Source organism: Clostridium tetani (assembly GCF_900167265.1).
GTDB lineage: Bacteria > Bacillota > Clostridia > Clostridiales > Clostridiaceae > Clostridium_G > Clostridium_G tetani.
On the sequence record NZ_FUWT01000005.1, the window covers coordinates 115,344 to 173,014 of the forward strand.

The following is a 57,671-nucleotide window of genomic DNA, read 5'->3' on the forward strand; positions in this document are numbered from 1 at the left end:
TTTATTTTTATCGCAAAAGGCTAAAAAAGTATATGGAGTAGAAATAGTAAATGAAGCCATAGAAAGTGCAAAATTAAATGCTAGGGAAAATAATGTGGATAATGTGGACTTTATAGTGGGTGAATCTGAACAAATAATACCTGAATTAATAGAGAAAGGTATAAAGGCTGATGTAGTTGTGGTAGATCCACCGAGAAAAGGGTGTGAAAAATCTCTTTTGGAGGCTATGGCAAAAATGGCACCTGAAAAAATAGTCTATGTATCTTGTGATCCTGCAACTTTAGCTAGGGATTTAGGTGTTTTAGAAGAGTTAGGATATAAAACTATGAAAGTACAGCCGGTTGATATGTTTTCTAATACATATCATGTGGAGACTATAATTCTGATGACGTATTACGGTGACAAGAAGAAATAAGACGTTTCAACCACAATATGTTGTGGTTTTGGAATGGAAAACGGGCGAAAATGAGGCTGAAAAATGTCTGGTTTTTGCCCTGTTTTTTAGGCGAAAATATAGATGACATGACATAGAGTTATTCAAGTTATGGTAGATAGAAAACAGGAAAATAGGGAATGAAAATCGAGAGAATTATTTTTTATGTATGTGAAGAAAATTTATGCTATAGGGTATAAATGTCAAATTACCCTTAAAAAATGAAAAAGATAGCCATGGTGCTATCATACTATTTTTGTGTAGTTTAATTGAAGTTTAAAATTACTGTGCAAAATAAATATTTTTCCCAGTACTATGGCGCAAAAGAATTTTGACGTAAATAAAAGCCTCCATGAACTGGGGGCTTTTTTAACAATCTGAACTTACTTTTTAAATAAGTTGTTTTTATAATAATATTAAATAAAGATTATAAAGTCTACTATATTGAAATGATCAGGTGAAAAAAGTATAGTTTAAAGGAGGGGATGGATTTGACGAATGTATTTTACTTCTATGGTCATACACTTATATTTTCAGATTATAAAACCCCAGAATTACATAAGCATGTTGCTAAACATATGATTTTCAGTCTTGGTAATGATATGGAGTGTTATATTAATGGTAAAAAATTATTGTGTCGAGGTATATGTATTGATTCAAATGTTGAACATACTATAAAAGCTTGTTTGCAAGGTGTGCTTGTGTTTCTTTTTGAGGAAACAAGTACGCTTAGCGGCCAACTTAAAAACAAATATCTTCATGGAAAAAGTTTTTCTATAATTGATGAAGATATAGTTGATACTGTAATTAATATATGGATAGATAATAATGATAATAGTAGAGAAGTTGATAAGGAAATTCTTATGGCTTGCCAACTAAATACACCATCTCAGCAGGAATATGATCAACGCATTATCACAGTACTTAGCGCAATTGCAAAAGCTGAGGGGATCTATGAAGACACCATTGAAAAGCTTTGTAACATCGTTTACCTTTCTCAAAGCAGATTATCTCATCTTTTTAGCGAACAGGTGGGTGTATCCCTTGCAAGTTTTCTTGTTCTTGAAAAAATGAGAAAAACATATGCTTATGTAATAAGTGGTGAAAGTTTGACGGACTCTGCAATTCGTGCAGGCTTTAACAGTTCTTCGCATTTTTCAGCAACCTGTAAAAGGATGTTTGGCTTATCAGTTGGTGCTTCACTTGGAGGAATGCTGGCTCCTCGCGCGGCAGCTTTTGATAAGAGAATACAACGTGTCATTGCATGGTCAATATTTCCAAACTTCTTTGATGTGATTTTATTTGGTCTGTCTAAAAATCAACAGTGCATTATTAAATGGTGCATAAAGTATAAGATGAGTTTTCTCATAAATACTATTGTAAACAAGAAACTTAAAAGCGGTGATGAAAGTGTAAAATGGGGACTTCTTCATGGAATGTACGCATATCAGGCAAAAACTCCTTATGAATATATAGTTAAGATGAATAAATATCAAATGCTTGATATTGCCCATAAAATAGAACAGGATATGTTGATAATTGGAGCAAATAAGGATCATTTTATTGACTATCATACTGTAGGAAAAGAAATTGATGCACTAACAAATGTAAGATCACTCACTGTTCGAATATTTACAGAAAAAGAAAATGCCGGAGAACACTGTAATGTTGATAATCCTAGGCTATGCTTTGATACTATGATAAATTGGATTGAGCAAATAAAAAAGAGGGACAACAGAATATGAACCAATATAGAATGATATATAGAATAGGAACGAAACAATTTGATATTTTATAATATATGGTAGATAATTTGCTTAATAAGTAATAGTTTAATTATTCAAGGGGTGATTAAATGGAATATACAAATTCTTGTAAGCTTTATTGGTTTGTATTTAAGAGAATTTTAAAGAAGGAGATTTCTAAAAGATATAGTAAAAAATATACCAATGATTTATTAAAAAAGACAAAAAAAGAGTACAAAGCCCTTATCTTAAGAGCACCTCATATTGGAGGGAAGGAAAATAAATTAGTTAATAATATCTATATGGGAGGAGTTTTTATTGCATGTTATAAAGCAGCTGATAAAAAAATCACTCCTGAAGAAATGGGTGGAATTATTTCAGAAGGATTAAACAATTCTAAGATTGTGAAATTAGCATGTAAAAATAAAAGTCAAACCTCAAATAAGTATAAGAAGTGGATAAAGGATGTGTCGAAATGGTCACAGGAAAATGCTAATAAGTATCCAACAAATTGGATAATGCGAGAAGATAAAGAAAAGCATAAAATAGGAACTTATTTTGAATTTACTCGTTGTGCACTCTGTGAATTGTGTAAAATGGAAGGATGTCCAGAAGTTACTCCTCAACTTTGTAAAACAGATTTCATTACTGCAAACTTTGGTGAATCAAAATTAATTAGAACATCAACATTGGCTGATGGAGCCTCATGCTGTAACTTTTGGTTTATTGAAAAAGATCAGGATTTTAAAGATGATAAGTAGAAGATATCCAATTCTAAATTAAATTCTATAATTAATATGCATATTATAGTTGTCAATAATTAATAATTATATAAAGGAGGTGTTTGTTATGGAAAATACTTTTCTTAATGAAATAAGGTTGAATAGTTCAAAACTACACGATATGGCAGAACATACAGGATTTATAAAGAGATTAATTGAAGGAAATGCTAATGTGACTACCTATGCAGAATATATATATAATCTTTATCATATATATAATGCAATAGAATCTAATTTGGAAAAGAACAAAGGTAATAAATATATTAAAGACTTTGCATTACCAGAAGTTTATCGTGCTGAGGCAATAATGAAAGATGTTAAGTATTTACTAAAGGATAAATTAGATAGTATGGAACCATTAATATCAACAAAGGTATTTGTAAATAGAATAAATCATATTGGAGAAAAAAATAAAGAACTATTAATTGCTCATGCATATACTAGATATTTAGCAGATTTATTTGGAGGAAGAACTATTTATCAAATAGTAAAAGAAAATTATAAAATTGATGATAAAGGACTAAATTATTATATTTTCCATGAAATAAATGACTTAAAGAATTTTGTAATGGGTTACCATGAAAAATTAAATAATATAAAATTTGACGAAACATTAAAAAAAGATTTTATAAATGAAATATCTATTTCATATATTTATAATATAAGTATATCTAACGAATTAGAATTTGATAGATTTAAATAGTATAAATTTCATTTTTAAGTTCACCGATTAATAGGACGCGGATTAAAAATCCACGATTTTGTAAAATAAAACTACTGACAAAATATATTTTGTCAGTAGTTTTATTTTTCTGTGTCTTTAATCTAGCAGGTAGTGATTCCATATTTTGAATATTTTAAATAAATGTGGAGAAACTATTTTAATATAAATATTCTTTTATATATTCAGTGTTTATATGAAGGGAGAGCAGTATATGAGGGATATATCGAGACTTGGAGTGAGTACTCTAAGGAAGGAAGCCTGGGATAAGGTTACTGGTGCTGCAAAATATAATTGTGATACAAAAACCCCCGATACTTTGCATGCTAAGATGCTTACAAGTACTCATGCACACGCAATTATAAAATTAATTGATACTTCAGAGGCACTAAAAGCTAAAGGAGTTCAGGCTGTAATTACTGGAGATTATTTTTCAGTATTAAGTGGATCTGTAATAGAAGATAGACCTCCTATTGCTAAAGATAAGGTAAGATATTTTGGAGAGCCTGTGGCTGTAGTAGTAGCTAATAGTGAAGAAGAAGCAATGAGCGCCGTAAAACTTATAAAAGTTATTTATGAGCCCTTACCTATAGTGAACTCAATAAATGAAGCAATAAAGCCAGGTGCCACACTAATACATGAAAATCTAGGAGAGTATCATTGTCCAGTTAAGGATGTATATCCTCAACCTAATTCCAACATTGCAAATCATGTAAAAATAAGAAAGGGAGATATGAATAAAGGATGGTCAGAAAGTGAAGTTATTGTAGAGTCAAGTTTTTCACTTCCTCAATCAGATCACCTTGCTATGGAAACTAGAAATGCTAAGGTTGAAATATTACCAAATGGTACTGTGATAATAAATACATCTTCACAAGGACCCTTTTCAGTAAAAGAACAGATAAGTAAACTTTATAATATACCAGAAGGTAATATTATTGTACGTGTTCCTTTGGTTGGTGGAGCTTTTGGTGGGAAAGCTACTATACAGCCTGAATTCATAGCATATCTCGCATCAAGGGCAGTTGGAGGAAGAAAGGTTAAAATGGCTAATTCCAGGGAAGAAGATATTTCGATGGCACCCTGTAAAATAGGAACTGAAGGAAGTCTTAAAATAGGTGCCACTAAAGATGGTTTAATAAAGGCACTAGAGTGTACTTACCATGTAGATTGCGGTGCTTATGCCGATACTGGACCTAATATGACAAAAGCAATAGCTGTAAACTGTAGTGGCCCATATAATATTGAAAATATTTCTTGTGATGCGTTTACAATTTATACTAATCATACATATGTTACATCCTATCGTGGCTTTGGTCATTCGGCACTCACATTTTGCATGGAAAGAATATTAGATAAATTAGCAACGACAATAGGGATAGATCCTCTAGAATTGAGAATGAAAAATGCTATATATGAGGGATGTTTTTCCCCAACACAAGATAAAATAACATTAAGTAATACGGGAAATTTAGGAAGTTGTATATTAAAATTAAAAGAAGCTATTAATTGGGAAGAAGGTAGGAGAGTAGAAACAGATAAAGGCACCATAATTGCAAAAGGGACGGCTTGCTTTTGGAAAACATCCACTTCTCCAACTAATGCATCATCTGGTGCTATCATTACCGTAAATAGTGATGGTAGCTTAAATCTTAACTTAGGTGCTGTTGAAATTGGACCAGGTATGAAAACCACCATGGTACAAATATTGGCTGAAAAGATGAGAATGGATATTGATAAGATTAGCATATACATGAGTGTAGATACCCAAACTACTCCTAAACACTGGAAAACAGTTGCTAGTATGACAACTTTTATGGTTGGGAATGCAGTGGTTAAAGCAGCAGATGATTTAATACAACAATTAAAAAAACTTGGGGCTATAGTGCTTAAATGTACCCCAGAAGATTTGGAAATTAAAGAACAAAAAGTATATTTAAAAGATGATTTAGAAATATATATATCGTTTGAGGATTTAGTGCATGGATATAAATACCCTGGAGGAACATCCATAGGAGGGCAAATGATTGGGAGGGGAACATACATAATGAAGCATCTAACTAAATTAGAAAAGGAAACAGGAAAAGGTAAGGTTGGTGCATCGTGGACTGTAGGAGCTCAAGCGGTGGAGATAGAGTATGATCCTAAAAAGTATACTTATAGGCTATTAAAAGCTGCAACTGTTATTGATGTAGGTAAATTGATAAATCCTAAAACCGCTAGAGGTCTTATAATGGGGGGGATGAGTATGGGATTAGGTTTAGCTACTAGGGAGGAATTTTTATATAATCAAGATGGAATATTAGAAGATACTTCCCTGAGAACTTATAAGTTAATGAGGTATGGAGAAAATCCAGATTACATAGTTGAATTTATAGAAACACCTCAAATAGATGCTCCCTTTGGTGCTAGAGGTATAGGTGAACATGGTATTCTAGGAATTTCTGCTGCTTTTGCTAATGCTATATCATTGGCAGCCCAAGCTGATTTTGACAAATTACCAATTTCTCCTGAATCAATATGGAAAACTAAGACAGGAGGGCAATATGATACCTTTTGACTTTGAATACTACAAACCAGAAACCATAGAAGAAGCTGTTAGTTTATTTGATAAATTAAATTTTGAAGGAAAAGAACCAATATATTATGGCGGGGGAACAGAATTTATTAGCATGGCGAGAGTGCACAATGTATATACAGAAGCAGTTATCGATATTAAGGGTATTTCAGAATGTAATATATATGAATTGATAGAGGATGAGTTAATAATTGGATCTGCTGTAACTCTTACTAATATTGCAGAGTTAAATCTTTTTCCTTTACTCAGTTTAACAGTTCAAAGAATAGCTGACCATACAATACAAGATAAAATTACATTGGGAGGTAATTTAGCTGGTACTATTATATATCGTGAGGCAGTATTACCCCTTATGATTTCAGATAGTGAAATAGTAATATCGGGTATTAATGGACAACGAAGAATCCCTATAGAAAAAATATTTAACAAAGGAATTCAACTTAATAAAGGTGAGATGATTGTTCAAGTAATTATAAAAAATAAATTTCTAAATTTGCCACACTTACATGTAAAAAGAACAAAGAACGAAAAGATAGACTATCCGTTAATAACAATAGCGGCTCTAAAGAATAATAATAGAATTAATATTGCTTTTAGTGGTGTATGTGATTATCCATTTAGATCAGCTGTAATAGAACAAATTCTAAATGATAATGCACTTCCTGAATATAAAAAAATGAATGAAATTATTAAGAATATACCTGGGAAGGTATTAAATGATATTAGTGGATCTTCTGCATATAGGAAGTTTATGTTACATACAATGTTATGTGAAGTATTAAGAGAATTTAGGGAAGGGGGTAAATTGAATGTTTAAAGTTCTAGGTAATACTGTTTTAACTCTGAATGTAAATGGAGAAGATAGGGATGTTATGGTTAAACCTTCTGATATTTTATTGCATACTTTGCGTCATGAATTTGGTCTTACAGGTGCAAAGCCTGGTTGTGAAAATGGAGATTGTGGAGCTTGTACTGTTTTGATAGATAATTGGCCAATAAAATCTTGCTTAATGCTTACTGTAGAAGCCGTGGGAAAGAGAATCCTTACTGTTGAAGGTTTAAAGGATGCACCTATCCAAAAAGCTTTTGTTGAAAACTGGGGATTTCAATGTGGTTATTGTACATCAGGGTTCTTAATGGTTTGTCATGCACTTTCTAAAATACATCCTAATGCCAATGATCATGTAATAGAACAATGGCTTCAATCTAATTTGTGCCGATGTACTGGATATGAAGAAATTGAAAATGCCATAAAGTCAATTTTAAATGGGGAAGTTAAAAATTAATTGGAGGGGAATTTGTTATGAATAAACAAGTATGTAATGAGGAAATTACAATATGTGAACAAAAGAAGAAAATGTATAATTTAAGTATTGTAATGTTCTGGGGTGCTATATGGGGGTTTATGGAGGCTACAGTAGGGTATGCATTGCATATGTTGCCATTTAGAGTACCAACAGGATCAATATTCTTTCCTATAGGTTATTATTTTATGCAAAAATCTTATAAAGAAACCAAAGATTTAAAATCAATGTTTCATACTGCTGCCATAGGGGCATCCATTAAATTAATAAACCTATTTATACCTGGTACACCCCTAAGCAAAGTGATTAACCCAACTGCTTGTATTTTACTAGAGGGTTTATCAGTGACTTTAGTATTTAAGTTACTTAAACATAGGGAAAAAGCAATGAAATTTATTCATACCCTTATAATGAGTTTATCTTGGAGAGTTGGATATTATATAGTATGTTTTGCTATTACCATACCTTTAGGCCTAATGAAAAGTTCTTCTGTAGTGAATAAAAGTAGATTTATAGAATTTTTCTTTGTTAATGGTTTTATAAATAGTTTAATTATATATGCTTATATTAAAATTTTGTCACAAATTCCAGGTAAAATCAATAAAGAGAGAGTAATAAAATATAATCCTATAATTTCTACATGTTTATTTGTATTTGTACTTGTTGTTCAGTGGTTAATATAAAATAAACATAGGATAAAATGGAGTGAAATGAACTAAAGATGAAGGTTGAAGGAATAATTTTAGCAGCGGGATTATCCACAAGGGCTGGTACAAATAAATTGATACTAGATATAGATGGGAAAACCGCAATTGAAAGATGTATTTATGGAATGTATGATTTATGTTCTAAAATTATAGTAGTAGGCGGACATAGAATAGAGGATATAAAAGGCATACTGGATAGATATACAAGAGTAGAATTAGTTTATAACCCTAATTATTTAGAGGGAATGTTTAGTTCTGTAAAAAAAGGCTTAATTCATATTAAAGAAGAAAGATTTTTATTAATTCCTGGGGATTATCCAGTCATTAATAAAAGTACATATAAATATATGTTGGGATTAAATAAAGATATAATTATTCCAATGTACAATGGAAAAAAGGGGCATCCAGTATTAATGAAAAGTTATTTAATAGAGGAGCTATTAAAAGATGCCTCCTATAAGACTTTAAGAGATTTTATTAATAAAAAAGGATTTACACCTATAAATGTTCAAGATCCTGGAATATTAATGGACATAGATACCATGGAGGACTATAGAAGAGCTGTCCTATATTTTGAAGAAAGTGTGAATATAAGGAAACATCCCTAGGGAGATTGGAGAAATCAAAGTTTTAGAATAATATAAAAAATACACTCAGACTGCTGATGAAATATTTTGTCAGCAGTTTTATTTATATAAATAATTAGAATTAATTTACATTTGACAAAATTATCATGAATCTATAAAATAGTTTATGAACGATGTTCAGTTTAGGGGTGATCATTATGGCAAAGTTAATAGAAAATCCAAAGGATATGATTTTTCAGTCGGCAAAATCAATTGCTAAAAGTAAAGGAATTGATAAAGTAAATATTCGTTTGGTAGCTAAAGATTGTGGAATTGCAGTTGGAACCATATATAATTATTTTCCTCAAAAAAAAGACTTAATTATTGCAATAATAGAGGATTTTTGGTCTGGAGCGTTTAAGGAGATTAGGAAGCATAATGCAGAGAATAAGGATTTTTTAGCTCAAGTTACATCAACTTACAATTGCTTATCTTTTTATTTGTCAAACTTTAAAGAAAACTGGATTCATCAACTTTCTTTTTTAAAAGCTGATGAAAAAATGGCTGGACGAAAAAAAGAGGATGAATATTTTGAAAATGTTTATGGCATAATTGTGAGAGCCATTGAAAATGATCCTAAAATAAGTGAAAATATTTGGGATGAAGAGTTTACAAAAGAAAAATTTGCAAGTTTTGTTTTCAATAATATGCTTATAATGCTTCGATCTGATGAAAAACATATTGGATTTTTTATTCAATGCTTAAAGAAAATATTATATAGTAAATAAAAAAACCGTACCTTGTATGGTTTTTTATATGAACCTATATGAACGTTGTTCATAAAAATATTAAGGGGTGATTTTATGCAAGGTATTATGGAAACTATTTTTGATATAGTATATTTAACAACGGTTATATATGTCGGAGTTAATATGTTTGTAAAAAGTAATAATAACAAGCAATATCGTTTATTTGGTATTATGGCAATCATTTTAGGATTCGGAGATGCATTTCATTTGGTTCCAAGAGCTTATGGATTGCTAACTACTGGACTTGAAGCCAATTCTGCTGCACTTGGAATAGGTAAATTAATAACATCTATTACAATGACAATTTTCTATGTGATTTTATATTATATTTGGAGACAAAGATACAATATTAAAGGAAAAAATGAACTAACTGTTATTGTTTATGGACTAGCTATTACAAGGATTGCTTTATGTTTATTTCCTCAAAATGAATGGCTTAAATACGATGCTAATGTAGTTTGGGGTATTTACAGAAATATTCCTTTTGCTATGTTAGGAGTTATGATTATATATCTATTTTTCAAAGAGTCAAGAGCATATCATGATCATAGATTTAAATTTATGTGGTTTGCAATTGTTTTATCATTTGCATTTTATATTCCAGTTGTTCTATGGTCACATTCTATACCAGTAGTTGGAGTTTTAATGATACCTAAGACAATAGCTTATGTGTGGATTGTATTTATGGGATTTGGAGAATTTGTGAATAAAAATAAGTGAGTCATCTATATTTTGATGACTCACTTATTTTTATTCAATTTCAATTTGTTTTCTAGCTTTTGTAGTATCTTCTAGTTTAGTCAGATTTATTCTTAATACTCCGTTTTTAAAAGAAGCTTTTATATTATTTTCATCTACATTATCTACATAAAAAGCTCTTTTGAATTCTCCATAGCTTCTCTCACGTCTTATATAGTTTTCATCTTTATTTTCTATAATATCTTCTCTTTTAGCTGAAATTACAAGATTATTATTAGAGTAATTTACTTTAACAGCATCTTTTGAAATTCCAGGTAAATCTGCTTCAATTATATATTCATTATTGGTTTCTTTTAAATCTGCTCGAAAATTATTTTTTGGAAATTTAATAGGTACTAAGAAATCATTATTAAAGAAATTATCAAAGAATTCATCGAAGTAAGAATCTCTTTTCATAGAATTATTTCTTTTAAATGGAATCATATCAAACATTATACCAAACCTCCTATTTATTTTACATAAATATAATGTTAGATTAATTTTTTCTTTTACCTTGTAAGCATATTATAGCACCAAAGTCAAAGAAAGTCAAAGTCTAAACATGAACTAAGTAAAAAATATTTACATATGTTCTTATGAGTTTATTATTTAATAATAAGCTAAATTATATTCAACAATATAGATTGAATATAATTTTTGTTAAATATTTTTAATTATTAAAATTGAATAAAAGCAGTTAAAACTATATAATTAGTTATAAATACAATATATAATAAAATAATGAAAATATAATAATTAAGGATGTTGAATTATGGAAGAAATTTTTAAAAAAATTGATGCTAACGATACAAGACCTGCAAGAGAAATTATTCTTGAAGAACTTAGAGCTGCTATTTTTGATAGAAAATTAGAGGCAGGAGACAGACTAATTGAAAATAATATAGCTAAAAGTATGGGAGTTAGTAGGACACCAGTAAGAGAAGCTTTACGCCAATTAGAAATAGAAGGATTGGCTATAAATATTGCTAGAAAAGGAACTTTAGTAAAGGGTATTAGCAAAGAAGATATTATAGAAATTTATGATATAAGAGAAGTGCTTGAAGGATTAGCAGTTAGGGGTGCATGCTTAAATATTTCAAGAAAAGAGATATTAAGATTAAAAGAAATAATTGAGATAATGAGCAAATGTATTAATAAAAACGATACTGATAAATACATAAAGTCTCATAATGAATATAATAGAATAATATTAAATGCTTCAAAAAATAAAAGGCTTATATCTAAATTAGAATATATATATGAGTATTTAAAAAGTATGAGAAAAGTAACTTTATCTAATGAAACTAGAAGAGAGAAAGCACTTTTAGAGCATAAAAATATAGTAGAAGCAATAGAAGAAGGGGATGAAGTTTTAGCAGAAAGACTAGCTAGGAAACACGTTGTAAACGCTAAAAACTCATTTATGTCAAATATATAAATAAAGTTTTTGGTTTTAGAAATAGTTTTTATAAAAAACATCAAATATTTAACAAGGTCTTGTTAAATATTTGATGTTTTTTATGCAATTTTACAGTAAGAATTAATACCATAATAAAATCAAAAGAAAATTTTATTAATTAGTTAAACTTTCTAAAAATGATATTGATATTGAAAGGAAAATAGTATACAATAATTAAAGATGGTATACAATATGCAAACAAGGTATACATAGAATAACAAAAGTATATAATATAGAATTTATAGTCAAATTTTCATAAAAGGAGGAATTTCAAATGGAACTAAAAGTAGTTGCTAAGGCAGGAACTTTAGAATCTAATGATATTCAAATAATAATAGATCCAGACAATGATGGATTGGATATAAAACTAAACAGTGTTGTTATGGCTCAGTTCGGAGATCAAATAGAAAAAGTGATTAAAGAAACTTTAAAATCATTAGAAGTTAAAAATGCGAAAGTATTTGCTAATGATAAGGGTGCAATAGATCCAGTAATTGTAAGTAGAGTTCAAACTGCGGTGTATAGATCAGCAGAATCAACAGAATATAAATGGATATAATGGAGGAAGTACAAATGAAGCTTAGACGATCAATGTTATTTGTTCCTGGAAACAATCCAGGTTTAATTAGAGACGTGCATATATATAAACCTGATTCAGTTATGTTTGATTTAGAAGATTCTATTTCAATTACAGAAAAGGATTCGGCACGTTTTTTAGTTCACAATATGTTAAAAGAACTAGGAGATTATTATAAGGAATTAAACATAGAAACTGTAGTTAGAATAAACGGATTAGATAGTGACTTTGGACTTAAAGATTTAGAAGCAGTAGTTCTAGCTAAACCAGATATAATTAGAATACCAAAAACAGAAACACCAGAGGATGTATTTCAAGTTGAAAGACATATAGAAAGAATAGAAAGAGAAAATGGTATAGAGATTGGAACTACAAAAATAATGGTAGCAATAGAATCACCTTTAGGAGTTTTAAATGCGTATCAGATTGCAACATCTTCAAAAAGACTTGTAGCTATGGCAATAGGAGGAGAAGACTTTGTAACTAATATGAAAACAAATCGTTCACCTGAAGGAGCTGAAATGTTTACAGCAAGAGGAATGATAGCAATGGCTGCTAGAGCAGCAGGTATTTCAGCTTTAGACTCAGTATATTCAGATATACAAAATGATGAGGGATTCTTAAGAGAAGCAAAACTTATAAGACAACTAGGATTTGATGGCAAATCTTTAATACATCCAAGACAAATAGAACTTATTCACTCAGTGTACACTCCATCAGAAAAAGAAATAGAAAAAGCATACAAAGTAGTAACGGCTACAGAAGAAGCTATAAGAGAAAATAAAGGGGTATTTACTGTAGATGGCAAGATGGTAGATAAACCTATAATAGATAGAGCAAAGCATGTTCTAGCATTAGCAAAAGCTGCTGGTGTAAGAGTAGGAGGTAATTGCGATGAAATGTAAAAGAGTGGATGAAGCTTTATTAAAAAGCATAAAGGGATATGAAGATAGAAAGGCTTATGTTGAGCCATTTACGTATCATTCAAAAGAAACTATGAATTATAGTGAAAGTTCAAATATAAAAGAACAAGTGAAAAGGGATAAAGTAGTAGATTCTTTAAAAGAAGCAATAAAAAAAGCAGGAATAAAGGATGGAATGACAATTTCTTTCCACCATCATTTTAGAGCTGGAGATAAGCTTATTATGCAAGTGGTGGAAATTTTATCTGATATGGGAATAAAAGATTTAAGAATAGCTGCAAGTTCTTTAACTAGTGCTCATGATGATCTTGTTAAATACATTAAAGCTGGTGTAGTTACAAGAATAGAAACTAGTGGATTAAGAGATAGATTGGCAACTGAAATATCAGAAGGAATATTAAAAGACAATCCAGCAGTAATACGTTCACACGGAGGAAGAGCTAGAGCCATATGTGAAGGTGAATTAAAAATAGATGTTGCATTTATTGCTGCGTCATCATCAGATTGTATGGGTAACGCTAATGGAGTTAAAGGAAAATCCATATGTGGATCCTTAGGATACGCTAAAGTAGATGCTGAATATGCAAATAAAGTTATAATTGTTACAGATACATTAGTTGATTATCCTAACTTTCCACAAAGTATTTCACAAACATCAGTTGATTATGTTGCTCTAGTAGATGAAATTGGAGATTCCAAGGGAATAATGTCAGGTGCAACTAGATTTACATCTAATCCAAAGGAATTATTAATGGCTAAAAGGGTTTCAGAGGTAATGTTAGCTACAGGATTATTTGTAGACGGTTTCTCAATGCAAACAGGTTCTGGTGGAGCATCCCTTGCAGTTACTAGATTTGTAAAAGATGAAGTTAAAAAAAGAAATATAAAGCTTAGTTATGCTCTAGGTGGTATAACTAAACCAATGGTAGATTTATTAGAAGAAGGATTAGTTGATACATTATTTGATGTACAATGTTTTGATTTATCAGCAGCTGAATCCATAGGAAAAAATGAAAAACATATTGAAATAAGTTCAGATTTTTATGCTAATCCATTTAATAAGTCAGCAGCAGTAAATAAGTTAGACTTTGTAATATTAAGTGCATTGGAAATAGATACAGATTTTAATGTAAATGTTATATCAGGTTCTGATGGAGTTATAAGGGCTGCTTCAGGTGGACACAGTGACACAGCAGCAATGGCAAAGGTTTCTATAGTGGTTGCACCTCTTACCCGTGGAAGATTATCTACAGTAATTGATAAGGTTACTACTGTTGTAACTCCAGGCAGTACTGTAGATGTAGTTGTAACTGACTATGGAGTAACTGTGAATCCAAGACGTGAAGATCTAATTGAAAAATTTAAGAAGGCAGGCATTAAGCTTATAACAATGGAGGAATTAAGAAAGACTGCTATAAGATTATTAGGAACTCCAAAGGAAATAGAATTTACTGATGAAGTAGTAGCAGTGGTTGAGTATAGAGATGGAACAATAATTGACACCATAAGACGAGTGAAGAAGTGACATAAATAACAGATTTAAAATGTTAATATCACCTTTCTTCGTTCTATTAATTAAATTAAAATCTGTTGTTTGAGGAATGGTGTTACATATTAAAATATTAAGGAGGAAATACTGTGACTACACAAGTTGAAAATGTAAAAAAGAAAAAAAGTTTCAAAATGCCTCACTCTTATGTAATCATATTTATGATTCTTATTCTAGCATCTCTAATGACTTATGTTATACCGGCAGGTGAATATGGTAGGTATAAAAATGAATTAGGAAAGATGGTTGTAGATGGAAGTGTTTTTAATTTTATAAAACAATCTCCTGTGCCAATATGGGATATTCCATTACATATAGTAAAATCTTTAAATAAGCAAAGTGAAATTATATTTGCACTACTTGTAATAGGTGGATCTTTGGAAGTAATTATTTCAACAGGAATGTTTCATGCATTCTGTAATAAATTATCAAAGGCATCTGCTGGTAAAGAAAAATTATTTATACCTGCTTTTGTACTATTATTTGCAGTAATAGGTATAACTCAAAGTACTAATAAATTTATAGGATTTGCTCCGTTAGGAGTTATGTTGGCTATTACATTAGGATATGATGCCATTGTAGGTGTAGCAATTGTGCTTCTTGGTATAGGAGTAGGATTTAGTACAGGTATACTTGCACCAACAACGGCCGTAGCACAACAAATAGCAGGACTACCAGCTTATTCAGGAATGGGATTAAGAATTGTAAGTTTCGTTGTATTTTATATTATTACTACAATATATATATTAAGATATGGTGAAAAAGTTCGTAAAGATCCTACTAAAAGTGTTGTTTATGGAAGTGAAGGCTTAAAGGAATTTAATTTAAAAGACGTAGAAATAGAAATAAAGAAGAAGCATTATGCTGTTCTTGCAGTTGTATTAGTATCCTTTGGCGTACTTATGTATGGATGTATAAAATTTGGATGGGGACTTACTGAAAATGCTGTATTGTTCATGTGGATGGCTATTTTAGGTGGTTTTGTATATGGGTATTGTGCAAGTGATATAGCAAAGAATTTTGTAAAAGGATCAAAAGCAATGGTATCCGCAGCACTTGTAGTTGGACTTGGAGCAACTGTTGCAACAATATTAAATGAGGGTAAAATCCTTGATACTGTTGTAAAGGATCTTTCTATATTATTTGATATATTCCCTAACATATTAAAAGCACCAATAATGTTTATAATGAATATTATTATTAACTTCTTTGTTACATCTGGTAATGGTCAAGCAGCTATAGTTATGCCAGTAATGATTCCACTAGCGGATCTTGCAGGTATATCAAGACAAAGTACAGTATTGGCTTTTAAATTAGGAGATGGATTTAGTAACTATATTCTTCCACATGCATCAGCCCTTATGGGGTTCCTTGGAGCAACAGGAATAACTTATGATAAGTGGATGAAGTTTATGGGCAAACTATTTGGATGGTGGATTTTAACAGGTTCTATAATATTAATTATTGGAACACTTATAAACTACTAATTTGATGGAGGTATAAATCATGAAAAATAAAATTCATAGTTATATTGATAATATAGCTCTGGAACTTAATAATATGGCTGACAATATATTTGATAATCCAGAAGAGGGACTAAAAGAATATAAAGCTTGTGATTTATTATGTGATTACCTTAAAGAAAAAGAATTTAAAGTTGAAAAAGGTATAGGCGGTTTTGAAACTGCATTTAGAGCAGTATATGAATTTGGTACTGGAGGCCCATCCATAGGACTTTTATGTGAATATGATGCACTTGCAAATATTGGGCATGCTTGTGGACATCACATGCAAGGGCCTGCAATATTAGGAGCAGCAATAGCATTAAAAGAAGTTGTAAAGGATCAGCCTTTTAAAGTTGTAGTTTATGGTACACCAGCGGAAGAAACCATAGGTGGAAAGCTTCAAATGGTTAAAGAAGGTTGCTTTAAAGATATTGATGTAGCCATGATGATGCATGGAGGACCTGAAACAACTACAGATGTAAAATCTCTAGCCATGTCAAAGTTTAAAGTAATTTTTAATGGTAAAAGTGCCCATGCAGCACTTAAACCTGAAAATGGTAAAAGTGCTTTAGATGCTTTAATACTTTCATTTCAAGGAATTGAATTTATGAGAGAACATGTAGTTGATGATGTAAGAATGCACTATACAATTTTAAGTGCAGGAGGTACAGCTGCCAATGTTGTACCAGCACAAGCTATAGGAAGTTTTTATGTACGTTCATATAATAGAGATTATTTAAATGATGTAATTAGAAGATTTAGAAATGTTATGAAGGGTGCTGCCTTAATGACAGATACTGAATATGAAATAATTACAGAAAAAGAAATAGATAATAAAATTCCAGTATTAAGTCTTAATGATATAGTTATGGAAAATGCTAAACTTGTTAACGCACCTACTATACGTCCGCCTAGACAAAAAACTGGATCCACAGATTTTGGCAGTGTAATGTATCAAGTGCCAGGAACATGTATAAGAATAGCTTTTGTTGAGGAAGGAACATCTTCTCACTCAGAAGAATATTTAAAAGCTGGAAAAACTGATGAAGCACATAATGCAATTATGCTATCAGCTAAAATTTTAGCAGATTCAGCCTATGATTTAATCTCAAATAAAGAATTATTTGATGAAGTGAAGGAAGAATTTATAAGAGCTAAAGAAGCAGCAAAAAAATAAAATAAGAATTACTGGGGACTGTATTAAAACATATTTGTTTTAATACAGTCTTCAAAATGTATATACTAAGGAGGTGTATTTGGATTAGATATTTATTAATCTAATTCAATAAAAATATGAGTTTAGATGTAAAAGAAGAGGCTTTAAGAATTCACGAAGAAAAAAAAGGTAAGTTAGAGATAATTGGAACAATGTCAGTAGAAACTCCAAGGGATTTATCTTTAGCATATACTCCAGGGATAGCAGCTCCTTGTCTAGAAATATCAAAGGATAAGGAAAAAGCATATAAATATACTATTAAAGGGAAAACAGTGGCTGTAATAACCAATGGTACAGCGGTTCTGGGACTTGGAGATATAGGACCTGAAGCTGGACTACCAGTAGTTGAAGGTAAAGCACTATTACTTAAAAGATTTGGTGGAGTAAATGCAGTACCTATTAGTATAGATAGTAAAGATGCAGATGATATAGTAAATACAATTAAAAATATATCGCCAGGATTTGGAGGAATTCACCTTGAAGATATAAAAGCTCCAGAATGTTTTTATATTGAAGATAAGTTAAAAGAAAAGTTAAATATACCAGTATATCATGATGATCAACATGGAACATCTATTGCTGTATTAGCAGGTTTATATAATTCATTAAAAATATTAAAAAAAGATATAGAAGATATAAAAGTAGTTATTAATGGAGCAGGGGCATCTGGAATTGCAATAGCTAAACTTTTAATAAAGGCAGGAGTTAAAGAAATAATCTTATGTGACCTTCAAGGAGCACTTGTCGAGGGGGATAGTACTTTGAATAATGCACAAAAAGAAATTGCTAAAGTAACTAATAGAAATTTTGAAAAAGGAAGTTTAGAAGATGTAATTAAGAATAAAGATGTATTTATTGGAGTTTCAGATGGAAATCTATTAACTAAAGAAATGGTTAATAGTATGAATAAAGATAGTATAGTATTTGCACTTGCTAATCCAGTACCAGAAATAATGCCAGAAGAGGCTAAAAAAGGTGGAGCTAGAATAATAGCTACTGGAAGATCTGATTTTCCAAATCAGATTAACAATGTGTTGGTATTCCCTGGTATATTTAAAGGTGCATTAAAAGTTGGAGCAAAAGATATATGTAATGAGATGAAAATAGCAGCGGCAAAAGGTCTTGCCAACTTAATAAAGGATAATGAATTGAATGAAGAATATATAGTACCTAGTGTTTTTGAAGATGGAGTTGCAGACGCAGTTGCAAACGAAGTTATAAGCATAGCAAAAAAACTTAATTTAACTAGATAGAAGTATAATGGAGAGAAATTCAAAAATTAAATAGTATTTAAGAGGAAAACTGCATAAATAGATAGAATTGTCATTCTATTCAAGTAAGGCCATAATCGTTTACATATTTCAATGGATTCAAAGTTTGAAATAAATTTGAAATCATTATAATATATAAGTATAACTTTATATGATTATGTAAGCTTATATTTTGGTAGAGATTAAGAGTGCCACATAAGAATACTTTAGATAGTATTTTTATGTGGTTTTTTATTTTATAACAGGATAGGGGGATAAGAATGGAAGAATATATTATGGTATTAGATCAGGGAAGTACAAGATCTAAGTGCATACTATTTGATAAAAAAGGTGAAGTGTTAGGAGAAAGTGAAAGAGAGGTAGAACCCATATATCCTAAACTAGGATGGATGGAATATAATCCTGTTAATATATGGGCAAGTCAGTTCTCTGTAACTACAGAATTATTAGCAAAATACAATATTTCAATAGAAAAAATAGCTTCCATTGGAATTACAAATCAAAGGGAAACGGTATTGGTGTGGGATAAGAGAACAGGAATCCCAGTATATAATGCAATTGCTTGGCAATGTAGAAGAACAGTAGAAATTAGTGAAGAACTTAATAAAAAAGGATATGGTAAAGTTATAAAAGAAAAAACAGGATTAGTACTAGATCCTTATTTTTCAGCTACCAAAATAAAGTGGATATTAGATAATGTAGAAGGAGCTAGAAAAGAAGCAGAAAGAGGTAATTTAGCCTTTGGTACTATGGATTCTTGGCTTATATGGAATTTGACAAAAGGTGAAAAACATATGACAGATTATAGTAATGCTTCAAGAACTATGTTATTTAATATACACACATTGCAGTGGGATGAAGAACTTCTAGAAATTTTCCAAATACCTAAATCCATGCTACCTGAAGTGGGACCATCAAGTCACGTTTATGGACATACAGACAGTATTTTGTTTGGAAAAGAAGTACCTATAGGAGGAGTAGCAGGAGACCAAAATTCATCTCTTTTTGGACAAACCGCCTTTGAAGAAGGGGCAGCTAAAAATACCTATGGCACAGGATGTTTTATGCTTATGAATACAGGAAATAAACCCATAAATTCACAAAAAGGACTTATAACAACTATCGCTTGGGGATTAGATGGTGAAGTTACTTATGCCCTAGAAGGTTCAGTTTTTATGGCTGGAGAAGGTATAAATTGGATTAAAGATAATTTGAGAATGATAGATTCATTGGAGGATGCTGAAGAATATGCGTTATCAGTGGAGGACACTAATAATGTATATATGGTTCCAGCCTTTGGAGGATTAGGAGCACCATATTGGAATCCAGAAGCTAAGGGTGTAGTTATAGGTCTTACAAGAGGAAGCAAGAAGGAGCATTTTATAAGAGCGGTTATAGAATCTCTGGCATATCAAAGTTATGATGTTTTAAAAGCTATGGAGGAAGATTCAGGTATAGTTTTAAAGAATTTAAGAGTAGATGGGCAATATTCTGTAAATAATTTTTTAATGCAATTTCAATCAGATATATTAAATTGTAAAGTTGAAAAGCCTAAAAATATTTTAAATATAGCAGGTTTAGGTGCCGCATATTTTGCAGGATTAGCTGTTGGTTTTTGGAAAAACAAAGAAGATATTTTAAAGAATAATGGTATAGAAAAAGAATTTAACAGTAGTATTGATGATAGAAGAAGAAAAGTTCTTGTAGAAGGTTGGAAGGAAGCTATCAAAAGAACTATATAATAAAAGTGGTGAAAACCTATGCATTAGAGGGCATAGGTTTTTATATTTGACTAAAATCATAAGATTTTACAAAAAGTACACATAAACAGTGATAAATAGTATTTTAAAAGTGGTATAATCTATTATAATGGATATCACAATATTAATAAATTTATTGAAAATGGAGGAAAAAGTATGTTTGATAAAAATAAAAAAGATCCAAACTATGATAATAAAAAGTTCAAATATATTATTTATTATGTAATTGCTGTAACTATAGTGGTATATTTAATTAATGACTATGTAGTTAAGACTCAAACTAAAAATATAAAATATACTAACTTTTTAAATATGATAACAGAACAGCAAATAAAAGAAGTAAAATTTGCTAAAGATAAAATTATAATATATCCAAAAGAAGGTATAGGATTTAACGAAAAGATATTATATACAGGCAAATTCAATAATGATGAACAATTATTAGAAAAACTAAATAAAGCTAACATTACTTATGATTTTATAATTCCTGAACAGGATAGCCCTTTAAAGAGTTTTATATTTAATTGGTTGATGCCTTTTGCTATACTTATGGCTTTAGGGCGTATTTTCTTTTCAAGATTAAATAAGAAAATGGGAAGCGGAGTAATGTCTTTTGGTAAAAATACTGCTAAAATATATGCAGAAAACGAAACAGGAGTTACTTTTAAAGATGTAGCAGGCCAGGAAGAAGCAAAAGAATCTTTAATGGAGATAGTAGATTTTCTGCATAACTCTGATAAATATACGGGAATAGGTGCGAAACTTCCTAAGGGTGCTTTATTAGTAGGTCCTCCGGGAACAGGTAAAACATTACTTGCAAAAGCAGTAGCAGGAGAAGCTAAAGTACCATTCTTTTCAATATCAGGTTCGGGATTTGTTGAAATGTTTGTAGGTATGGGAGCAGCAAGAGTTAGGGATTTATTTGAACAAGCACAAGAAAAAGCACCATGTATAATTTTTATAGATGAGATAGATGCTATAGGAAAAAGCAGAGACGGACACGTTTCTGGAAACGATGAAAGAGAGCAAACTCTAAATCAACTTTTAGCTGAAATGGATGGATTTGATTCCTCAAAAGGAGTTGTAATACTTGCAGCTACAAATAGACCAGAAGTATTAGATAAAGCATTATTAAGACCTGGAAGATTTGACAGAAGGGTTATTGTAGATAGGCCAGACTTAAAGGGAAGAGAAGAGATATTAAAAGTTCATGCAAAGGGAGTAAAAATGGATGAAAAAGTAGACTTAACATCCATAGCTAAGGCTACCCCTGGAGCTGTAGGAGCTGATTTAGCCAATATTATAAATGAGGCTGCACTAAGAGCTGTAAAAATAAATAGAGACAAAGTTTTTCAAGGAGATTTAGAAGAAGCTGTTGAAATAATAATAGCGGGAAAAGAGAAGAAAGATAGAATAATGTCACCAGAGGAAAAGAAAATAGTAGCTTTTCATGAAGTAGGGCATGCTTTGGTTGCAGCTCTTTTACCTAATACGGATCCAGTTCATAAAATAACCATAGTTCCAAGAACCATGGGAGCTTTGGGATACACTATGCAGTTACCTGACACAGAAAAGTATTTAATATCTAAAGAAGAAATGCTTGATAAGATATGTGTAATGCTAGGGGGAAGAGCAGCTGAAGAGGTTCAATTTAATAGAATATCCACAGGAGCCTCTAATGACATAGAAAAAGCTACAGAAACTGCAAGAAACATGGTTACTGTATATGGAATGTCTGAAAGATTTGATATGATGGGATTAGAATCTATAAGTAATAGATATTTAGATGGAAGACCTGTTAGAAATTGTAGTAATGAAACATCAGCTATTATAGATGATGAGGTTTTAAAAATAATAAAGAACTCTCATGAAAAGTCTATAAATTTGTTAGAAGAAAATAAAGAACTTTTAAATAGAATAGCAGAAACACTTTTAGAAAAAGAGACTATAACTGGTGAAGAATTTATGAAGATAGTAGAAGGAAAAGATATAGAAATCGAAGATTTAGAAACTGTTATCCAAGAGCCATAGACATAGAATAAAATATAATTATTAGGTTGGTGATAAGATGGATGATTTAGACTTAAATAAAGAAATTCAAAAAGAATTAGAATTTAACTTTGAAAAAGAAAAGTTAAAAGAAACAATAAAAATAATTAACAAGGAAATTTTAAACTATTTAAATCAAAGAAAAGAAACTATTAACTATATAACAGAATATAGAAAAGAATTCTTAGATGAATATAGAGATGATGAAGATGAAATAGTAGAATATTTTGACCATGAAAAATTTATTATAGAAGAAGAATTTAAATTTATTGATAAAAGACTTAAAGAACTTACAATATTATCATCAAGTCCTTATTTTGGTAAGATTATGTTTAATGATGATGAATTAGAAGAAACCATATATATAGGTAGATTTGGACTTACTTTAAAGGATTCTTATACACCTTTAGTAGTAGATTGGAGAGCGCCAGTATCTGCACTATTTTATTCTGGTAACATTGGTAAAGTACATTATAATGCACCTATGGGAAAAATAGAAACCAATGTGTCCCTAAAAAGGCAGTTAATAATAAAAAAGGCTAGATTATTAGGGATATTTGATACAGAATTAAATGTAAAAGATGACATATTACAAATGGTATTAAGTAGAAATACAGCAGATAAACTTAAAGACATAATTATGACTATACAAGGAGAACAAGATAATTTAATAAGACAGCCTAGGAATAAAACCATAATAGTAGATGGAGTGGCAGGTAGTGGCAAAACAACTATAGCATTACATAGGGTTGCCTATTTATTATATAACTATAGAGATACTTTGCAGGATAAGGTTTTAATATTAGGTCCTAATGACATATTTATAGATTATATATCTATGGTATTACCGAGTCTGGGAGAAGTGGGAGTAAAACAAACTACCTTTAGAGATTTTGCGTTAAAATTATTAGACATAGAAAATATAATGAGTTTTAAAGATTATATGGAAAAGATAACTAATGAAGATGATGATTTTGTATTAGATATAATCTTTAAAAATTCTACTAAGTATATAGATAAACTAGATAAGTTTATAGAAGATACAGAAAAAGACTATTTCAATATTAAAGATGTTAAATTTTATGATGAAGTCATTATGGAGAAAAAAGAAATAGAAGAAATGTTTTTTTACCATTTTAAATTCATGCCTTTATTTAAAAGAAGTAATAGAATTAAAAGAGTAATTTATTCTAGAATTAAAGATTATAGAGATGCTAAAGTTAGAGAAATACAAAAAAAATATGAAGAAAACCTTAAAAATATGACATCAGAGGGAAGAAACTTACATGGAACTAAATTAGAATTTGAAAGAAGGCTTCAGATAAGAGAAGTTATATCTGAGGTAATTAGAAGAAAGAAGGATCTTTCATGGTTAAATAATCCTAGTGTTTTAGAGCTTTATAATAATTTAAATGAAGAAAAAGAGCTTATACAAGATGATTTAGCTGCTATTTTATATTTAAAAATAAAGTTAGAAGGTCTTAAATATTTTTCAGAAATTAAACATGTAGTTATAGACGAAGCTCAAGATTATAGTGCATTAGAGTTTAAGGTTATAAAAGAGTTAACAGGCTGTGCGTCCATGACTATATTAGGAGATAAAAATCAAAGACTTATACCAGAAAATGAAGGTATAGCCATGGAAAATCTAGATAAGTACTTAGATTTTAAAGACATAGAATATTTTAAGTTAGATAAAAGCTATAGATCAACTCAAGAAATAATGGAATATGCCAATAATTATTTAAAAGATGAACCTATAATACCATTGGTTAGAAGTGGAGAAAAGGTTGTAGAAAAACAAATAGAAACCCATGAAGAATTAAAAGAAGAAATACTAAAAAGTATAAAGGTATTTAGAGAAAAAGGATACGAAAGTATAGCTGTAATATGTAAAAATTCTATGGAAGTTAATAAAGTAAATGATATGATAAAAGATAGTATACACATTAAAACTGTAAATAGAGAAGATATTATATATACTTCTGGGGAAAGTATAGTTCCTTCATATTTTGCCAAAGGTTTGGAATTTGACGCAGTAATATTAATAGATAGTAGTGTTGAAGATAAAAACTATGAAAAAATGATGTATGTTATGGCAACTAGAGCACTACATGAATTAAAGGTATATAAAATAAAAGAATCTGCCTAAAAGCAGACTCTTTTATTTTATTAGGAATTTTTGTAGTTGAGTATTCGTTGTATAACACCACTAGAAATATTATCTACTATATCAAAATCTATATTGTTTATATAAAATTCCTCTAAATCATCATGCAATTTTTTGCAGGTAGAAAGAATATCTAATGCTTCATTGAGAATAAAATAAAAGTTTTCTTTATCTTGTTCCATGGAATCTTTGTAAAAATCTATATCTTTACTTAATAAATCATTTGTATTAATTTGTAATCCACTAAAATCTTTATTGTTTATTTCATTAGAGGTTAATATAGCTGTACTTATCTCTGGTAAAATTACATGTTCTATTTTATCTGGTATTAAAGGATTGCGCAAAATTTCTATGGTCATACCTCTAGTTGAGGCTTCGTTTTTTATAGAAGTTAATATTGCATTTTTACCTGTTCCAGGATCACCTTTTAAAATATATACATTTTCGTAATTTGAATAAAGTGTATCTATATAGGATATAACTCCATTAGGAGTAAAAGCTGTAGAAAATAAATGCCTGCTAAAAGGGGTGAATTTACTGTAATCTGTATAATTTTTAAAAATCATATCCTTCAATTCTAATTTTAAAGAGTTTAATGCTTTGCTATTTATATGCTCTTCATTTCTATAACTCCAATTTCCATGAATTGATTTACTAGCATTTAAATAGGAAAAAGCTCGTTTAAAAGTGCTTGAGATATTTTTGTTAATCTTCATAATTTCACTTTTATGAGAAGATAGCTCATTTTTATCTAAGGAAACACCGAAATCAACTATCTCATCTAAGGCACCTGGATATGAAGGATCTTGCATATGGGGACTAGTTCCATCAATTAAAGCTATATTTAGTTCTTTTATATTTAAAGCGTCTAAAGACTCATTATCAGAAGAACAATGGAAATACTCTAGAGTATAATCTTCTGATTTAAACAGATCGGCTATTTTTTTCATTAAATAGGATTTGCCTGTACCAGGACCACCTTTTATATAAAAAATTCTATTCGCCTTATCTACTGGAAGTATATATTTAAATAAAGAATAAAAACCATCAGCAGAGTTACTTCCAGGGAAGAAATGCCTCTCATTAGTCATTGAATCACACTCCTTAAGTTTTAAATGTATTATGTGTAGTATAAGAAGAAATTATATATGGGTAAAATCTCTATCTATCGTTATTATAGTATTATATGAAGGGTGAATTTTTTTGATATCTTTAGAGATATTATCTTTTAAATTTTTATGCAATTCATCAGTAAAAGGTACTGAATAATCTATAACTATATCAAATATTAAATTTTTAAATTCACCAGAACCCACTACTCTAAAATCATGAAAGGATTTTATAGTTGGATATTTTAATAAAATTTCTTCTACTTCTTTTTGTATGCTATTAATCTCTTTGTTATCAGTGTTTATAGGATCCATGTGTATAACTAATTCTAAATTTAGTTTTTCAGAGATTTCTTTTTCGGCTTTATCTATTATTTCATGTATATCAACAATAGATATATTATCCGGGACTTCTGCATGAATAGATGCAAGACATCTTCCAGGTCCATAATTATGAACTATTAAATCATGAACTCCACCTATATAAGGATAGTTTAGTGTTTCTTCTGTTATATCTTTTACTAATTGAGGATCTGCTGCTTCTCCTAAGAGAGGATTTAATGTTTCTTTTATTAAAGTGTAACCAGAATACATTATAAATAAAGAAACAACTATTCCAATATACCCATCTATAGGAAATGAAATCCACATTGATAAAATTAAAGATAGAGCTACACAACTTGAAGTAATTACATCACTTAATGCATCAAAAGATGAAGCTTGTAGTGCAGAAGAATTAATAGAATCTCCAATATATTTATTAAATCTACTAAGCCATACTTTTGTAAAAATAGACAATACTATAAGAATAAAAGGGATTATTTGAAAGTTAATATCTACGGGATTAACTATTCTGTTGTAAGATGTTTTTACAAATTCAAGTCCTACTAATATGACCATAAAAGAAACTACCAATGCTGATATATATTCTATTCTTCCATGACCAAAAGGGTGTTCTTTATCTGCAGGCTTTGAAGATAATTTAAAGCCTATTAAGGTTATTACAGAAGATGCAACATCAGATAAATTATTAAAAGCATCCGCAGTAACAGAAATACTATTAGAAAGTATCCCAACTACTATTTTCACAATAAATAAAATAGTGTTAGAAAGTATCCCCACCATACTTCCAAGGAAACCATAGGAATTTCTAACTTTGGTATCATCTATATTTTTATAATTTTTAACAAAAGTTTTAACAAGGAATTTGGACATCATTATAAAAACCTCACTTAAAATTTATTTTATAGATTAATTATGATATATTTAATGAAGGAAATCAATTATGATAGTGCTTAAATATAAAACTGTAAGGAGGAGTAAGCAATGGAAATTGATAATGCAAAAGATCTTTTAGATTTTATATATAAAAGCCCTACAGCATTTCATGTTATAAATAATGTAGAAAAAATTTTATTATCTCAAGGGTTTAAAGAATTAAGAGAACATGAAAAATGGGAATTACAAAGAGAAGGTAAATATTTTATAAAAAAAAATAATTCTGCATTTATAGCATTTGTTATAGGAAAAGAAAAAATTATTGATAACGGATTTAAAATTATAGGAGCGCATACAGATTTTCCTTCTTTTAAAGTAAAACCTTATGCCGAAATTTTAAATGGAGATAAATATTTGAGATTAAATACAGAAGTTTATGGAGGTCCTATATTAAACACTTGGATGGATAGACCATTATCTATAGCTGGAAGAATAGTTTTAGAAGGTGAAAATCCTTTAAAACCAAAGGAAAAAATTATAAATATAAATAAACCTTTATTTATAATTCCTAATTTAGCAATACATATGAATAAAAATGTAAATAAAGGAATAGAGTTGAATCCTCAAAAGGATCTTCTTCCTTTAATGACAGTAGAAGGAGAAGATTTAAAGGAAGGAATTCTAGAAGAAATTATAAAAAAAGAGTTAAATTTAGATGATAAGAAAATTCTTAGCTATGAATTATCCTTATATGAATTTGATAAAGGTATCCTAATGGGATTAAATAATGAATTCATTTCTAGTTCTAGATTGGATAATTTGGCAATGGTTCATGCAGGGCTTAGAGCTATTGTAAATTCAAAAGTTTCTAAAGGTACTAACGTATTAGTTTGCTTTGATAATGAAGAAGTGGGAAGTTCTACTAAGCAAGGTGCAGATTCACCATTATTATCAAATGTTTTAGAAAGAATAATGGAAAAAGAAGAAAAAGGAAGAGAGGCATACTTTAGAGCATTATCAAAGTCTTTTTTAATATCAGCAGATTTAGCGCATGCAGTTCATCCATCTGCACCTGAAAAAGCAGATCCTGTTAATAAACCTATGATAAATAAAGGACCAGTAATAAAAGTAAGTGAGAGACAAAGTTACACATCAGACGGTATATCATCGGCAGTATACAAACAAATATGTAAAAAAGCTAATATTCCTTATCAAATATTTACTAATAGATCTGATGAAAGAGGAGGTTCCACTATAGGACCTATATCATCTAGACATTTAAATATAAACTCTGTAGATGTAGGAAGTGCCGTATTAGCTATGCACTCCATAAGGGAATTTGGCGGAGTAAGGGATCATTATTATATAATTAAATCTTTTGAGGAATTTTATAACTTATAGTTTAATTATGTTGTAATAAGGGAGGTTCTGTGATACACTAATTTAAACAAATTAATAATTATTTTACCCAGGGTAGAGGAGCTATAATTAAGAGTACTTATCTTAAACTGCCAAGTAATGATAGATAGGAAAAGGAATTATAGCCGAAGAAAATAGGGTGGTAATCTATTTTCTGGCTTTGCATAAAATATGTGTAAAGCTGTCACTTTAAAAAGTGTTGAGCTACAGAGGTCAATAAGTTGAAAGGCATTGCAGCTATGATTGAACTCTTAGCTGCAATTTATTTTTATAAAATAAGGAGTGGATAAAAGGTGAGGCTATTTGGAACAATGGAAGTAAAAGATAACAATTTATATATTGGAGGAGTAAGTTGTAAAGAGTTAAAAAATAAGTATAGCACTCCATTATATATAATAGATGAAGATTTTTTAAGAGGAAGATGTAAGGAATATTATAATAATTTTGGGGTTGAAAAACATGGAAATAAAGTTGCTTATGCAGGCAAATCTTTTTTAACTATTGCCATGTGTCAGATAATAAAAGAAGAGGGATTATTCTTAGATGTAGTTTCTTCTGGAGAATTATATACTGCTCTGAAAGCCAATTTTCCAATGAATAAGATTTATTTTCACGGAAATAATAAAACTTTAGATGAAATAGAAATGGGAATAGAGCTTGGAGTTGGAAAGTTTGTTGTAGATAATTTTTACGAAATGAATAATATTAATAATATGGCAAGGAAAAAAGGGATAAAGCAAAGTATATTATTAAGAATCACTCCAGGAATAGAAGCACATACCCATGACTATATAAAAACAGGCCAAGTGGACTCAAAGTTTGGATTTTCAATGGTAGGAGAAGAAGTTTATAAAGCTGTAGAAACAGCTTTAAGCTTACCTAATATAAATTTATCAGGAATTCACTGTCACATAGGATCACAAATTTTTGAAACAACTCCTTATGAAGAAGCAGTTGATATTATGTTTGAAATACTAAAGGAAATAAAAAATAGATATGATTATGAAATAAGTGAAGTGGATTTAGGAGGAGGCTTTGGAATATATTACACGAAAGAAGATAAACCAAAAGAGACAAAAGAATACTGTGAAGCAATATTAAAAAAAGCTTTAAATAAATCTAAGGAATTGGGAATTAAGCTTCCTATGTTGGGTATAGAGCCAGGCAGATCTATAATAGGTAATGCAGCTACACTAATTTATACGATAGGTGCCATAAAGGAGATACCAGGAATTAGAAAATATGTATCCATAGATGGAGGAATGAATAATAATATAAGACCAGCTCTTTATGATGCTAAATATGAGTGTGAAGTTGCTAACAATATGAATAGTGATGATAGGGAACTGGTTACCATAGCAGGTAAATGTTGTGAAACAGGTGATATAGTAATAGAAGATGTAGAAATAAGTAAAAGTAAGAGTGGAGATATACTAGCTATACCTTCTGTAGGAGCTTATGGATATTCTATGAGTAGTAATTATAATAAAATTCCTAAACCAGCTATTGTATTAGTTAAAGATGGAGAAAGTAGAGTAATGTGTAAAAGGGAAAGTTTTGATGACATGCTTAAAAATGAATTAAGTTTATAGAAATAAGGCTATCTTATAAAATATAAGATAGCCTTATATTTTTTTTGATATTGGAAATAATAACTTGAGTAGCATTAACTATTTTAACAGGAAGGTGAATAAAATGGACTATTTAATTTTTGAAGAAGAATGTCCTAATAATACCACTGTGTTTAGATGTAAATATAAACTTAAAAATACATTAGATAAAAGTTATAAAGATATAGTAGAGGGATATACTTATTTAAATCATGAATTTAAAAATAAAGGAAAAATTATACCAGCAGGAGATTGGTTGTTGGATAATTTATATTTAATAGAAAGAGAATATAAAGATATAAAAAATGATGTTAGAGAAATGTATTATCGTAATATCCCAAATATCAAGAGTGGCTATATGAAATGTTATCCGAGGATTTACTATATAGCAAAAAAAATAGTAAAACAAACTAATGGAAAACTTACTAAAGAAAATGTAGAAAATTATATAGAGGATTTTCAAAAACATACAGTTTTAACAAGCAGTGAACTTTGGTCATTGCCTACTATGTTAAAAATAGCATGTATAAATAATACATCAAAAATTGTAAAGGAAATGGTCTATGTACAAAAAGAAAAAACTAGAGGGGAAAAGCTAGTAGAAACTTTAGTAGAAAATATAAAAGATGAAAATGCTATAAATGAAATAATAAGTAGAGATGAAACTTTCTCAATATATTTTGTAGAAGCTCTAATTAAAGGAATAAGAAATAATGCTATTGAAAATGAAACTATATATAATTGGATAAATGAAAAATTAGAGATGGAAGATAAAAATATGAAAGATGCTGTGTTAGTAGAGCATAGAAGTCAGGCTTTTCTAAAAATGATACTGGGTAGTAGCATTACATCTATAAGAGAAATAGGAACATTGAATTGGAATACATCCTTTGAAAAGCTAAGTAAGTTAGAAAATATACTTAAAAATGATCCAGCTGATGTATATAGAAATATGGACTTTAAATCAAAGGATTACTATAGAAGTAAAATAGAAAACATAGCTAAGAAAACCAATTTAGGAGAAGGATTTATAGCTAGAAAGGCCATTGAATGTGCAAAAGAAAAGAAAGAAGAAAAAGATAAACCTTATTTAAAGCATGTTGGATATTACATTATAGATGATGGAATAAACTGTTTGAAAGAAAAATTAAACTATAAGGATATAGGAATAAATAGAATTAAGAGTTTAAGTTTAGAGAAGAGAACTAACTATTATATAGGTTTTATAAGAATTGTAACAATTATTTTATCTGTATTAGTTTCCTACTATAATTTATACAAAAATTATGCTCCCTTATGGAAATGTTTATTAGGAGTATTAATATTAATAATACCTATAAGTGAAATAATAATATCAATACTTAATTGGTCAATTAATAATTATCTAGAACCAGATTTTATTCCTAAAATAGAATTTAAAAAGGATATACCAAAAGAATATAGCACTATGGTAGTTATACCAACTCTAGTAAATAGCAAAAAAAGAGTTAGTGAGTTAATGGAGGACTTAGAAGTATATTATTTAGCAAATAATAGTGAAAATATATATTATGGAATATTGGCTGACTTTAAAGATAGCAATAAACAGGAAGAAGAAGGAGAAGATGAAATAAATAAATTTGCATTAGAGGAAGCAAAGAGACTAAATAAGAAATATAGCAAAAACGGTAAAGATATATTTTATTTTTTTAATAGATATAGGAAATTTAATGAAAAAGAAGGAATTTGGCTAGGATGGGAAAGAAAAAGAGGTAAACTGGAAGAATTTAATCATTTAATTAGAGGAGATAGAGAAACCAGTTATAATGTTATAAGTGGAGATATAGAAAATTTATATGAAGTTAAATATATAATTACTTTAGATGCAGACACTCAATTACCAATGGGAACAGCAAAAAAGTTAATAGGATCTATGGCTCATTCACTGAATATACCTTATATAGACCATAAAAGTAAAAAAGTTTTAAGAGGATATGGACTTATGCAACCACGAATCGGAGTAGGGGTCTTAAGTGGTAATAAGACTCTTTTCTCTAAGATTTTTTCTGGAGAAACTGGTATAGACACATATACCTGTGCAGTATCAGATATATATCAAGATTTATTTGGAGAAGGTATTTTTACAGGAAAAGGTATATATCATATAGATACTTTTAACTATATGTTAAAAGATGAAATACCAGAAAACTCGGTATTAAGTCATGATTTACTAGAAGGATCCTATGTAAGAACAGCTTTAGTCACTGATTTAGAGTTAATAGATGGATATCCAGCATATTATAATGCTAGCTCTAAAAGATTGCATAGATGGGTAAGGGGAGATTGGCAGCTATTGCCTTGGATATTTAAAAAGAATTCTTTAAATAAATTATCTATTTGGAAGATGAAAGATAATTTGAGAAGAAGTTTATTAACACCATCTATAATTATTCTTGTAATTTTATCTTTAATTCTATTTCCAAAACCTAAAATGTGGTTAGCAATAGCTTTTATATCTCTTTTAACTCCAGTTTTGTTTAATATATCAGAAATTACTAACTTATCTTTAAAAGAGATATCTATAATGAGAAGAATGGAAAGTTGGAAAATGAGTTTAATACAATTCTTTCTAGTATTTTCTTTCCTTCCTTATAAAAGTTATGTAATGGCTGATGCAATTATTAGGAGTTTATATAGAGTATTTATAAGCAAGAAAAATCTATTAGAATGGCAGACTGCAGCAGATGTAGAAGCTAAATCAGGCAAAAGCATTAAAGATCATATAAAAACTATGTGGATTGGAAGTTTTATAGCAGTGATAATATCCTTACTAGCTTTCTATCAATCTATTAATTTAGGATTAGTATTACTACCTTCGTGTATAATATGGTTTTTTAGCCCATGGATAGCCTATTATATAAGTAAAGATATTCCAGAAGATTTATATAGATTGAATGAAGATGAAGAAATACTATTGAGAAGATTTTCAAGAAAGATATGGTCATATTTTGAAGATTTTGGAGAAGAGGATAGTAACTGGTTAGCACCAGACAATTATCAAGAAGATCCTAAAAAAGGAGTGGCATATAGAACATCACCAACTAATATTGGTATGGGACTTATAGCTTGTATATCAGCTTTGGATTTAGGATATATAAATTTAAAACAATGCATATATAAAGTAGAGAATATCCTTAAAAGCATGAATGATCTAGAAAAATACCAAGGGCATTTTTATAATTGGTACGATACAAAATCTAAAAAGCCTTTAAAGCCTAAATATATTTCTACTGTAGATAGCGGAAATTTAATAAGTTATCTATGGTTAGTAGAAAATACTTTTCATGAATTTTTAAAAGAACCTTTTGTAAATGTAAGAAATATATCAAAGGGAATAGTAGATCTTTTAATTTTATCCATAGAAGAAATAGAAGAAAAAAATGAAGATTATTTAAATAATAAAGAAAGATTAGATACATTCCAAGAAGATATATTTTATTTAATAAAAATTCTAAAGGAGTTAGAAATAGAAGCCTATGGTTTAATAAAAGAAAAAGATAATTTGTATTGGAATGAAAAACTATATAAAACTGTAAAGACTTTTTTGGAGGATTTTAATAGTATTTTTCCTTGGATTGAAATTATAGAAGAGAATAAAATAACTGAAAGTTCTGATGATGACATAATGAGAAAACTATCAAATTTAGTTACAGAATGTAGTATAGAAAATTTTGAAGAGGTTATTTTAGAAATAAATAGCGATTTAAAAAATAGCAAAGAAAAATATGCAAAGAAGTTAAAGAGCTATACTGAAAAAAGTAATGATGAAATAAGAATTTTAAAGGATAATATATTAAATATTATTGAAGAGTTAAATTCTATATCAGAACAGATGAATTTTAAAATGTTATTTAATGAAGAGAGAGCATTGTTTACTATAGGATATGATGTGGAAAAAGATTGTCTAGATAATTGCTATTATGATTTATTAGCATCAGAAGCAAGGCAAGCGAGTTTTATAACTATTGCAAAAGGAGATATACCTCATAATCACTGGTTTAACTTAGGTAGATCCATAAGTGCCATAAAGAATAGAAAGGGATTAGTTTCATGGAGTGGTACTATGTTTGAATACCTAATGCCACTGTTGATAATGAAGAGTTACCCTAATACACTTTTACAAGAAACATATAATTTTGTGGTAGAAAGTCAAAAGAAATATGGTGATGAAAATAATGTACCTTGGGGTATATCTGAATCAGGTTTTTATGCTTTTGATGTAAATTTAAATTATCAATACAAAGCCTTTGGAGTACCAGGAATAGGACTTAAAAGAGGTTTAGAAAGAGAATTAGTTATATCTCCATACTCAACTTTTATGGCATTAAATGTTAATTGCAAGGCCTCTATAGACAACTTAAAAAGAATTGTAGATATGGGAGCAGAAGGAAGGTATGGACTATATGAAGCCATAGACTTTACTAAAAATAGAACCCCTAAAGATAATGATTTTGAAATTGTTAAATCTTTCATGGTACATCACCAAGGAATGAGTCTTATGGCTCTTAATAATATATTAAATAATTTTATTTTACAAAGGAGATTCCACAGAGACAGTAGAGTTAAATCTGTAGAGTTATTACTTCAAGAAAAAGTTCCAAATACTATAGTATATAGGAGAGAAGAAAATTATGAGGACAATATATCCATAAAAGAGAGAAATATAAGTTTGATAAGGAAATTTGGTATAGAAAAAGAGCAAGTACCTCAATGTCATTTTCTATCCAATGGCAACTATGATTTAATGATTACTAATAGAGGTAGTGGTTATAGCAAAAGGGAAGATGTATTTTTAAATAGATGGAGAGAAGATGTAACTAATGATAATTTAGGAATGTTTGTTTATATAAAAGATATAAGATCTAGGGAATATTGGAGTAATTTCTATCAACCCAGCAAAAAAAATATGAAAGATTATGAAGTAAGTTTTTCTGTAGATAAAGCTAAATTTGAAAGAATTGATGACAAAATTAAAACTACTACAGAAATATGTGTATCCAATGAAGAAAATGGGGAAATAAGAAAAGTTAGTATAACTAATAATAGTGAAGAAGATAAAATATTAGAAATTACTAGTTATTTTGAGGTGGTTTTAAATAAATATGATGCAGATTTAGTTCATCCAAGTTTTAGTAATTTATTTATCAATACTGAATTTGTGGAGGAACCTCTATGCATATTAGCTAATAGAAGAAAAAGAAGCGTTAAAGATAAAGAACTTTGGATTATGCAGTCTTTATCAACAGATGAAAAGGTAGTAGGTAATATACAATATGAAACCAATAGAGCTAAATTTATAGGAAGATGTAATGACTTAGATAGACCTGAAGTTATAGAAAATGATAAGCCATTAACTAATACTGTTGGAGCGGTGTTAGATCCTATAATTAGTATGAGAGTAAGAGTGAAAATACCAGCAAAAGATAGTTGTGAATTATCTTATATAATGGCTATTTGTAATGAAAGACAAGAAGCAATAAGAATAGCTGAAAAATATAAACAAAGAGATAATGTGGAGAGGATATTTGAATTAGCTTGGACATATAGTCAAATAGAGAGTAGATATTTAGGTGTTAAATCTTATACAATAAATAAGTTCCAAGAATTAGCATCTAATATTATTTTTCCAAATGAATCTATAAAGCAAAGAGAAGAGTATGTAAAAAATATAAGAAAAAATCAAGTAGATCTTTGGAAGTATGGTATATCAGGTGACATACCTATAGTTTCTATAGTGATAAATAAAATAGAAGATATTAGTTCTATTAAAGATATTATAAAAGCCCATGAGTATTGGAATCTTAAAGGATTAGAAGTTGATTTATTAATAATTAATCTAGAAGAATCATCCTATGAACAAGAATTACAAATGTCTATAAAAGATATAATATTCACTAGTCATTTAAGAGATAGAGAATATGTATCGGGAGGAGTGTTTTTATATAATAAGGCAACTATGGAAGAAGAAGATATAGAATTTGTAATCTCTATATCTAGATTAGTGATTTACTGTCAAGATGAAACTCTTTTAAATGAACCTAAAAAGAATAAAAAATTAATAGAGAAAAATGAAAAAGTAAAGGATAAAGAGAATTTAAAGTATAAGGAAGGAAACTTTAAATTTGAAACACCTGAATTAGAATATTTTAATGGATTTGGGGGATTCAAAAAAGATAGCTATGAATACATTATCGTATTAGATAATTATAAAGATACACCTGCACCTTGGATTAATGTTATTAGTAATGGAAATTTTGGATTCCATATTTCAGAAAATGGAGTTTCTTATACTTGGTATAAAAATAGTAGAGAAAATAAAATAACTCCCTGGTCTAATGACTGGATAAAAGATAATCAAGGTGAGTTTATATATTTAAAAGATGAAGAAACTGATGAGATATGGAGTATATCACCTAAACCTAAAAGAAATTCTGGAAAGTATATTATAGAACATGGTTTTGGATATTCTACTTACAGAAATAAAAGCTTTGGAATAATTGGAGAAATGACTTCTTTTGTTCCCTTAGAGGATAATGTAAAAGTAATCTTAGTAAAGTTAAAAAATGATACTAATATAAAAAGAGAATTATCTGTAACCTATTATACGCAACTGACTTTAGGTGTAGTATCTGAACATACTAATAGGTATATATCAACATATAAAAATGAAGATTACGATTATATATATGCTAAAAATCCTTATAATACCTACTTTGGAGATTTAACAGCATATTGTAAGGTGTTTGGAGGAGAAGAGGTATCTTATACAGGAGATAGAATGGAATTTATAGGTGTGAGTGGTAGTTTAGAAGATCCTAATGGGTTAAAATCTGAAAAGTTATCTAATAGTCTAGGTTCAGGTATGGATCCTTGTATAGCTATAAATAAGAAGATAACTTTAAATCCAGGTGAGGCGAAAAGTGTATTTATATTATTGGGAGAAGAAGATAATATAGAAAAAATAAATTCATTAATAGAAAAATACAATGAAGAAAATATTATTCTAAAAGAATTTGAAAGTGTAAAAAATTACTGGCAAGAAACACTGACGCAAATACAAATTGAAACACCAGATAAATCCATGGATATTATGGTAAATAAGTGGTTATTGTATCAAGTAATAAGCTGTAGATTCTGGGCAAGAACAGGATTTTACCAATCAGGAGGAGCCTTTGGTTTTAGAGATCAGCTCCAAGATTCAATTTCTATATCCTATGTGAGGCCAGAAATCACAAAAGAACATATATTATATAGTGCATCAAGACAATTCTTAGAAGGAGATGTACAGCATTGGTGGCATCCAGTAGTTGAAAGTGGTATAAGAACTAGGTTCTCAGATGATTTACTGTGGTTACCTTATGTAACTATTCAATATATAAAGAATACAGGGGATTATGAAATATTAAATGAAACTATTAATTATTTGGAAGATGAACCTTTAAAAGAAGGAGAAGATGAAAGGTATACTATATCTAAAGTATCTAATCGCAAAGGAAGCTTATATGAACATTGTATAAAAGCTATAGATAAATCTTTAAAATTTGGAGAAAACAACATACCTCTAATGGGATCAGGAGATTGGAATGATGGTATGAGCACCGTTGGTAATAAAGGAAGAGGGGAAAGTGTATGGCTAGGATGGTTTATATACAATATACTCAATGAATTTGGTACAATATGTAATAAAAAAGAGGATTTTAAGAGAGAAGAATACTATGATAAAACTAAAAAATTTATTATAGAAAATATTGAAAAGAATGCTTGGGATGGAAAGTGGTATAGAAGAGCTTACTTTGATGATGGAAAAGTTTTAGGATCTGCAGAAAATGAGGAATGTCAAATAGATTCTCTGTCTCAATCTTGGGCTGTAATATCTGAAGGTGGAAATAAAGATAGAGCAATAGAGGCTATGCTTTCCGCAGAAGAACATTTAGTAAAATATGATAAAGGCATAGTAAAATTATTAACACCAGCCTTTAATACGTCTGACCTTGAACCAGGATATATAAAAGGTTATGTGCCTGGGGTAAGGGAAAATGGAGGGCAATATACTCATGGTGCTATATGGTATATATTAGCCTTAGCAAAGCTAGGATATGGTGAAAAGGCGTGGAAAATATTTAACATGATAAATCCAATTAATCATACTCTATCTAATTTGAACTGTGATATATATAAAGTGGAACCATATGTTATGACTGCAGATGTTTATACAGTAGAACCCAATGTGGGAAGAGGAGGATGGAGCTGGTATACAGGTGCTGCAGGATGGATGTATACAACAGCTTTAAATGGAATTTTAGGATTTAGGTTACACATGGATAAGGGTTTTTCAATAAAACCTAACATACCTAATGATTGGAATAAGTTTACGATTATTTATAAAAAAAATAATTGTAGATATAATATAATAGTAGAAAGACAAGGGAAAGAAGAAATGTATTTAAATAATAAATTAATAAAAGATGATATAATTCCATTTTTTCAACAGGGTGAATATGAGGTAAAGGTATTTATAAAGTAATAAAAGAGCCATTAAGGCTCTTTTATTACTTAAATAAGTCATTATTTTTATGCATATCTTTAGATGTACTATCAAATTCCCAAGTGGAAATATGATTGCTAACTATTGGATCTACTACATTATCAGGAAGAGAAGAAGAAGATTTTTTATTTTTAGAGTAAGTCCTAATAGGTTTAGGGTGATCTTCTAAATAACCTCTTTCATCAGGAAGATAAATTCCAATAGTTTTAGGGGAATGGTTTAAAAAATCTTTTCCGTTATCAAGATAACTTTTTCCTCTATCCAATTTAGACCCTCCTTTATATGAAGTTTATAAATTTAGTATTTGAACAAAGTTGTTTATATATTCGTAACCAGCCATTGAAAACAAAATTTTAGGTTTTATATAAAAAGGAAAAAACAAATTTGTATAGAAGTAGTACAATATGTTAATATTTAATAATAGGGATAATTTTAATAGGGGGGATTTAATCATGACTGAGTTATTACAAGTTTATAAATGCCAAGTATGTGGAAATATTGTAGAAGTTGTTCACAAAGGAGGTGGACAATTAGTCTGCTGTAATCAACCTATGAAGCTATTTGTTGAAAATACAGTAGATGCAGCTGTGGAAAAACACGTTCCTGTTATAGAAAAAATAGAAGGAGGAATACGTGTTAAAATAGGAGAAGCAGAACACCCAATGATAGAAGAACATTACATTGAATGGATAGAAGTTTTAACAGAAAACAAAGTATATAGAAAACATTTAAAACCAGGTGAAAAACCAGTGGCAGAATTTAAATTAGATGAAGAAGTAGTAGCTGCAAGAGAATATTGTAATTTACATGGATTATGGAAAAAATAGTTTAAATGATACCAGGTTAATTACTCCCTATAGCTTTTCTTTTGCTATAGGGTTTTTATTTTTAGAAAGTAATAAAAAGTATTTTCTAAAGATAAAAATAAATTAATAAATACATTAATATTGGGAGGAATAAACATGGAAGACAATAAGAAAACTATATTTAGTGGCATTCAGCCTTCTGGAAACCTAACTATAGGAAACTATTTTGGAGCTTTAAAAAACTGGGTTAAATTGCAAGATGAGTATAATTGTTTTTATTGCATAGTTGACTTACATGCTATAACAGTAAGGCAGGTTCCACAAGAATTGAGAAAAAGAACCTTAGAAGTACTTGCTGTATATATAGCATCTGGATTAGATCCAGAGAAAAATACTTTATTTATACAATCACATGTGCCTGCACATACAGAAGCTGCATGGCTTTTAAATTGCTTTACATATTTAGGAGAATTAAATAGAATGACTCAATTTAAGGATAAATCTCAAAATGCAGGTGAATCTATAAGTGCAGGATTGTTAAATTATCCAGTTTTAATGGCGGCAGATATATTACTATATAATGCAGATTTAGTTCCAGTAGGAAACGATCAAAAGCAACATTTAGAACTCACAAGGGATATTGCCACTAGATTTAATAATTTATATAGTCCTACTTTCAAAGTTCCAGAGCCATACATAGGTAAAACTGGAGCTAGAATAATGGATTTACAAGAACCTAAAAAGAAGATGTCAAAATCAGCAGAAAATAAAAATGGATATATTTTAATTATGGATCCGCCTAATATAATTCAAAATAAAATAAATAGAGCGGTAACGGATAATGAAGGAATAGTAAGATATAGTGATGAACAACCAGGAGTAAAGAATCTGATGAATATTTTAAGTACGGCTACAGGAAAGAATGTAGAAAGTATTGAAAAAGAATATGCAGGGCTAGGTTATTCTAAATTTAAAAAGGATGTAGCTGAAGCTATAATAGCCGAGGTAGAACCACTTCAAAAAGAAGTTAAAAGATATTTAGAAGATAAATCATATCTAGAGAAGGTATATAAAGAAGGTGCCCAAAAAGCGTCATATGTAGCTAATAAAACACTTTCAAAGATGAAAAGAAAGATAGGATTTGTATTAGATAAATAATATTAAAGAGTAAATCCTTAGATATTCCAAAGGGTTTACTCTTTATAAATAGGATAGTTCATATAATAGATTAAAACTTAGAAAGTATAAATTTATCTATTGCGTGAGCTACTCCTGCATTTTCATTTGATAGGGTTATGTAGTTTGCTACATTCTTTATTTCTGGAAAAGCATTTTCCATAGCAATACCTAGTCCAGCAAACTTAATCATTTCAATGTCATTGCCTGCATCGCCAATACAAATGATTTCCTCTTTATGTATATTTAAGCTATCAGCATACTTTTTTACTGCAATACCTTTATTAATTTCTTTATTAAAAAATTCAAGAAAGTAAGGTGCACTTCTAGCCATAGCATACTTTGAGTATACATCATCATCTAAATTATCCATTATTTTTGATATTAGTTCTGGTTCATCGGCAAAAATAACCTTAGTAATTTCTATATTTTTATCTAAATTATTAAAATCCACTATTTTTACATCTATGTTACTCCATTTTGCTTCTAAGGTGGTATATTTACCTAATTTAGAAGTTATACAAGAATCCTTAGTAAACACATTCATATGAATATGAAATTTTCTACTTAGATTGTGAAAATACATCAAATCATCGTAATTTAGTAGGCACTGAGAAATTATTTTTTTATTAGTATTATTTTGTATTAAAGCTCCATTATAGATTATGGAAAAGTTATCTGGTGAATTTAATCCTAAGACATTTAAATAATTTTTTATACCTGTTAAAGGCCTACCAGTGGCTAATGCAATTTTTATACCTTTGTTTGAGGCCTCTTTTATGGCTCTTATATTTTCATTAGGTATAGTTTTGCTATCATCTAATAAGGTTCCATCCATATCTATAGCTACTAATTTGTACATATATTGGTTCCGCCTTTCTTTAGTTAAATCTAATGTATTTAGTATAGCATTTAGTTTAAAGAAATACATTATAAACAATTGGCATTTACTATAAAACTTTGCAAAATAATTGACAGTTAAAAATTTAAAAGATAAAATCATTGTTGTATACAAAAATGAAGAGGAGAGGTTTTAGTGAAAGGTCTTGAAAAGGAAATAGAAAAAAGAAGAACATTTGCAATAATATCTCACCCAGATGCGGGTAAAACCACACTCACTGAAAAACTTTTATTATATGGGGGTGCTATAAGATTAGCAGGATCCGTAAAAGCTAGAAAGGCATCTAAACATGCAGTATCAGACTGGATGGAAATAGAAAAACAAAGAGGTATTTCTGTTACATCATCTGTTATGGAATTTAATTATAATGGATATAGTATAAATATATTAGATACTCCTGGGCACCAGGATTTTAGTGAAGACACCTATAGAACTTTAATGGCGGCAGATAGTGCAGTAATGGTTATAGATGGAGCGAGAGGTGTTGAGGAACAAACTAAAAAATTATTTCATGTATGTAGTTTAAGAGGAATACCTGTATTCACATTTATAAATAAAATGGATAGGGAAACTAGGGATCCTTTTAGCTTAATGGATGAAATTGAATCAGTGCTTGGAATAAAATCATATCCTATGAATTGGCCTATAGGCTCTGGCAATAATTTTAAAGGAGTATATAGTAGAAAAAATAAATTAATAGGACTTTTTAATGGAGGAAACCATGGTCAGACAACAGTTGAATCTGTAGAAGGAAATGTAGAAGATGAAGCCTTTAGCGATTTATTAGGAGAGGATCTTCATAATAAATTAATAGAAGATATAGAGCTTTTAGATATAGCTGGAGACGACTTTGACATAGAAGCTGTTAGAAAAGGAGAATTAACTCCAGTATTTTTCGGAAGTGCACTAACTAACTTCGGTGTGGAACCTTTTTTAAAGGAATTTTTAAATTTAACTACATCACCTTTATCAAGAATGTCTGATAAGGGCGAAATTGATCCATTTAGTGAAGATTTTTCAGCTTTTGTATTTAAAATACAGGCTAATATGAATCCAGCACATAGAGATAGAATTGCATTTATGAGAATTTGCTCTGGTAAATTTAAAAAGGGCATGGAAGTATATCATGCTCAAGGTGAAAATAAAGTAAAGCTATCTCAACCACAACAATTTTTGGCACAAGATAGAGAAATAATAGAAGAAGCATATGCAGGAGATATCATTGGAGTATTTGATCCAGGTATATTCAGAATAGGAGATACTTTATGTAGTCCGAATGAAAAGTTTAAATTTGAAAGTATACCTATATTTGCTCCAGAACATTTTGCAAGAGTTAGAACTGTAGATACTATGAAGAGAAAGCAGTTTGTAAAGGGAATAACTCAAATAGCTCAAGAAGGGGCTATACAAGTCTTTAAAGAAGTAAATATTGGAATAGAAGAAATTATAGTAGGGGTAGTTGGAGTACTACAATTTGAAGTATTAGAATATAGAATGAAAAGTGAGTACAATGTAGATCTAAAAATGGAAAGACTACCTTTTAAATATATAAGATGGATTGAGGAATATGATGGTAATCCAGATGACTTAATTATTACTAGTGATACTAAAATAGTTAAAGACCATAAAGACAGAAGTCTTCTATTATTTCAAAGTGATTGGTCAATTAGTTGGGCATTACAACATAATAATGGATTAGTTTTATCTGATATAGGTAAAGAGTAAAGCTAAGAAGAATACTTATAATTAAGAAAAGCAGTAATTTATTACTGCTTTTTAAAAATATTATTGTTGAAGGTTAGAATATGAAGTAGGAATAGAACAGCGGATATTATTAATATAAAATTTATTAGAGTGTTTCCTAAAATTAATACTATTGTGATTAAAAATAGTATTATTATAAAACTATAAGCTAATCTTAAAAGTGACATTATATTTCCTCCAATAATTTTGTATCAAGAAACAATACTAGTATTTGCAATCTTATATAAAATTATTAAACAAAATAAAAAAAGAGAGGATTTACCTCTCTTTTTTTACTATCTATCTCTGAAGTTATTTCTAGCAGCTTTTCTAGCTTTTCTACATTCAGGACATCTTACAGGATCATTTTCGAATCCTTTTTCCTTGTAGAATTCTTGTTCTCCTTCAGTGAATATGAATTCATTATTACAGTCTTTACAAACAATTGTCTTATCTGCCATTGTTAAAAACCCTCCTTATGATCATAGGATTAATTTACATATAGATAAGTCTCCATGATCAAGAGGAGCTCAATTATCTAATACTAAATAAAATTAACCTATTTCTAAAAATATATTATATCATATATTTTAACACAAAAAATAAAAATTACAACAATAAAAAATAGCAAATTTTATGATGAAATAGATTTATTATTTTTAAAATATAAAATTATAAAAGCTATAAAAGGTATTAATAAAAAATTTATAAAAGATATTAGTGAATAAAAGTTAAGAAAGTCAAAAAATCTTAAAAGCTTTTGCGTTAAAAATGAAGTAAATATATATGTTAATATACTTACTATATAAATTAAATATTTATTTCCTGTAAATATTTTTTCAAAACTTTTATTTAATATATTTAATACTAGAACATATTTTACATACCACCCACCTACAGTTTGAAGCATTACGAAAAATTCACCACTTTCTATAAATCTCCAATAACTTATTAATTGAGTTTGTAAGAGTTTTGGATATATTAAATTTTTAGCATGATTTATTTCAAAAGTAGATAATATACCAACTATAGCAATTATCTGCATTTGTATAACAAAAATAAAAGACCAAATACTTACCTTAAATATTTTATTTTTATTATGTACGAGCTCTAAGTAAGGGAAAAAAATCACTATATGTGCATATAATCCTAGGACTTTTAAGAGAGCTAAAAAATGATTTTTATTTAGTCCATTTTCTAATATAGGAAATAAATATTTATATTTTTTATAAGAAGAAGTTAGTATTGCTAAGTTAATACCAGCTAAAATCATTAAAATTATACCGATTATAGTGACAGCTAATACTGAAAGATGGCCTTTTTTTACTGGGTAAATAGCTGTGAATACTATAAATATTGCAATATACCAAGTTGGTGTGTCTAATAATATATTAGCATGCATAGAACTACTCTCTATTCCTGCACATTCTATTAAAGTTAAAAACAAAGAAAAAACAAAGAAAAAGTGTAAGATAGTACCTAAAATCTTACCAAAAGAACTTGTATATATATTATAAAAATCAAAGGTATTTGTCTTTAAACTTGTTTTTAGCATAAAAATAAAGGAAAAAAGAATTATTAATGAAGCTATAATTACAACTATCCAACTATCTCTTCCGGCATTTCTTATAAATATTGTTGGATAAGTTTTTAAAGAAACTATTGTAATAGCTGATATTATAAAAAATAAATGTTTAGCATTAATATTATCCAAGAAATCACCCTTTATATCATGGAATATTTTATTAAAACTGTTAATTAATAATATATTCTTGACTTAAAAGTTGAATAATATTCTAATTATAAGCAGATAATAAAAAGGGTGATATTTATGTTAAGTTCTATAAATTTTATAAAAGATAAATTGGATAAGAATTTTGATATTAAATATAGAGAAATAGAAACTGTTCAGGGGAAGGTTTACATAGTATTTGTAGATAACTTATGTGATAATACCATTATAAGTAAATATATAATAGCACCTATAATTAAAAATAAGAATTCAATTTTATCAGTTGAATATATAAAAAATAATATAATTGAAGCTCATGATGTTGAGTATGTTAAGAATATTGAAGATGCTTTAATTCATATATTGTCTGGAGATGTAGTTATTTTATTTGAAGATTATGCAGATATATTATTTGTAGATGCTAAAGGATATGTAAAAAGAGGGATAGATATACCAGCATCTGAAAAGGTTATAAAAGGTCCTAGGGAAGGTTTCAATGAGGTATTGGTAGATAATATAGCTTTAATAAGAAGAAAAGTAAAAAATCCAGATTTCAAATTTGAAAATTTAACTATAGGTAAAAAGTCAAACACCAGTATTGCTATGTTTTATATTGATGGATTAGCTCCAGAGGACTTGGTTGAAAAAATAAGAGAAAAGTTAAATTCTATTAAAGTAGACTTTGTTTTAGACACAAGTTATATAGAAGAAAGTTTTGCAAGTAAAAAAACACTATTTGATACCATTGGATATACAGAGAAACCAGATGTAGTAGCTGCTAATGTAATGGAAGGACGTATAGGGATATTAGTAGATGGGACCCCTTTTGCTTTAACTATGCCATATTTTTTTATAGAAAGTTTTCAAACACCAGATGATTATTATATAAATAAAACATATTCTAATATAACTAGAATATTAAGATATATAGCATTTATGGTAGCATTGTTATTACCTGGTTTATATATAGCTATAACTACCTATCATTTTTCATTAATACCATCGGTTTTTGTCTTTAGATTATCTGTATCTAGGGCAGGAGTACCTTTTCCAGCTATAATTGAATTATATTTATTAACATTCTTTTTTCAAATATTAAAAGAAGCAGGTATAAGACTACCAGAACCAATAGGTCAGGCTATTAGTATTGTAGGTGCTTTAATATTAGGAGACGCAGCTGTAGGGGCAGGTTTGGCTTCACAAATAGGAATGATAGTTGTAGCTGTATCATCCATATCATCTTTTTTAATTCCCAGATTATATAATGTAATATCTGTTTGGAGTATAGTTATAGTTTTTCTATCTTCAGTAATTGGATTACCAGGTTTCTATATAGGATTATTGTCCTTTATAGCTCATTTAGGAAGTTTAGATTCCGTAGGTTATCCATATTTGTATCCATTAGGAACAATAAAGAATTTTAAGTTTAGAGATATATTTTTTAGGAGTAACTTAAAAAATATATCAAAGAATATTATTAAGGATGATATATATGAAAAAAAGAATAATTAGCTTTATACTTTGTATAAGCATTTTATTTAGTGGATGCTATAGCTATAAAGATATAAATAAAGTTCTCTTTGTAACAAGCTTTGTAGTAGATATAGATAATAATAATGAACCTATAATATATTTAGAAACCTTTAAGCCTTATAGAAGTAATATAAGTGGTTCGGAGAAGGGGCAGAGAATTGTATACAGAGGTACTGGCAAGACAGTACATGAGGTTATAAGGAATATAGGATTATCTTCAAGTTTTAGAATAGATGGGACTCAATCTAAAGCCATAATTTTTACAACTAAAGCTGCAGAATATGGAATAGATAAATTCATAGATTTTTTTCATAGACATCAAGAAGGGTTAATTCGTCAATATATAGCAATATATGATGGTGATGTAGAAAAATTACTACAAACTCAAATAAAATCAGAAGAATATATAGGATTATTTTTGGCAGATTTAATGGATAATATAAAAGTTTCTTCAAAAGCTGTAAAGCTAAGTATGAATGATTATCTAAATGAAAGAGTAATGGAAAGTACAGCTTGTATTATGAGTTTAATAAGGTTAGATGAAACTCAAATGGAAAATCTGATAACTATAGATGGAGGAGCAATTATAAAAAATGATAAAATGGTAAATAAATTACCTAAATCTGAAAGCCAAGCATATAATTTTTTAGCAGATAGAATAGAAGGTGGAACATTAGAAATTCCGCATCCAAAAGAAAAAGATAAGTTTATAACTTTAGAGATATTAAAAAGTAAAACAAAGAATAAGATAGAAAAAAAAGATAATATAGTAGAATTAACAAAAAAAATAAAAGTCAAAACCACTTTAACAGGAACTCAAAGTCCTATGAATTTTACTGAGGAAGAGTTAAATATAATAAAAGCTAGAGCTGAATATAATATAAAAAAATTTTCAAGAGAAGTTTTTGAAAAGTATAAAAATGAAAATATAGATATTTTTGATGTAGCGGATATTTATAACAGAAAATATCATAAAGAAGATAGTAAAAATATATTAAAAAATACAATTTTGAAAGTAGACGCAGATGTAAAAATTGAAGGTTCTAGTAATAAATTCGATTACAGTAAATAATTTTAGAATTATTTACCCAAGAATAAAAACTATTAGGTAGCCATATCTAATAGTTTTTATTGTAGAATATTCAGGGAATATATAGAAATATAAATGGAAAAGTTTTAATTTTATCATTGATAAAAAATTCGGAATATTATATAATTTATATAATATAACAATAAAAAAATATTAGGAGTGGTGTAACATGATTCAAGTATTTTGTGACCAAAGAGGAGCTGGAAAGACTAAAAAGCTAATTCAAATGGCTAATGAAAAGGCTATTGATAACAAGGGACACATTGTATTTATAGACGATGATAGAAGAGCTATGTTTGAGTTACACAGAAATGTTAGATTTATATCTACTTCAGATTTTAATTTTAAAAATGATTATAAGAGTTTTTATGGATTTTTGTGCGGCATGTTATCTAGTAACTATGATATTGATACTATTTATATCGATGGGTTATTCAATATTGTAAATTTAGATAATGAAGATGCGGCACTTTTGTTTTTTGAGTTAGAAAAATTAGAGGAAGAATACAGTTTGAATATTTATATGAATGTTAATGAAGAAAATGATATACCTGAGTGTATGAGGAAGTACACTGGTTTGTTATGTGTATAGTTATTTTGTATAGGTTTACTTGAATTTGAAAATAATATAAAGTTTATTATAGATAAGAGTTGGAACTAGTTCCAACTCTTTAATTTTTAATTGAGAAAGTTGATAAAAGTATATTTTGGTTATATACTATAACTTATATGTAGAAGTAGTTTATAAATTATGATATGATAATTTGTAACATAAATGTTTGGAGGTAATGGAAATGGGTAATAATGTCTTTGATGTATTAAAAGAACGTGGATACATAAAACAAACTACACATGAAGAAGAAATAAGAGATTTAATAAATAAGGATAAAATTACTTTTTATATAGGATTTGATCCAACTGCAGATAGTTTACATATAGGTCATTTCTTACCTTTAATGATGATGGCTCATATGCAAAAAGCAGGTCATAGACCTATAGCTCTTGTAGGAGGGGGAACGGTAAGGATTGGCGATCCTTCTGGTAAATCAGAAATGAGAAAGATGTTATCAAAAGAAGCTATTGATAAAAACGTTAGTAGTATAAAAAGTCAAATATCTAGATTTATAGATTTTAGTGATGATAAAGCTATATTAGTTGACAACGCAGATTGGCTTTTAAATCTTAATTATTTAGAGTTTATAAGAGAAATAGGAGTTCATTTCTCAGTAAATAAAATGTTAACAGCAGAGTGCTTTAAACAGAGATTAGAAAAGGGATTATCATTTCTTGAGTTTAACTATATGTTAATGCAAGCTTATGATTTCTTATGTTTAAATAGAAAATATGGCTGTGTAATGGAATTAGGTGGAGATGACCAATGGTCTAATATGTTAGCTGGAACTGACTTAATAAGAAGAGAAGAAAGTAAATCAGCTTATGCTATGACTTGTACACTATTAACTAATAGTGAAGGAAATAAGATGGGTAAAACAGTAAATGGAGCTTTATGGTTAGATAAAGATAAAACAAGTCCATATGAGTTTTATCAATATTGGAGAAATGTAGATGATGCTGATGTAGAAAAATGCTTAGCATTACTTACATTTTTACCAATGGATGAAGTCAGAAGATTAGCAGCTTTAGAAGGAAATAAAATAAACGAAGCTAAAAAAGTACTTGCATATGAAGTTACAAAGTTAATTCATGGAGAAGATGAAGCTAAAAAAGCTGAAGAGGCATCAGAAGCATTATTTGGAGCAGGTAAGGATATGAGTAATGTTCCAACTGTAAATATATCTAAAGATGATTTAGGAAAAGGAATATTAGATATATTAGTGGAAACAAAAATATTACCATCTAAAGGAGAGGCTAGAAGGTTAATTCAACAAGGTGGATTAAGTATAAATGAAGAAAAGGTAACAGATATAAATATGGCAGTAACGGAAGACCTTTTTGAAGAAAATAGCATAATTATAAGAAGAGGTAAGAAAAGTTATAACAGAATAGTAATAGAATAATAAAAATGAACTGACCTTTAAAATGAGGACAGTTCATTTTTATTATTTAAATATCATGTTTCCACATTATTATAGCATCTTCTAAGTTGTCAGAATAATAGTGTTTACGACATCCTTCTTCCACAAAACCAAACTTTTGGTATAAATTTTGAGCAACTGAATTAGATTTTCTAACTTCTAAAGTTATACTATTAACTCCTCTGTTTTTAGATTCTTTTATTAGAGTAGAAAGCACTAGTGAAGCAATACCTAACTGTCTGTAATTTGGATGTATAGCTATATTAGTTACATGACCTTCATCTAGTATAATCCAAAGCCCACCATAGCCTAGAATTTTATTATCTTTTATAGCCACTATATAAAGAGCATGAGGATTACTTAAAATTTCTTTTTCTATAGACTGAATACTCCAAGGAGCTAAAAAAGATAATTTGTTTATGTTAAATATTTCTTCAATATGTTCTTTTGTAGCCTTACATAATAATATATCATTTAAATTATTCATTTTTTTCTAAACGTTCCTTTTCCTCATATTCCCTTTCAGCTTGAGACTTTCTAATATATATAGGGGAAAAAGTGTATATATTATCAGTATAGCCTGACTTTAATAATTTCAATCCTAATTCTCCTAAGGAAGAAGCCTTTGCTACATTTAAAGAAGGAGGTGCAAAGTGGGAATTAGGTAAATCCTTTTTAATAATATCTTTTAATTTAGGTAGTGCATCTCCTATGAAAGTAATATTGCAATCATATTTAGATAAATTTTCCGTTAATTCATCTATAGATTGAATAGAAATATCAGTAATCATTTGAAGATTATCATCCTTATATTCATACAAAGCGGTATAAACATTATTTCTAAGTGCATCTAATATAGGGCAAATTATTCCTTCTGTATATGCCATATTATTAGCTAATGCATCTAGTGAAGAAACAGCTACAAAAGGCTTTTTAGAGCCTTGGCTCATGCCTTTTATTGTAGCAGCACCTATTCTAAGACCTGTAAAAGATCCTGGACCTTTAGAAATTACAAATCCATCTATATCCTTTATAGTTAAACTTAAATTATTTAATAAAAAATCTATTATATTCATTAAAATTACTGAATGTTGTTTTTTGTAGTTAAAAGTAATTTCACCTAGTAATTTATCATCATCTAAAACAGCACAAGTGGCTGATTCTGTGGAAGAATCCACACTTAATATTTTCATAGACTTATCTCCTTTATGTAATTATATCTTTTGCCGTAAGGGGTGATTGTTATTTTTCTAGAATTAAAATCATTTTTAGAATTTTTCTCTACTAATATGTTCATATATTCTTCTGGAATAAGTTCTTTAATATAATTAGACCATTCAATTACAGTAACTGCATCACTAAATATATATTCATCAAAACCTATAGCATATATTTCATCAGGATCATTTACTCTATATACATCAAAATGATAAAATTTCAGTCGTCCTTCATATTCATTGACAATATTGAAAGTAGGACTTGTTATAGTGTTATGTATGCCTAAACCTTTAGCAATTCCTTTAGTTAAATGGGTTTTACCAGTACCTAAATCTCCTTCAAGACATATTATATCACCAGCATGGGCTAGTTTGCCTATTTGTTCACCAATACTAATGGTTTCATCTACACTGTTTACTGTGAAAATCATGTGAGTTCCCGCCTTTATTTTATATATTATCATTTGTACCTTATTTTTTACTTTTTACAAGTATATTCTATCATAAGTAAATGGTCAATTAAATATTAAATAATTATTAGTTTGCAATAGAATAATATATTATGTAGAATATATTTAACTAAATCGTCTGTATTGTTTTAAGAGGTGAAAGCATTGAAAAAAGTTTATAGATTCATAACTTTAATAATTATTATGCTTATGTTTTCTAGTTGTTTCTCAAAGGGAGAGTATAATCCTACAGAAGCATTAACTGTAGATAAACTCCAAGATGAAAATTTGAGTATAGTTGTTACAGACAAATTATTATATTATATGACAAGAAAAATAACTGAGGAAAGGCATTTTGTAGAATATATTTTTAAAGATAGAAATATTGAAAGAGATTTTAAAGCTACAAAAGATAATTTAAACAATGTAAGTAAAGAAGACTTGTTTATTTATAATGGACTTGATGTAGAACCATGGTTTAATGAGTTTACAAATAAACTAAATAAAAATAAAGTAGGAGTAATAAATATATCCAGAGGGATTAATTTAATAAATTATACAAAGGAAAGAAAGTATAATGGGAAGAATATATCACGAAACCCATATTATTGGATGAATATAGATAATTATAAAATAGCTTTATTAAATATAAAGAACTCAATTCAAGATAAAGATCCTAAAAATAGAGATTATTATGAAAGAAATTTTCAAAAAGAAGTAAAGGGATTACAGGAATTAGAAAAGATGGTTAGTAAAATTAAAATAAAATTGAAAGAATATACTATATACTATGAGGAAGAGGATTTAGAGTATTTCACTAGATATTTAGGAATGAATTCTATAAAATTAAAGGAAAGCAAAGAAGAGAATAATTTATTATTAGAAAAATCAAAGGATAAAGATAAGATAATATTTTTATACAATGATTCGCAAAAAAACAAAAAATATGATGACTTTATAAAAACTAATAAAATAAAGTCTATCAGAGTTTTATTTTTAAATGAAAGTGCTAATTATATAGATACATTAAAGTATGATTTAAAAATTCTAGGAGAGATATAAATTATGAAAAGAATTAAGAATAATAAGCTAGGTTTAATGATAATTTTAATGTTTATAATTGCTATTCTGGCAATGACATCAGTAGGAGATAAATCTATTTTTTCAAAAGAGAATTTCAAAGTAGGACAGCATATTTATATACAGATGGATGAAACTAAAAAAGCAAATTTAGTATGTGTTGGTGGAGATATATATATAAATGGAGAAGTAGAAGGTAATGCATTATCAATTGGTGGAAATATATATGTAAATGGAAAGGTAAGTAAAAATGTAACAACTCTTTTTGGTGAAATAGTAAAAGGAGAAAATAGTGAGATATTTGGTAAAGAGCGTCAGATATTTAAATCACATAAAATAACGGAAAAATTTAAAAATATAAATATGAATAATAAAGTAAAAATGAATTACAAATTTATTTGGTCTTTTGTATTCTTAAGTATTTGTTGCTCCATTGTATATTATTTTATGTCTATAAATATAAATTTTATGATGAACTATTTAGTAAAGGAAAATATATTCAGAGGAGTTATGTATGGTTATATAGCTTTATTTAGTCTTGCTATTATAAACTTTGCCTTAGTTTTATCAATTTTCGGTATAGTATTCCTTCCCTTTATAGCATTAATGTTTTTTTTAATTTTTATAGTAGGTTTTGCAACTATAGCTACCTTTTTAGGACAGGAATTTTATAAGAAATTTAGAATTGGGCATAGTCCATATACAAGAATAGCCATAGGGGTAGGAATTTTGCAGGTAATAAGAAGTATATCTATTTTAAATATAGGGAGTATACTTTGGAAGTTAGTAATTATACCCCTTTCAATAGGTATAGTATTTGTAAAAAAGTTTAGGATATTTAGGTGAATTAGAAGGGAGAATATTATGTTCTTTATTGGTATATTTGGTATAGATGAAAGAAAAAAAGAGATAAAAGTAATACGGAACTTAGTATGTAAAGCCTGTGGCAATATAACTGTTTATAAATTAATTAAAGTAAATAAAGTATTTCACTTTTTCTTTATACCAATATTCACATGGAATAAAAGGTATTATTTAATGTCTGAATGTTGTAATTCTATTTTTTTAATATCATGTGAATTGGGAAAAGCTCTAGAGAATAATGAGCATGTGGATATTAAAGATGAGGATTTAGAACAAATAAATTCATATACAAATACCAATGAAAGGATTTGTAGTAATTGTAGTAATGTAGTTCAATCTAATTTTAAGTATTGTCCACATTGCGGGGAAAGGATGAATTAGTAAATAATTCAGGATAGGGCATATTAAATTTATATCATATTAATTTAACTTTTTTGGTTTGTAAAAATATGCCCATGTTCTGAACTTTTTGGTTAAGAAATTTATTTTTTTATACTAACTACCGAAGGTATACATAAAGTTCCCTCTGGTATATTTAAATGACCAGTATCATCTAGGTGAAATTCCTGTCCATCTATTGTAAATACTGAATCCTTAGTATAACCCATTTTAAAAAAGTTATTTGTATTGTAACCGTGTCTAAGACTTTCAAGTTCTTTATTTGTATATATCCATCCACTATTATCTAAAAATAGCTTTTCAGAATAGCCTTTAATTTCAAAATGTTTTCCAGGTTCAATACCTAAATTTTGGAGTCTGGCACCTACATCTTTAGTATTAGGCATGAAAACTCTTATCAAATCTACAATTTTCTCTAGTGATTTACCGCTTGATAAAAATCCTATTAAATCATTAGTCTTTGCTAGATCATTAAATTCATATTTATCAAATAGTGAAGTAATATCTTTATTAGGATACATTTTATAAAGAAGCAATTCAGAGGTATTGTTATTAACAGATATTTCAGCATAACCATGCATTAATGTTTTAACTTTATAGTTATAGCCATTTTTAATATCAATAATATTTCCTTTAAATGAGAGTTCTTGTAATGGAGTAGAAAGGAATTTTTGAACACTTTTACTTATATTAAGATTCAACAATTTTCGATTGGTTTTTGATGTATGTTTATTAATTATATTACTATTTGATAAATTGAAATTTTTATAATAACTACCTATTCCCCAATTCATTTAAAATCACCTCAATCCTATAATTTTTATATTATTATATTCGATTATGTTTAATGTAACTTTAGTTGTTTACTTATATCCTTATATAGAGAAATAATTTATTATTGAAAAAGTATAAAGGAATATTTAATATACTCGATAAGTTTACTATAAAACGTTATTTTTATAGAGAGGAATATAAATGAAAAAGGTTTTTCAAAAAGTTTTTTATCTTTTACTGTTATTTAGTATTTTAGTTTTTAGTTCAGAAGGTAAAGTTTATGCCCATGTTAATGAACAAGTAAATAATACTAAAGAAAATGCAGTATCACTTACTTACAATACTGTTAATGATTCTATTAAATTCAGACCAAAAGTTTTATATGGATGTGAAATCGTTGGTACAGATGATGAAGATTGGTATAAAGTATATCTTCCTACTGGAACACAAACACTATCTATTTATGCTTCTAAACCTTTAATTGCTCAAGTATATACTGAGGATAATCGACTTATATTTCAAGGTTCATATGGTCTTTCAACTAAGGTAGGACAAAAATTCCAAACCGAAGAACAGGGAACGTATTATGTAAAGATAAAATCAGCAAACAATGAAAATCTTAATTATTATATAATGATGGGAGCACCTTGGTATAAGGCTGGATCCTATACTTATAATCATAGTGGTTATATCTCAGTAGGTAGATTTAGTAAAGAGTCTGATACTATATCATTTAGCCTAAGTTCAAAATCTGAGATACCAGACACTGCTATTGTTACTGGAATAACCACTAGAGGCAAAGAACTTGGTAGTGCATATGGAAGAGTAAGGAGTTTAAAGGCGAACAATCAATTTAATTGGATTGGATTAAGAGAATTCACATTTAATGATAACAACATGTATAGTAGTGTAAATCCAATTAAGTTAAAGCAAGGATGGCAATTCAAACATTCAATTTCAGCCTTTGATACATCTTCATACTCTGTAAAACCTTCAATTACCTTTGAGTATATGGCTGAAGATGATATATAGTTGTATTTTACTGAATAGAGCACACATATTCTTTTAAGTATTTTTAATCGATTTTAAAATAGCCTTGGATCCAATTCCAGGGTTGTTTTTATTTTAGGTGTACAGTTGAAATAAAAATAAGTCGTTTAAATTTACCGACTCGTTTATTGTATAAGAAAACCGCCTGCTATGTAGGTGTGTTCAGAAAAGCTTAAGCATTGCAAAAAAATACCTCACTTTGATAAAATAGAAATGATTTCGTCAGCCAACCTAAAAAATCAAAGGGGGTATTGCCCAAATGGACAATAATAGTTTAGCACATACTAAGTGGAGATATAGATATCATATAGTATTTGCACCTAAATATAGAAGAAAAGAAATATATGGAGATAAGAAAAAAGAAATAGGAAAAATACTTAGGATGTTATGTGAATGGAAGGGTGTAGAAATCATAGAAGCAAATGTATGTAAAGACCATATCCATATGCCTGTATCAATACTACCCAAAATGAGTGTTTCAGGATTTATAGGTTTTTTTAAAGGGAAAAAGTAATTTAATGACATTTGAAAAGTTTGCAAATTTAAAGTATGAATATGGAAATAGACATTTTTGCTGCAGAGGATATTATGTAGATACAGTAGGTAAAAATAAAAAAGCAATAGAAGAATATATAAGAAGTCAACAAAATGAAGATATGATTGCCTATCAAATAAGTATTAAGGAATATACAGACCCTTTTAAGGGTGACAGGTAATAATTAAACTGCGGCTGGCGAAATACTACAGGTGCCTTAAGGCACAACTTTGGAAAAATGCCATTATAGGGTTTAAGAAAAACCACCAACTTAGTTGGTGGTTTTTTATTTGGCAGGGGCACGAGGACTTGAACCCGGAACCAACGGTTTTGGAGACCGCTACTCTACCAATTGAGCTATACCCCTATGAACAATAATGATTATAGCATATATTTAATGCAGGGTCAACTATTTTTGTGAAAAATAAAAGATACCATTATTAAGATTTGACACAAACAGTTTTTTAATAATTCTTGAAATAATTTTAAATTAGTGCTACAATAAAAGTAATTAAAAGAGAGATATGGCGGAGTATAAGAGAGCCAAATTTAGAGGTTTTTTAGGAAACCTTAAATTTGAGCTCTTTTTTTATTTTTAGTAGGGAGGTAAATTTATGTACGATGTTATAATTATTGGAGCTGGTATAACAGGAACTGCAATAGCTAGAGAATTATCTAAATATAAATTAAACACTTGTGTTTTGGAAAGATGTAATGATATAGGTATGGGAACTTCTAAAGCTAATAGTGCTATAGTTCACCCAGGAGAAGATCCAAAGCCTGGAAGTTTAAAAGCTAAATTAAATGTAAAAGGAAATGCTATGTATGAAGAGCTTTCAGAAGAGTTGGATTTCCCTTTTAAAAGAATAGGTGCTCTTGTTTTATGCTTTGATGAAAAGGATTTAGATGAGTTAAAGCTTTTAAAAGAACAAGGAGAAAAAAATGGTGTACCCGGTATGGAAATATTAAATAGAGAAGAAACATTAAAATTAGAGCCCAATTTATCTGAGTATGTAGTTGCGTCTTTACATTTACCATCTGGTGGTATTATGTGTCCATTTAGAGCTAATGTAGCATTTGCAGAAAATGCTTACACCAACGGTGTGGATTTTAAATTAAATACTGAAGTTAAAAATATAGTAAAAAAAGAAGATAGATATATTATAGAAACGAATGAGGGAGATATAGAAGCAAAAATAGTTATAAATGCAGCAGGAGTTTATGCGGATGTAATTAATAATATGGTAAGTGAAAATAAAATAAAGATAATCCCAAGAAAGGGAGAATATTGTCTATTTGACAAAATGGTTGGGGACACAGTTTCAAAAACTATATTCCAATTACCAACAAAATTTGGCAAAGGTGTTCTTGTTACTCCTACAGTGGACGGAAATTTACTTGTAGGACCAAATGCTATAGATATTGAAGATAAAGAGGATGTAACAACAGATAAGGAGTCTTTAGACTACATTTTGGACAAGGCT

47 protein-coding genes, 1 tRNA gene, 1 pseudogene and 1 riboswitch (2 of these 50 cut by a window edge) are annotated in these 57,671 nt (G+C 28.7%); of the genes and pseudogenes, 37 read left to right on the top strand and 12 right to left on the bottom strand.

Annotated features, from left to right (window positions below):
* The 11 genes from rlmD to B5D21_RS05370 all read left to right on the top strand — a co-directional run.
* Nucleotides 1-415 carry the end of a 23S rRNA (uracil(1939)-C(5))-methyltransferase RlmD gene (gene rlmD / locus B5D21_RS05320; RefSeq protein ID WP_011100606.1) on the top strand. 968 nt of this gene lie to the left of the window's left edge, so 415 of the gene's 1,383 nt are visible here — the last part of the coding sequence; the start codon falls outside the window, past its left edge; its stop codon occupies nt 413-415.
* A 509-nt stretch (nt 416-924) separates the two neighbouring features.
* Nucleotides 925-2,178, top strand: coding sequence for a helix-turn-helix transcriptional regulator (locus B5D21_RS05325; protein ID WP_052040446.1), 1,254 nt, complete (start codon nt 925-927; stop codon nt 2,176-2,178).
* 110 nt (nt 2,179-2,288) lie between these two features.
* Entirely contained in the window at nt 2,289-2,939 is a 651-nt protein-coding gene (locus B5D21_RS05330) for an L-2-amino-thiazoline-4-carboxylic acid hydrolase (RefSeq protein WP_011100604.1), read from the top strand.
* Between the two features lie 88 nt (nt 2,940-3,027).
* A complete protein-coding gene (locus B5D21_RS05335; protein ID WP_035111656.1) occupies nt 3,028-3,663 on the top strand; it encodes a biliverdin-producing heme oxygenase in 636 nt (211 codons plus the stop codon).
* Between the two features lie 232 nt (nt 3,664-3,895).
* A complete protein-coding gene (locus tag B5D21_RS05340) occupies nt 3,896-6,241 on the top strand; it encodes a xanthine dehydrogenase family protein molybdopterin-binding subunit (protein WP_035111661.1) in 2,346 nt (781 codons plus the stop codon).
* Nucleotides 6,228-7,076, top strand: a complete 849-nt coding sequence (locus tag B5D21_RS05345) for an FAD binding domain-containing protein (RefSeq protein ID WP_035111665.1) — start codon at nt 6,228-6,230, stop codon at nt 7,074-7,076. Before B5D21_RS05340 ends, B5D21_RS05345 begins: the two co-directional genes overlap by 14 nt.
* Nucleotides 7,069-7,545, top strand: coding sequence for a (2Fe-2S)-binding protein (locus tag B5D21_RS05350; RefSeq protein WP_011100600.1), 477 nt, complete (start codon nt 7,069-7,071; stop codon nt 7,543-7,545). Before B5D21_RS05345 ends, B5D21_RS05350 begins: the two co-directional genes overlap by 8 nt.
* Nucleotides 7,546-7,562: 17 nt before the next feature.
* Nucleotides 7,563-8,246 (top strand): hypothetical protein, encoded by a 684-nt coding sequence (locus B5D21_RS05355; RefSeq protein WP_011100599.1) that lies wholly within the window; start codon nt 7,563-7,565, stop codon nt 8,244-8,246.
* Between the two features lie 38 nt (nt 8,247-8,284).
* Nucleotides 8,285-8,878, top strand: coding sequence for a nucleotidyltransferase family protein (locus B5D21_RS05360; protein ID WP_011100598.1), 594 nt, complete (start codon nt 8,285-8,287; stop codon nt 8,876-8,878).
* Nucleotides 8,879-9,054: 176 nt separating this feature from the next.
* Nucleotides 9,055-9,624, top strand: a complete 570-nt coding sequence (locus tag B5D21_RS05365) for a TetR/AcrR family transcriptional regulator (RefSeq protein ID WP_115605956.1) — start codon at nt 9,055-9,057, stop codon at nt 9,622-9,624.
* Nucleotides 9,625-9,699: 75 nt separating this feature from the next.
* Nucleotides 9,700-10,365, top strand: coding sequence for a hypothetical protein (locus B5D21_RS05370; protein WP_035124800.1), 666 nt, complete (start codon nt 9,700-9,702; stop codon nt 10,363-10,365).
* Between the two features lie 30 nt (nt 10,366-10,395).
* Here the strand turns inward: B5D21_RS05370 and hsp18 are convergent, their stop codons facing one another.
* Entirely contained in the window at nt 10,396-10,836 is a 441-nt protein-coding gene (gene hsp18, locus B5D21_RS05375) for a heat shock protein Hsp18 (RefSeq protein ID WP_011100595.1), read from the bottom strand.
* 319 nt (nt 10,837-11,155) lie between these two features.
* On the opposite strand from hsp18, the gene B5D21_RS05380 reads away from it, so the two are divergent.
* The 10 genes from B5D21_RS05380 to B5D21_RS05425 all read left to right on the top strand — a co-directional run bounded on the left by B5D21_RS05380 (nt 11,156) and on the right by B5D21_RS05425 (nt 24,844).
* Nucleotides 11,156-11,821: a GntR family transcriptional regulator gene (locus B5D21_RS05380; protein ID WP_011100594.1), complete on the top strand. Its 666-nt coding sequence runs from the start codon at nt 11,156-11,158 to the stop codon at nt 11,819-11,821.
* Between the two features lie 295 nt (nt 11,822-12,116).
* Entirely contained in the window at nt 12,117-12,401 is a 285-nt protein-coding gene (gene citD / locus B5D21_RS05385; RefSeq protein ID WP_035124796.1) for a citrate lyase acyl carrier protein, read from the top strand.
* 14 nt (nt 12,402-12,415) lie between these two features.
* Nucleotides 12,416-13,324, top strand: a complete 909-nt coding sequence (locus B5D21_RS05390; RefSeq protein WP_035124793.1) for an aldolase/citrate lyase family protein — start codon at nt 12,416-12,418, stop codon at nt 13,322-13,324.
* Nucleotides 13,314-14,867 (top strand): citrate lyase subunit alpha, encoded by a 1,554-nt coding sequence (citF, locus tag B5D21_RS05395; RefSeq protein WP_011100592.1) that lies wholly within the window; start codon nt 13,314-13,316, stop codon nt 14,865-14,867. The genes B5D21_RS05390 and citF overlap by 11 nt, the downstream gene beginning before the upstream one ends.
* Nucleotides 14,868-14,980: 113 nt before the next feature.
* Nucleotides 14,981-16,378 (top strand): YfcC family protein, encoded by a 1,398-nt coding sequence (locus tag B5D21_RS05400; protein WP_011100591.1) that lies wholly within the window; start codon nt 14,981-14,983, stop codon nt 16,376-16,378.
* 19 nt (nt 16,379-16,397) lie between these two features.
* On the top strand, nt 16,398-17,573 hold the full coding sequence (locus tag B5D21_RS05405; RefSeq protein WP_011100590.1) for a M20 family metallopeptidase: 1,176 nt from the start codon (nt 16,398-16,400) through the stop codon (nt 17,571-17,573).
* 116 nt (nt 17,574-17,689) lie between these two features.
* Nucleotides 17,690-18,865 (top strand): NAD(P)-dependent malic enzyme, encoded by a 1,176-nt coding sequence (locus B5D21_RS05410; protein WP_011100589.1) that lies wholly within the window; start codon nt 17,690-17,692, stop codon nt 18,863-18,865.
* A 278-nt stretch (nt 18,866-19,143) separates the two neighbouring features.
* Nucleotides 19,144-20,625 (top strand): glycerol kinase GlpK, encoded by a 1,482-nt coding sequence (gene glpK, locus B5D21_RS05415; protein ID WP_011100588.1) that lies wholly within the window; start codon nt 19,144-19,146, stop codon nt 20,623-20,625.
* A 174-nt stretch (nt 20,626-20,799) separates the two neighbouring features.
* A complete protein-coding gene (gene ftsH, locus B5D21_RS05420; RefSeq protein WP_035111693.1) occupies nt 20,800-22,674 on the top strand; it encodes an ATP-dependent zinc metalloprotease FtsH in 1,875 nt (624 codons plus the stop codon).
* Between the two features lie 37 nt (nt 22,675-22,711).
* Complete coding sequence (locus B5D21_RS05425) at nt 22,712-24,844, top strand: HelD family protein (protein WP_011100586.1); 2,133 nt, start codon at nt 22,712-22,714, stop codon at nt 24,842-24,844.
* 20 nt (nt 24,845-24,864) lie between these two features.
* Here B5D21_RS05425 and B5D21_RS05430 read toward each other — a convergent pair whose 3' ends face one another.
* Both B5D21_RS05430 and B5D21_RS05435 read right to left on the bottom strand, forming a co-directional pair.
* Nucleotides 24,865-25,953 (bottom strand): PRK06851 family protein, encoded by a 1,089-nt coding sequence (locus B5D21_RS05430; protein WP_011100585.1) that lies wholly within the window; start codon nt 25,951-25,953, stop codon nt 24,865-24,867.
* Nucleotides 25,954-26,004: 51 nt separating this feature from the next.
* Entirely contained in the window at nt 26,005-27,189 is a 1,185-nt protein-coding gene (locus tag B5D21_RS05435; RefSeq protein WP_011100584.1) for a cation diffusion facilitator family transporter, read from the bottom strand.
* A gap of 108 nt (nt 27,190-27,297) precedes the next feature.
* Here B5D21_RS05435 and B5D21_RS05440 point away from each other — a divergent pair, with 108 nt between their 5' ends.
* From B5D21_RS05440 to B5D21_RS05450, 3 genes are all read left to right on the top strand, one after another.
* Nucleotides 27,298-28,590 carry a M18 family aminopeptidase gene (locus B5D21_RS05440; RefSeq protein ID WP_011100583.1) on the top strand — a complete coding sequence of 431 codons (1,293 nt, stop codon included), beginning with the start codon at nt 27,298-27,300 and terminating at the stop codon, nt 28,588-28,590.
* A 65-nt stretch (nt 28,591-28,655) separates the two neighbouring features.
* A riboswitch (Lysine riboswitch) is annotated at nt 28,656-28,823 on the top strand.
* A gap of 78 nt (nt 28,824-28,901) precedes the next feature.
* Nucleotides 28,902-30,200, top strand: a complete 1,299-nt coding sequence (lysA, locus tag B5D21_RS05445; RefSeq protein ID WP_011100582.1) for a diaminopimelate decarboxylase — start codon at nt 28,902-28,904, stop codon at nt 30,198-30,200.
* A 103-nt stretch (nt 30,201-30,303) separates the two neighbouring features.
* Entirely contained in the window at nt 30,304-38,781 is an 8,478-nt protein-coding gene (locus tag B5D21_RS05450) for a glycoside hydrolase family 94 protein (protein ID WP_078688078.1), read from the top strand.
* Nucleotides 38,782-38,806: 25 nt separating this feature from the next.
* Here B5D21_RS05450 and B5D21_RS05455 read toward each other — a convergent pair whose 3' ends face one another.
* Nucleotides 38,807-39,067: a hypothetical protein gene (locus tag B5D21_RS05455; RefSeq protein ID WP_242651222.1), complete on the bottom strand. Its 261-nt coding sequence runs from the start codon at nt 39,065-39,067 to the stop codon at nt 38,807-38,809.
* Between the two features lie 187 nt (nt 39,068-39,254).
* On the opposite strand from B5D21_RS05455, the gene B5D21_RS05460 reads away from it, so the two are divergent.
* Nucleotides 39,255-39,629 carry a desulfoferrodoxin gene (locus B5D21_RS05460; protein WP_035111706.1) on the top strand — a complete coding sequence of 125 codons (375 nt, stop codon included), beginning with the start codon at nt 39,255-39,257 and terminating at the stop codon, nt 39,627-39,629.
* A 135-nt stretch (nt 39,630-39,764) separates the two neighbouring features.
* Nucleotides 39,765-40,766 (top strand): tryptophan--tRNA ligase, encoded by a 1,002-nt coding sequence (gene trpS / locus B5D21_RS05465; protein WP_011100579.1) that lies wholly within the window; start codon nt 39,765-39,767, stop codon nt 40,764-40,766.
* A gap of 70 nt (nt 40,767-40,836) precedes the next feature.
* On the opposite strand, the gene yidA is transcribed toward trpS, so the two are convergent.
* Nucleotides 40,837-41,646, bottom strand: coding sequence for a sugar-phosphatase (gene yidA / locus B5D21_RS05470; RefSeq protein ID WP_035124785.1), 810 nt, complete (start codon nt 41,644-41,646; stop codon nt 40,837-40,839).
* 174 nt (nt 41,647-41,820) lie between these two features.
* On the opposite strand from yidA, the gene B5D21_RS05475 reads away from it, so the two are divergent.
* Complete coding sequence (locus tag B5D21_RS05475) at nt 41,821-43,410, top strand: peptide chain release factor 3 (protein ID WP_011100577.1); 1,590 nt, start codon at nt 41,821-41,823, stop codon at nt 43,408-43,410.
* 314 nt (nt 43,411-43,724) lie between these two features.
* Here the strand turns inward: B5D21_RS05475 and B5D21_RS05480 are convergent, their stop codons facing one another.
* Nucleotides 43,725-43,889, bottom strand: coding sequence for a zinc-ribbon domain-containing protein (locus B5D21_RS05480; RefSeq protein ID WP_023439450.1), 165 nt, complete (start codon nt 43,887-43,889; stop codon nt 43,725-43,727).
* Between the two features lie 173 nt (nt 43,890-44,062).
* A complete protein-coding gene (locus B5D21_RS05485) occupies nt 44,063-45,142 on the bottom strand; it encodes an endospore germination permease (protein ID WP_011100576.1) in 1,080 nt (359 codons plus the stop codon).
* Nucleotides 45,143-45,259: 117 nt separating this feature from the next.
* Here B5D21_RS05485 and B5D21_RS05490 point away from each other — a divergent pair, with 117 nt between their 5' ends.
* The 4 genes from B5D21_RS05490 (at nt 45,260) to tyrS (ending at nt 49,801) form a co-directional block, all read left to right on the top strand.
* Nucleotides 45,260-46,672 carry a spore germination protein gene (locus B5D21_RS05490; RefSeq protein WP_035124783.1) on the top strand — a complete coding sequence of 471 codons (1,413 nt, stop codon included), beginning with the start codon at nt 45,260-45,262 and terminating at the stop codon, nt 46,670-46,672.
* The gene (locus B5D21_RS05495; RefSeq protein WP_035111723.1) at nt 46,653-47,765 is read left to right on the top strand and encodes a Ger(x)C family spore germination protein; all 1,113 of its coding nucleotides are present in this window, start codon (nt 46,653-46,655) and stop codon (nt 47,763-47,765) included. Before B5D21_RS05490 ends, B5D21_RS05495 begins: the two co-directional genes overlap by 20 nt.
* 187 nt (nt 47,766-47,952) lie before the next feature.
* Complete coding sequence (locus B5D21_RS05500) at nt 47,953-48,375, top strand: hypothetical protein (protein WP_035111726.1); 423 nt, start codon at nt 47,953-47,955, stop codon at nt 48,373-48,375.
* Between the two features lie 202 nt (nt 48,376-48,577).
* Nucleotides 48,578-49,801 carry a tyrosine--tRNA ligase gene (tyrS, locus tag B5D21_RS05505; RefSeq protein WP_035124781.1) on the top strand — a complete coding sequence of 408 codons (1,224 nt, stop codon included), beginning with the start codon at nt 48,578-48,580 and terminating at the stop codon, nt 49,799-49,801.
* A gap of 46 nt (nt 49,802-49,847) precedes the next feature.
* Here tyrS and rimI read toward each other — a convergent pair whose 3' ends face one another.
* From rimI to tsaE, 3 genes are read right to left on the bottom strand one after another with little or no spacing between them, the layout of a single operon-like run.
* Nucleotides 49,848-50,306 (bottom strand): ribosomal protein S18-alanine N-acetyltransferase, encoded by a 459-nt coding sequence (gene rimI, locus B5D21_RS05510; protein WP_011100572.1) that lies wholly within the window; start codon nt 50,304-50,306, stop codon nt 49,848-49,850.
* Nucleotides 50,299-51,012, bottom strand: a complete 714-nt coding sequence (tsaB, locus tag B5D21_RS05515) for a tRNA (adenosine(37)-N6)-threonylcarbamoyltransferase complex dimerization subunit type 1 TsaB (protein WP_011100571.1) — start codon at nt 51,010-51,012, stop codon at nt 50,299-50,301. The genes rimI and tsaB overlap by 8 nt, the downstream gene beginning before the upstream one ends.
* Nucleotides 51,009-51,467 carry a tRNA (adenosine(37)-N6)-threonylcarbamoyltransferase complex ATPase subunit type 1 TsaE gene (gene tsaE / locus B5D21_RS05520; protein WP_035111732.1) on the bottom strand — a complete coding sequence of 153 codons (459 nt, stop codon included), beginning with the start codon at nt 51,465-51,467 and terminating at the stop codon, nt 51,009-51,011. Before tsaE ends, tsaB begins: the two co-directional genes overlap by 4 nt.
* Before the next feature lie 183 nt (nt 51,468-51,650).
* On the opposite strand from tsaE, the gene B5D21_RS05525 reads away from it, so the two are divergent.
* The 3 genes from B5D21_RS05525 to B5D21_RS05535 are packed head-to-tail and all read left to right on the top strand — an operon-like array spanning nt 51,651 to nt 53,810.
* The gene (locus B5D21_RS05525) at nt 51,651-52,547 is read left to right on the top strand and encodes a metal ABC transporter substrate-binding protein (RefSeq protein WP_035124778.1); all 897 of its coding nucleotides are present in this window, start codon (nt 51,651-51,653) and stop codon (nt 52,545-52,547) included.
* Nucleotides 52,548-52,550: 3 nt separating this feature from the next.
* Nucleotides 52,551-53,411 carry a hypothetical protein gene (locus B5D21_RS05530; protein ID WP_011100568.1) on the top strand — a complete coding sequence of 287 codons (861 nt, stop codon included), beginning with the start codon at nt 52,551-52,553 and terminating at the stop codon, nt 53,409-53,411.
* Nucleotides 53,412-53,429: 18 nt separating this feature from the next.
* Nucleotides 53,430-53,810 carry a zinc ribbon domain-containing protein gene (locus B5D21_RS05535; protein WP_011100567.1) on the top strand — a complete coding sequence of 127 codons (381 nt, stop codon included), beginning with the start codon at nt 53,430-53,432 and terminating at the stop codon, nt 53,808-53,810.
* A gap of 101 nt (nt 53,811-53,911) precedes the next feature.
* On the opposite strand, the gene B5D21_RS05540 is transcribed toward B5D21_RS05535, so the two are convergent.
* Nucleotides 53,912-54,622 (bottom strand): hypothetical protein, encoded by a 711-nt coding sequence (locus tag B5D21_RS05540; protein WP_011100566.1) that lies wholly within the window; start codon nt 54,620-54,622, stop codon nt 53,912-53,914.
* Between the two features lie 181 nt (nt 54,623-54,803).
* On the opposite strand from B5D21_RS05540, the gene B5D21_RS05545 reads away from it, so the two are divergent.
* Together B5D21_RS05545 and tnpA are read left to right on the top strand one after the other, a co-directional pair.
* On the top strand, nt 54,804-55,634 hold the full coding sequence (locus B5D21_RS05545) for a hypothetical protein (protein WP_011100565.1): 831 nt from the start codon (nt 54,804-54,806) through the stop codon (nt 55,632-55,634).
* A gap of 277 nt (nt 55,635-55,911) precedes the next feature.
* Nucleotides 55,912-56,368 (top strand): annotated as a pseudogene (gene tnpA, locus B5D21_RS05550) (IS200/IS605 family transposase).
* A gap of 110 nt (nt 56,369-56,478) precedes the next feature.
* Here the strand turns inward: tnpA and B5D21_RS05555 are convergent.
* Nucleotides 56,479-56,554: transfer RNA gene (locus B5D21_RS05555), tRNA-Trp, on the bottom strand.
* Nucleotides 56,555-56,801: 247 nt separating this feature from the next.
* Here B5D21_RS05555 and B5D21_RS05560 point away from each other — a divergent pair.
* Nucleotides 56,802-57,671, top strand: partial view of an NAD(P)/FAD-dependent oxidoreductase gene (locus B5D21_RS05560; protein WP_011100563.1) — the 5' portion only. Its footprint extends 570 nt past the window's final position; only the first 870 of its 1,440 coding nucleotides appear in the window; it begins with the start codon at nt 56,802-56,804; the stop codon falls past the right edge of the window.

Bases quoted from the DNA above. Each gene is read 5' to 3' on its own strand.
- B5D21_RS05330 (WP_011100604.1), top strand. From the start codon at position 2,289: ATGGAATATACAAATTCTTGTAAGCTTTATTGGTTTGTATTTAAGAGA.
- B5D21_RS05335 (WP_035111656.1), top strand. From the start codon at position 3,028: ATGGAAAATACTTTTCTTAATGAAATAAGGTTGAATAGTTCAAAACTA.
- B5D21_RS05340 (WP_035111661.1), top strand. From the start codon at position 3,896: ATGAGGGATATATCGAGACTTGGAGTGAGTACTCTAAGGAAGGAAGCC.
- B5D21_RS05345 (WP_035111665.1), top strand. From the start codon at position 6,228: ATGATACCTTTTGACTTTGAATACTACAAACCAGAAACCATAGAAGAA.
- B5D21_RS05350 (WP_011100600.1), top strand. From the start codon at position 7,069: ATGTTTAAAGTTCTAGGTAATACTGTTTTAACTCTGAATGTAAATGGA.
- B5D21_RS05355 (WP_011100599.1), top strand. From the start codon at position 7,563: ATGAATAAACAAGTATGTAATGAGGAAATTACAATATGTGAACAAAAG.
- B5D21_RS05360 (WP_011100598.1), top strand. From the start codon at position 8,285: ATGAAGGTTGAAGGAATAATTTTAGCAGCGGGATTATCCACAAGGGCT.
- B5D21_RS05365 (WP_115605956.1), top strand. From the start codon at position 9,055: ATGGCAAAGTTAATAGAAAATCCAAAGGATATGATTTTTCAGTCGGCA.
- B5D21_RS05370 (WP_035124800.1), top strand. From the start codon at position 9,700: ATGCAAGGTATTATGGAAACTATTTTTGATATAGTATATTTAACAACG.
- hsp18 (WP_011100595.1), bottom strand. From the start codon at position 10,836: ATGTTTGATATGATTCCATTTAAAAGAAATAATTCTATGAAAAGAGAT.
- B5D21_RS05380 (WP_011100594.1), top strand. From the start codon at position 11,156: ATGGAAGAAATTTTTAAAAAAATTGATGCTAACGATACAAGACCTGCA.
- citD (WP_035124796.1), top strand. From the start codon at position 12,117: ATGGAACTAAAAGTAGTTGCTAAGGCAGGAACTTTAGAATCTAATGAT.
- B5D21_RS05390 (WP_035124793.1), top strand. From the start codon at position 12,416: ATGAAGCTTAGACGATCAATGTTATTTGTTCCTGGAAACAATCCAGGT.
- citF (WP_011100592.1), top strand. From the start codon at position 13,314: ATGAAATGTAAAAGAGTGGATGAAGCTTTATTAAAAAGCATAAAGGGA.
- B5D21_RS05405 (WP_011100590.1), top strand. From the start codon at position 16,398: ATGAAAAATAAAATTCATAGTTATATTGATAATATAGCTCTGGAACTT.
- B5D21_RS05410 (WP_011100589.1), top strand. From the start codon at position 17,690: ATGAGTTTAGATGTAAAAGAAGAGGCTTTAAGAATTCACGAAGAAAAA.
- glpK (WP_011100588.1), top strand. From the start codon at position 19,144: ATGGAAGAATATATTATGGTATTAGATCAGGGAAGTACAAGATCTAAG.
- ftsH (WP_035111693.1), top strand. From the start codon at position 20,800: ATGTTTGATAAAAATAAAAAAGATCCAAACTATGATAATAAAAAGTTC.
- B5D21_RS05425 (WP_011100586.1), top strand. From the start codon at position 22,712: ATGGATGATTTAGACTTAAATAAAGAAATTCAAAAAGAATTAGAATTT.
- B5D21_RS05430 (WP_011100585.1), bottom strand. From the start codon at position 25,953: ATGACTAATGAGAGGCATTTCTTCCCTGGAAGTAACTCTGCTGATGGT.
- B5D21_RS05435 (WP_011100584.1), bottom strand. From the start codon at position 27,189: ATGATGTCCAAATTCCTTGTTAAAACTTTTGTTAAAAATTATAAAAAT.
- B5D21_RS05440 (WP_011100583.1), top strand. From the start codon at position 27,298: ATGGAAATTGATAATGCAAAAGATCTTTTAGATTTTATATATAAAAGC.
- B5D21_RS05450 (WP_078688078.1), top strand. From the start codon at position 30,304: ATGGACTATTTAATTTTTGAAGAAGAATGTCCTAATAATACCACTGTG.
- B5D21_RS05460 (WP_035111706.1), top strand. From the start codon at position 39,255: ATGACTGAGTTATTACAAGTTTATAAATGCCAAGTATGTGGAAATATT.
- trpS (WP_011100579.1), top strand. From the start codon at position 39,765: ATGGAAGACAATAAGAAAACTATATTTAGTGGCATTCAGCCTTCTGGA.
- yidA (WP_035124785.1), bottom strand. From the start codon at position 41,646: ATGTACAAATTAGTAGCTATAGATATGGATGGAACCTTATTAGATGAT.
- B5D21_RS05480 (WP_023439450.1), bottom strand. From the start codon at position 43,889: ATGGCAGATAAGACAATTGTTTGTAAAGACTGTAATAATGAATTCATA.
- B5D21_RS05490 (WP_035124783.1), top strand. From the start codon at position 45,260: ATGTTAAGTTCTATAAATTTTATAAAAGATAAATTGGATAAGAATTTT.
- B5D21_RS05495 (WP_035111723.1), top strand. From the start codon at position 46,653: ATGAAAAAAAGAATAATTAGCTTTATACTTTGTATAAGCATTTTATTT.
- B5D21_RS05500 (WP_035111726.1), top strand. From the start codon at position 47,953: ATGATTCAAGTATTTTGTGACCAAAGAGGAGCTGGAAAGACTAAAAAG.
- tyrS (WP_035124781.1), top strand. From the start codon at position 48,578: ATGGGTAATAATGTCTTTGATGTATTAAAAGAACGTGGATACATAAAA.
- rimI (WP_011100572.1), bottom strand. From the start codon at position 50,306: ATGAATAATTTAAATGATATATTATTATGTAAGGCTACAAAAGAACAT.
- tsaB (WP_011100571.1), bottom strand. From the start codon at position 51,012: ATGAAAATATTAAGTGTGGATTCTTCCACAGAATCAGCCACTTGTGCT.
- tsaE (WP_035111732.1), bottom strand. From the start codon at position 51,467: ATGATTTTCACAGTAAACAGTGTAGATGAAACCATTAGTATTGGTGAA.
- B5D21_RS05530 (WP_011100568.1), top strand. From the start codon at position 52,551: ATGAAAAGAATTAAGAATAATAAGCTAGGTTTAATGATAATTTTAATG.
- B5D21_RS05535 (WP_011100567.1), top strand. From the start codon at position 53,430: ATGTTCTTTATTGGTATATTTGGTATAGATGAAAGAAAAAAAGAGATA.
- B5D21_RS05540 (WP_011100566.1), bottom strand. From the start codon at position 54,622: ATGAATTGGGGAATAGGTAGTTATTATAAAAATTTCAATTTATCAAAT.
- B5D21_RS05545 (WP_011100565.1), top strand. From the start codon at position 54,804: ATGAAAAAGGTTTTTCAAAAAGTTTTTTATCTTTTACTGTTATTTAGT.